The 48,423-nt window shown below is 44.9% G+C and carries 41 protein-coding genes (1 of these 41 cut by a window edge); 29 read left to right on the forward strand and 12 right to left on the reverse strand.

The annotated features are described in order from the left end of the window. From QUB66_RS11470 to QUB66_RS11490, 5 genes are all read left to right on the forward strand, one after another. Nucleotides 1–669: the 3' portion of a DUF1611 domain-containing protein gene (locus tag QUB66_RS11470; RefSeq protein ID WP_332967752.1), read on the forward strand. 381 nt of this gene lie to the left of the window's left edge; only the last 669 of its 1,050 coding nucleotides appear in the window; its start codon lies beyond the left edge, outside the window; the stop codon is at nt 667–669. A 43-nt stretch (nt 670–712) separates the two neighbouring features. Further along, nucleotides 713–1,348 carry a type I restriction endonuclease gene (locus QUB66_RS11475; protein WP_332967750.1) on the forward strand — a complete coding sequence of 212 codons (636 nt, stop codon included), beginning with the start codon at nt 713–715 and terminating at the stop codon, nt 1,346–1,348. Then, nucleotides 1,345–1,815, forward strand: coding sequence for a GNAT family N-acetyltransferase (locus QUB66_RS11480; protein ID WP_332967749.1), 471 nt, complete (start codon nt 1,345–1,347; stop codon nt 1,813–1,815). Before QUB66_RS11475 ends, QUB66_RS11480 begins: the two co-directional genes overlap by 4 nt. A 907-nt stretch (nt 1,816–2,722) precedes the next feature. Then, nucleotides 2,723–3,010, forward strand: coding sequence for an NfeD family protein (locus QUB66_RS11485; RefSeq protein ID WP_332967747.1), 288 nt, complete (start codon nt 2,723–2,725; stop codon nt 3,008–3,010). Nucleotides 3,011–3,104: 94 nt separating this feature from the next. Further along, nucleotides 3,105–3,392, forward strand: coding sequence for an NfeD family protein (locus tag QUB66_RS11490; protein ID WP_265234400.1), 288 nt, complete (start codon nt 3,105–3,107; stop codon nt 3,390–3,392). 132 nt (nt 3,393–3,524) lie between these two features. On the opposite strand, the gene QUB66_RS11495 is transcribed toward QUB66_RS11490, so the two are convergent. Continuing rightward, complete coding sequence (locus tag QUB66_RS11495) at nt 3,525–4,667, reverse strand: Rpn family recombination-promoting nuclease/putative transposase (protein WP_332967745.1); 1,143 nt, start codon at nt 4,665–4,667, stop codon at nt 3,525–3,527. Between the two features lie 226 nt (nt 4,668–4,893). Between QUB66_RS11495 and QUB66_RS11500 the strand changes: the two genes are divergently transcribed. After that, entirely contained in the window at nt 4,894–6,216 is a 1,323-nt protein-coding gene (locus QUB66_RS11500) for a DUF4041 domain-containing protein (RefSeq protein ID WP_332967743.1), read from the forward strand. A 39-nt stretch (nt 6,217–6,255) separates the two neighbouring features. On the opposite strand, the gene QUB66_RS11505 is transcribed toward QUB66_RS11500, so the two are convergent. Next, complete coding sequence (locus tag QUB66_RS11505) at nt 6,256–8,379, reverse strand: SUMF1/EgtB/PvdO family nonheme iron enzyme (RefSeq protein WP_332967741.1); 2,124 nt, start codon at nt 8,377–8,379, stop codon at nt 6,256–6,258. Between the two features lie 39 nt (nt 8,380–8,418). Then, the gene (locus QUB66_RS11510) at nt 8,419–9,339 is read right to left on the reverse strand and encodes a hypothetical protein (RefSeq protein WP_332967739.1); all 921 of its coding nucleotides are present in this window, start codon (nt 9,337–9,339) and stop codon (nt 8,419–8,421) included. 181 nt (nt 9,340–9,520) lie between these two features. Between QUB66_RS11510 and glyQ the strand changes: the two genes are divergently transcribed. Together glyQ and QUB66_RS11520 are read left to right on the forward strand one after the other, a co-directional pair. Continuing rightward, entirely contained in the window at nt 9,521–10,399 is an 879-nt protein-coding gene (gene glyQ, locus QUB66_RS11515; protein WP_265234394.1) for a glycine--tRNA ligase subunit alpha, read from the forward strand. Between the two features lie 212 nt (nt 10,400–10,611). Beyond that, nucleotides 10,612–11,379: an ABC transporter ATP-binding protein gene (locus QUB66_RS11520; protein ID WP_332967737.1), complete on the forward strand. Its 768-nt coding sequence runs from the start codon at nt 10,612–10,614 to the stop codon at nt 11,377–11,379. A gap of 117 nt (nt 11,380–11,496) precedes the next feature. Here the strand turns inward: QUB66_RS11520 and QUB66_RS11525 are convergent, their stop codons facing one another. The 3 genes from QUB66_RS11525 to QUB66_RS11535 form a co-directional block, all read right to left on the reverse strand. Beyond that, nucleotides 11,497–13,080: an MDR family MFS transporter gene (locus QUB66_RS11525; RefSeq protein ID WP_332967736.1), complete on the reverse strand. Its 1,584-nt coding sequence runs from the start codon at nt 13,078–13,080 to the stop codon at nt 11,497–11,499. Nucleotides 13,081–13,185: 105 nt separating this feature from the next. Continuing rightward, nucleotides 13,186–14,454 carry an MFS transporter gene (locus QUB66_RS11530; RefSeq protein ID WP_332967734.1) on the reverse strand — a complete coding sequence of 423 codons (1,269 nt, stop codon included), beginning with the start codon at nt 14,452–14,454 and terminating at the stop codon, nt 13,186–13,188. Nucleotides 14,455–14,905: 451 nt separating this feature from the next. Further along, on the reverse strand, nt 14,906–15,418 hold the full coding sequence (locus QUB66_RS11535) for a DUF2808 domain-containing protein (protein WP_265234389.1): 513 nt from the start codon (nt 15,416–15,418) through the stop codon (nt 14,906–14,908). 527 nt (nt 15,419–15,945) lie between these two features. Here QUB66_RS11535 and QUB66_RS11540 point away from each other — a divergent pair. From QUB66_RS11540 to QUB66_RS11550, 3 genes are all read left to right on the forward strand, one after another. Beyond that, entirely contained in the window at nt 15,946–17,094 is a 1,149-nt protein-coding gene (locus QUB66_RS11540) for a Re/Si-specific NAD(P)(+) transhydrogenase subunit alpha (protein WP_332967732.1), read from the forward strand. 290 nt (nt 17,095–17,384) lie between these two features. Continuing rightward, nucleotides 17,385–17,678 (forward strand): NAD(P) transhydrogenase subunit alpha, encoded by a 294-nt coding sequence (locus tag QUB66_RS11545; RefSeq protein ID WP_106150865.1) that lies wholly within the window; start codon nt 17,385–17,387, stop codon nt 17,676–17,678. After that, the gene (locus QUB66_RS11550; RefSeq protein WP_332967731.1) at nt 17,675–19,084 is read left to right on the forward strand and encodes an NAD(P)(+) transhydrogenase (Re/Si-specific) subunit beta; all 1,410 of its coding nucleotides are present in this window, start codon (nt 17,675–17,677) and stop codon (nt 19,082–19,084) included. The genes QUB66_RS11545 and QUB66_RS11550 overlap by 4 nt, the downstream gene beginning before the upstream one ends. Before the next feature lie 161 nt (nt 19,085–19,245). Here QUB66_RS11550 and QUB66_RS11555 read toward each other — a convergent pair whose 3' ends face one another. Beyond that, entirely contained in the window at nt 19,246–19,473 is a 228-nt protein-coding gene (locus QUB66_RS11555) for a type II toxin-antitoxin system HicA family toxin (protein ID WP_332967730.1), read from the reverse strand. Continuing rightward, the gene (locus QUB66_RS11560; protein ID WP_332967728.1) at nt 19,466–19,693 is read right to left on the reverse strand and encodes a type II toxin-antitoxin system HicB family antitoxin; all 228 of its coding nucleotides are present in this window, start codon (nt 19,691–19,693) and stop codon (nt 19,466–19,468) included. Before QUB66_RS11560 ends, QUB66_RS11555 begins: the two co-directional genes overlap by 8 nt. Before the next feature lie 314 nt (nt 19,694–20,007). Here QUB66_RS11560 and QUB66_RS11565 point away from each other — a divergent pair, with 314 nt between their 5' ends. The 3 genes from QUB66_RS11565 (at nt 20,008) to QUB66_RS11575 (ending at nt 21,941) form a co-directional block, all read left to right on the forward strand. Then, nucleotides 20,008–20,487 carry an excisionase family DNA-binding protein gene (locus tag QUB66_RS11565; protein WP_332967726.1) on the forward strand — a complete coding sequence of 160 codons (480 nt, stop codon included), beginning with the start codon at nt 20,008–20,010 and terminating at the stop codon, nt 20,485–20,487. Next, the gene (locus tag QUB66_RS11570; RefSeq protein WP_332967724.1) at nt 20,465–21,055 is read left to right on the forward strand and encodes a PIN domain-containing protein; all 591 of its coding nucleotides are present in this window, start codon (nt 20,465–20,467) and stop codon (nt 21,053–21,055) included. The genes QUB66_RS11565 and QUB66_RS11570 overlap by 23 nt, the downstream gene beginning before the upstream one ends. Before the next feature lie 190 nt (nt 21,056–21,245). Then, nucleotides 21,246–21,941, forward strand: a complete 696-nt coding sequence (locus tag QUB66_RS11575) for a hypothetical protein (protein WP_332967722.1) — start codon at nt 21,246–21,248, stop codon at nt 21,939–21,941. A 20-nt stretch (nt 21,942–21,961) separates the two neighbouring features. Here QUB66_RS11575 and QUB66_RS11580 read toward each other — a convergent pair whose 3' ends face one another. Further along, nucleotides 21,962–22,309, reverse strand: a complete 348-nt coding sequence (locus QUB66_RS11580) for a hypothetical protein (RefSeq protein WP_265234382.1) — start codon at nt 22,307–22,309, stop codon at nt 21,962–21,964. A 371-nt stretch (nt 22,310–22,680) separates the two neighbouring features. On the opposite strand from QUB66_RS11580, the gene QUB66_RS11585 reads away from it, so the two are divergent. The 6 genes from QUB66_RS11585 (at nt 22,681) to QUB66_RS11610 (ending at nt 32,694) form a co-directional block, all read left to right on the forward strand. Beyond that, complete coding sequence (locus tag QUB66_RS11585; protein WP_265234381.1) at nt 22,681–23,010, forward strand: DUF433 domain-containing protein; 330 nt, start codon at nt 22,681–22,683, stop codon at nt 23,008–23,010. A gap of 209 nt (nt 23,011–23,219) precedes the next feature. Further along, the gene (locus QUB66_RS11590; RefSeq protein WP_332971234.1) at nt 23,220–25,733 is read left to right on the forward strand and encodes a protein-arginine deiminase family protein; all 2,514 of its coding nucleotides are present in this window, start codon (nt 23,220–23,222) and stop codon (nt 25,731–25,733) included. A 286-nt stretch (nt 25,734–26,019) separates the two neighbouring features. Next, complete coding sequence (locus QUB66_RS11595; protein ID WP_332967720.1) at nt 26,020–27,039, forward strand: hypothetical protein; 1,020 nt, start codon at nt 26,020–26,022, stop codon at nt 27,037–27,039. Nucleotides 27,040–27,138: 99 nt separating this feature from the next. Beyond that, on the forward strand, nt 27,139–30,114 hold the full coding sequence (pruA, locus tag QUB66_RS11600; protein WP_332967718.1) for an L-glutamate gamma-semialdehyde dehydrogenase: 2,976 nt from the start codon (nt 27,139–27,141) through the stop codon (nt 30,112–30,114). A 257-nt stretch (nt 30,115–30,371) separates the two neighbouring features. Continuing rightward, a complete protein-coding gene (locus QUB66_RS11605) occupies nt 30,372–32,042 on the forward strand; it encodes a glycosyltransferase family 39 protein (protein ID WP_332967717.1) in 1,671 nt (556 codons plus the stop codon). Between the two features lie 172 nt (nt 32,043–32,214). Further along, complete coding sequence (locus QUB66_RS11610; RefSeq protein ID WP_265234372.1) at nt 32,215–32,694, forward strand: hypothetical protein; 480 nt, start codon at nt 32,215–32,217, stop codon at nt 32,692–32,694. 135 nt (nt 32,695–32,829) lie between these two features. On the opposite strand, the gene QUB66_RS11615 is transcribed toward QUB66_RS11610, so the two are convergent. After that, nucleotides 32,830–34,866, reverse strand: coding sequence for a S8 family serine peptidase (locus QUB66_RS11615; RefSeq protein ID WP_332967716.1), 2,037 nt, complete (start codon nt 34,864–34,866; stop codon nt 32,830–32,832). Nucleotides 34,867–34,969: 103 nt separating this feature from the next. On the opposite strand from QUB66_RS11615, the gene QUB66_RS11620 reads away from it, so the two are divergent. From QUB66_RS11620 to QUB66_RS11645, 6 genes are all read left to right on the forward strand, one after another. Further along, on the forward strand, nt 34,970–36,016 hold the full coding sequence (locus tag QUB66_RS11620; protein WP_332967714.1) for a lysylphosphatidylglycerol synthase transmembrane domain-containing protein: 1,047 nt from the start codon (nt 34,970–34,972) through the stop codon (nt 36,014–36,016). 215 nt (nt 36,017–36,231) lie between these two features. Further along, a complete protein-coding gene (locus tag QUB66_RS11625; protein ID WP_332967713.1) occupies nt 36,232–36,966 on the forward strand; it encodes a DUF6884 domain-containing protein in 735 nt (244 codons plus the stop codon). A 32-nt stretch (nt 36,967–36,998) separates the two neighbouring features. Beyond that, nucleotides 36,999–37,220: a hypothetical protein gene (locus QUB66_RS11630; RefSeq protein ID WP_332967712.1), complete on the forward strand. Its 222-nt coding sequence runs from the start codon at nt 36,999–37,001 to the stop codon at nt 37,218–37,220. Between the two features lie 3 nt (nt 37,221–37,223). Further along, nucleotides 37,224–38,534, forward strand: coding sequence for an ATP-binding protein (locus QUB66_RS11635; RefSeq protein ID WP_332967711.1), 1,311 nt, complete (start codon nt 37,224–37,226; stop codon nt 38,532–38,534). Between the two features lie 2 nt (nt 38,535–38,536). Continuing rightward, nucleotides 38,537–40,156 (forward strand): hypothetical protein, encoded by a 1,620-nt coding sequence (locus tag QUB66_RS11640; protein ID WP_332967710.1) that lies wholly within the window; start codon nt 38,537–38,539, stop codon nt 40,154–40,156. 12 nt (nt 40,157–40,168) lie between these two features. Then, nucleotides 40,169–41,227: a hypothetical protein gene (locus QUB66_RS11645; RefSeq protein ID WP_332967709.1), complete on the forward strand. Its 1,059-nt coding sequence runs from the start codon at nt 40,169–40,171 to the stop codon at nt 41,225–41,227. Nucleotides 41,228–41,242: 15 nt separating this feature from the next. Here QUB66_RS11645 and QUB66_RS11650 read toward each other — a convergent pair whose 3' ends face one another. Together QUB66_RS11650 and purM are read right to left on the reverse strand one after the other, a co-directional pair. After that, on the reverse strand, nt 41,243–41,887 hold the full coding sequence (locus QUB66_RS11650) for a Uma2 family endonuclease (RefSeq protein ID WP_332967708.1): 645 nt from the start codon (nt 41,885–41,887) through the stop codon (nt 41,243–41,245). A gap of 377 nt (nt 41,888–42,264) precedes the next feature. Beyond that, nucleotides 42,265–43,293, reverse strand: a complete 1,029-nt coding sequence (gene purM, locus QUB66_RS11655; RefSeq protein WP_332967707.1) for a phosphoribosylformylglycinamidine cyclo-ligase — start codon at nt 43,291–43,293, stop codon at nt 42,265–42,267. A gap of 606 nt (nt 43,294–43,899) precedes the next feature. Between purM and QUB66_RS11660 the strand changes: the two genes are divergently transcribed. The 3 genes from QUB66_RS11660 (at nt 43,900) to QUB66_RS11670 (ending at nt 48,260) form a co-directional block, all read left to right on the forward strand. After that, the gene (locus QUB66_RS11660) at nt 43,900–44,961 is read left to right on the forward strand and encodes a septal ring lytic transglycosylase RlpA family protein (protein WP_332967705.1); all 1,062 of its coding nucleotides are present in this window, start codon (nt 43,900–43,902) and stop codon (nt 44,959–44,961) included. Nucleotides 44,962–45,396: 435 nt separating this feature from the next. After that, nucleotides 45,397–47,007 (forward strand): bifunctional pantoate--beta-alanine ligase/(d)CMP kinase, encoded by a 1,611-nt coding sequence (locus tag QUB66_RS11665; RefSeq protein WP_332967704.1) that lies wholly within the window; start codon nt 45,397–45,399, stop codon nt 47,005–47,007. Nucleotides 47,008–47,336: 329 nt separating this feature from the next. Beyond that, nucleotides 47,337–48,260, forward strand: a complete 924-nt coding sequence (locus QUB66_RS11670; RefSeq protein WP_265234458.1) for a polysaccharide deacetylase family protein — start codon at nt 47,337–47,339, stop codon at nt 48,258–48,260. The last annotated feature ends 163 nt before the right edge of the window (nt 48,261–48,423 follow it).

A 48,423-nucleotide genomic window follows, 5' to 3' on the forward strand; every position in this document is an offset into this window, starting at 1 on the left:
CAATGGATTTGGGACGTGCGTCAGGAACCGGAAAATATCGGGGCGATCGCCTCTGCGGCCGCTGCTAAATTAAGCTGTCGCCGCGTGTTAACTGTCGGTACAGATATGAGCGTTGGCAAAATGTCAACCAGTTTGGAACTCAATCGCACTTGTTTGCAGCGGGGTTTGCGTTCCAAATTTTTAGCAACTGGACAAACGGGTTTAATGATTGGAAATGAAGGCATTGCTTTGGATGCAGTGCGAGTTGATTTTGCCGCCGGTGCAGTGGAACAAGCGGTGATAAAATTGGGTTCTGAATGCGATATTCTGCACGTAGAAGGGCAAGGTTCGCTACTGCATCCGGGTTCGACGGCGACTCTGCCGCTGTTGCGTGGTACGCAGCCAACTCACTTAATTTTAGCGCACCGAGCCGGACAAATTCACCTTCGCCATCACCCGCACGTATCGATTCCGAGTTTGTCGAAAGTGGTTGAATTGTACGAAATGGTGGCTGCGGCTGCGGGTGCTTTTGTTGGGGCCAAAGTGAGCGCGATCGCCCTTAACACTCATCACTTAAATGAGGCAGATGCGCTGTTAGCAATAGCTGAAATTCAAGCACAAACGCGATTGCCTTGTACCGATCCGGTGCGGTTTGGCGCGGAGGTGTTGCTGGGGGCGATCGCCAATTGATATGCTACAATAAGTTACAACTAGCTAAGAGCTACAAAAAACTATGACACAAAGCATTCAAGCAAAAACACTCACATTGGGTGATGTTCAAACTAAATTTAATCTACAGTTGTCTGAAGACGAGCAATTCTTCCGAGAATGGATTGATGATTTGCCAGAAATCGGGGACGCAGAAAAGCGATCACTCGACAAAGTAAAAGCAGGCTATATCAACAGTACCTCATTCCCTTTCCTAGAAGATACTGTAAAAATGGTGGTACTAGCTCCTTTGCTATTTGTAGCAGATTTTTTCCTGACTCCCTTTCACATAGAATGTGAAAAATCTGTTGAACTGATTGTCGAAGATGAAGATATAATTGTTAGGGGCAGCATAGATGTCCTATTATTGCTGCAATCTTTTTGGATCGTGGCGATCGAAGCCAAGCGATCGCAATATTCCGTTGAAGCTGGACTTCCTCAATTACTATCTTATATGCTGAATGACCCAAATTCAGAACAACCAACGTTTGGGCTTCTGACCAATGGCAGCAGTTTCCGATTCATCAAAGTGACTAAACAAGATACACCGCAGTATGCTTTATCTAAGTTGTTTGATATTCGGAACCCCGGAAACGAACTTTACGAAGTTTTTCGCATTTTCAAACGAATCGCTGCTGTAGTTTCCAGCTATAACTCATGATTGCAAGTTCTGTTTCTTTACCGTCAGAATGCGTTCTACGCCAAGCGTCGGAGCAAGATATCAAATCAATTAGAAAGTTAGTCTGGAGTGCCAAACTCGATCCTACTCAGTTGCGCTGGGAGCAATTCTGGCTTATTGAATGTGAGGGAAAATTGGCTGCTTGCGGACAGTTGCGAAACTTTTCCGGCGCGCAAGAGTTGGGTAGTTTGGTGGTGGCGAAGGATTGGCGCGATCGCGGTTTGGGCATTTATCTCACAAAACATTTAATTCAACAGGCTACAAAACCACTATACTTAGAATGTTTGGGGACGCGACTTGCAGCATTTTATACTCGCTTTGGTTTTGTAGAAGTTTCCGTGCAAGATTTGCCGCAGTCGCTTAAATTTAAGTTCGGTTTGTCTCAGTTAGCTAAAATTTTATTCAGAATTCCTGTAACAATTATGCAGTATCGAGAAAGTTTTTTATAAGTATGACTTTTATGAATTTAAGATTCTGAATTTATGAATTGATTTTAATTTCGACTTGTTCCATAATTGCGATTACAGGGCTAAAGCTAAAAAGTGGTTTTGTACGCTACTTATAGGATTCGCGGTGCGCAGTGCACACCCTACATATAGAGATTATGCGTCTCAGACTCGATTGCAGGGTGCGATCGACCTGCATTCATCAAAAACTTCTACCTCATCAGACTCGATCGCACTTGCATTCGTCACTACAAACCCATAACGGGTACTTTACTGGAGATGGTGTCAGTGATGGACTAGATATATATGGATCTTCCTGATGGGGCTACAGAGATTGCGTAAGTTCAGAGTTCACAGCCTGCGGTAGTCCACTTTGCTAAATTGGCACAACCACCAGCCAAAATATTAGCCTCAAACTATTGATTAATCGTTGTTTTGCCGTTGCTTACTGTCCTGTGCCAGTACCAGAGACGGAAAGTGGAATGGCGATCGCACCACATACCTTCGACTTTTTATAAATTAGTAAGTGTAAAGCAAGCGAGTCACAACCGATTCAAAAAATCATCAAACCCAAAAATAAAACATTTTCACAGCAGCAGTAATGCGGAATCAGCCAAGCGCTAATGTAGCTAACAACATCTACCAGTGAGACAAATCCCAGCAACTAATCGACAGCTAAATCCTTAATTCAATACCTCGGAATTACTCAATTTAGACTCCCCGCAACCGCCGCTCAAATCCCCCAAAAAAATCAAAAAGTTTTGGTTTTTGATCCGGATGGAAGCACCCCAGACAAGAACAATGAAATATCTGGGAAATTAATCAATCTCAACCAGGAAATGCAGCCTCTCAAATAGCATAAACAGACAATTACACATCCATATATTTTAACACAACAGGAGTAAATATCATGTTCAACGTAATAAAAGCTTTCGGCTCGATCTTCTCTACTCAAGGATACAACCCCGCCAACAATATGTTAATCAAAAATTACGTCAACACCAATTTTCACTACTTCAACGAAGAAGCAGTCGTCGATGAATCGATTTACCCGAATCAAACAGGTCGCGTCCGCTTTCAAGGTAGCTGGTGGCCCGCACGGTGCGATCGCCAAATCACCCTCACACCGGGAGACACTGTTTATGTCATCGGCGTTGACAGCATCACTCTGTTAGTTTCCCTCGCTCCCGCCGACTAATTCAGAGCATCTAAAAACAGGAAATGCAGCCTTTTAAATAGCAGAAATAGCATCTAAAAATTCCCTATATTTTAACACAAAAGGAGTCAATAAAATGTTCAATTTAGCAAAAGCTTTCGGTTCTATTTTTTCTATTCACACCTACAGCACAGCCAATAATATGTTAATCGACAACTACATCAATACCAATTTTCACTACTTCAACGAAGAAGCAGTCGTCGATGAATCGATTTACCCGAATCAAACAGGTCGCGTCCGCTTCCAAGGTAGCTGGTGGCCCGCACGGTGCGATCGCCAAATCACCCTCACACCCGGAGACACTGTTTATGTCATCGGCGTTGACAGCATCACTCTGTTAGTTTCCCTCACTCCCGCCGACTAAACTAGAAAGTAATCTCAACTTTTTCACTGTCTGAGCCCCGACTTCTTGAAGAAGTCGGGGCTCAGACTATTCTGTTTATTAGAAATTAGGAGACGGCAGTGCCGTTTCCCTACAATATTATCGAATATCGCGCTACAATGAAATGGCATTTTTGAGAGCTTGTTTGTTGAGGCGATCGCCAATTTGAGATTCGCTACTTTCTCCGCTGACTGCTGCTTTTTCTGATGCCTTAGCCGGCGGTAGTGGTTCGAGCAGTTTGGCTTGAGCTTCCTGAATTGAAGGGTAATTTTCAGCCCAGGATGAAATAGCTTCTGAAAGGAGATCAATCTCATCGGATAAGGGTTCGATTAGCTGCGCTAGTTCGGTTAATTGTTCGGCCCCGAAGAGCGATCGCTGCTGAGTTAATAGTTCGATAAATGAGTCGATATTTTGTTCGGGGAGTGACATCGATTCGCGTTGGATTTTGTGAATTGTTTGCCCAACAAATTCGAGAGACAAATCTAATAATTGCGCGATCGTCTCTAAATTTATCCCCAACCCTATCGTGCGACGAATGGCTTCTAACTTCGCCTGCTGCTCACCTTGTTCGAGTCCTTGTTCGAGTCCTTCTTCTAAACCTTCTTGCTTGACTTCTTGATAAAATCTGGTTTGTCTGAGTTCGCTTAAATTCAACATGGCGGCAATTTCCTCGCGGCTTTTCTGGGGGAGTTTGTAGACAATAATTGTTTCGATGAGGCTGATTAAATCGCGTAGAATGGTTGGATCGGACAACTGCTGTCGAGCCATTGCGATCGACTGCCGTGCTTGTTCTGCTGCTGTCTCTGCTGGCTCGATTACCAGTTTAACAACTTTCACTCCCAGCGATCGATCTGCGGCTTCTGGCAATTCATCGAGGTAAATCCGTTGTACCCGCTGACTGGTTAGGAGTTCCTGAAATTGCAGCATCTGTTCGTGTTCGATGCGGCGGCTGGGATAGATGACAACCACGCGCCAAGGATTGAGGGGTTTGTATTGTCGCAGATAGAGAAAGAGTTCGCCAAAGATGCGGTAGTACAAGTCGGGATCTGGTTGAAACTGAACTTCCGCCAAGTAAAATGGTTTTTCCGGTGCTTCGGTTGTGGGCAGAAATAACCCATCGATGCGGAATGCGAGTTGTTTGATTTCGCGGGAGGTGAATTCATAGGCGGCGGCTTCGTCTGGAGGGCGATCGATTAGTTCAAAGAAGAAGCTGGGAAATTCTTGAAACAGGCTGTAGAAAATGGTGTCTGTTTTCATGAGTTGTCGATGGGAATCGAAGATAGATATTATACCATGCCAAGATTGGTAAATGCGATCGCCTATCTGTAACGCTTGCCCCAGAACTGAATATCCTGTAAACTAGGTTAATAACGCATAAGTAAAAATATTGAGTCAAATGTTGTCAACACCTCTTCTGTTAACCACGATAGTAGCCTTGGTTGGTATATCATTAATAATCTACCTGACTATAGCGTTTATCCAAATGCGACACGATCGGGATTCGCTTAGACAGGCTCTGAGTAAGTATCAGAGTTTAACTTCCAGGGAAGAAACAGAAAAGCAACTAGATTCAAACATTCAGTTAAAACAAAACGAGCTACAAGAACTGGATGTACAACAGGAAGCCATAAGAACATCTATCAAAAACTTACAATCTAAACTGCGTGAACTTGAGGCTAAAGAGTATTTGATATCTATAGAGGCTTACGAACCAAAATATGATTTTATAAAGTCTGGAGATTATCTACAACAATTAGGAGACGTTGAAAAAAGACAGCTAAAAATGCAACGCAATAACGAAGCTTTTATTTCTAATACTCCCTGGAGTATAGGAGAAGGTAAACAAGGAGAAAATGAAGGTAAAAAAATGATAAAAAACCTCTTAAAAATGATAGAATTTGTATTTGAAGAACAGTGCAAGTATGTTTGCAAAGAAGTTACATATAAAAACCTTGACAATTTAAAGCAGAAGATAAATAACTATTGTGACAAGATTAATAGGTATTTGCAAAAAATAGACTGTAAGATTTCCGAAGAGTATTTAAGTCTTAAATTGATACAGCTAGATATCGAGTATGAATTAGAATATATAAAAGAGAAAGAAAAAGCAAGAGAAAGAGCAATCAAAGAACAGATGGCACAAGAAAAAAAAGAGCGCATAAAAATGGAAAAGGCGCAACAAGAAGCTGAAGAAGCTGAGCAAAGAGAAAGGCAATATCAAGAAGAGCTTGTAGGTCTAGAAAAGAAAAAAGTTGCTGGTTTACAGCCAGAAGAATATGAGAGTCAAAGTAAATATCTTAAAGAGGGGCTTTCTCAAGCTCAAACAGATAAAGAAAAAGCTAAAGAAAAAGTTATTTCATATTCCAGAATGCTCAAGTCTGGTTACATTTATGTCATTTCAAATATTGGTTCTCTCGGACGAGATGTATATAGGATATTTATGACGAAGAATAGTGACCCAGATGTATATATCAGAACCATGAATCCTTACGTTCCATTCCCCTTTGATATTCATTATAAGATTGTTTCAGACGATGCTTCAGCCACAATACAGCATTTTCATGAGCAGTTTTATGATAGAAGAGTGAATATAGAAAATGAAAGAAGAGAGTTTTTTAGGGTTTCATTCAATGAAATTGAGCAAATTGTACAAGAACTTGAGCGAGAGACTGGGACTTTGACGATTGAAAAATGTGAAAGAGTACCTCAAGCCTACGAATACCACAGAACTAAAGTAGCAGAACGAAGAAAATCAGATGATACAACCTTAATCGACGCATATATAGATGAAGATGAGATAGCTTAGGAATAGTAACGACATAAAAACATATTGGAATATAGTCAGCTATAAAGAGCGAACAATCCTGAAACCAATATTTTGAGATGGTTTGTTGGTATTATTGTACCAGCGGCTGGCAGAACGACATCGTAAGGGTTCATTACGCCACGAACCACCACGGATTACATGAGTTTGATTTTCGCTACCATCTAGCCATTCATCTCCATTGGTAGGTGCACCATCATAACTTTTATGCCAGCTATCTAAACACCATTCCAATACGTTGCCATGCAGATCAAATAGTCCAAAGTTATTGGAAATCTTGAAATAACCTACAGGAGTTGTTTTCTGTAAATAGATACCTTTAGGTTCAGAGGCATAGACATAGCTACCATCGTAATTAGCTAAGTTGCTAGTAATCGTTTCGCCAAAGTGAAAAGGAGTTGTAGTTCCAGCACGACAGGCGTATTCCCACTCTGCTTCGCTAGGAAGACGATACTCGTGACCTATTTTTTGAGATAACCGATCGCAAAACTCAATGGCATCATACCAAGAAACATTAGTAACTGGATGTTTTTTTCCTCCTAAGTTTGAGGGACGAAGTTTGAGCTTTTGATGGACTTCTTCTTTTACACAAGCAATTTCTCTCCATTGTGCTTGTGTAATTGGTGTCTTACTCATCAGAAATGGTTTAACTGTAACTGAATGTTGAGGTCTTTCATTAGTGTATCGCTTGCCTTCAGATTCCGATGAACCCATTAAAAATTCTCCTCCCGGAATAACAACCATTTCTAACATTACCCCATTCCCTAAATCTTCGATAAGGCATTGAGTCTGCTTTGGATAACTACTAATCTTTTCACCTTGAGCATCTATTGTCACCGTTATAAATTCAAAGGCTTGAGTTCCCGGAATTGATGGGATAATCAACTTGGTATTTTGTTGTTCCTCCAAACCCTCTATCCCTTGCCTGGGAGTAGAAATTATAGGTAATTTCTGCTGCTGTCTAGTGACTTGTAACTGGGTTGGAAACTCTTCTAGATTGTTACTGTTGTTCGATTTATCGTCACGTTTGAATAGATAGCCATCTTGCACGCGCATAAAGATGACAGGGGTAGCAAAATCCCGTTTATGACATTGTGTTGGGCCCAAAGCGATCGCCCGTCGTCCATATTGAGCTGCAATATCCACCGGATCTCCTTGCGCTAACTTTTGATAAAACTGGCGAGAAAATCGACTGGCAGTAATATTAGTCACTTGATACTGCATTGCTACAACCACGGGAATATTTTGCTGAACCACCCTGGAGGCCACACCTACAAAAGCCTGGGATGCAGACAGCATTCCTCCTTCACAAGCTTGCAGCATCACTACACCAGGTCGGTGTTGATTAAACAGTTCGCTGAAGTAATCGGCATCAACCCACATCGCTTCCTCAAACGCTGGGTCAACAAACGCAATTTGCCCTATTTCCCGATTATTTTCGTTTACCAAACGCCCGTGACCGATAAAGTGGAAAATATGCGGCTTTTTTGCCAAAACTGCATCCACCGTTTCAGGATTAGCTGACTTGAGGATTGGCAATAATTCTACTCTATCTGCTAGTTCTAGCGCGAGTTTTTCCAAAGCCTCTTGCACTGGTTCGTAAGCGACTGAAGATAAATCTGGATCTTGAGGTGCAGAAATCGCCAGTGCAATCCTCAGCTTTTCATCTTTTTGTAACTGAATTGGAGCGGCTGGAATCCACTGCGATCGACGGCGAGAGAATGCCAAATCTGGAACCGTTCCGAGCCAAATTGTGCCTAAATTTGCTCGTGCAGGCACGCACATGAACTCCCAAGGAAGTGCAGCAATCTCAGGCATTCCCTGTTCATCAATGTCCAATTCTACTCGCAACAGTTGCTTTTCCTGCTGCACAACCAGGTGATAAAAATTCACAAAGTCTTGAAGCAGCCTATCATCAAATAGGATCTCAAACAAAACTTCTCCGATCGCTCGTGTTTGACTGGGACTCTGCAACTCATCATTGCGTGCAGTTGCTAGCATTGGTGTAATCTCTGCTAGCTTATCTTGATATCGGAATATTCCAGATGGTTCACCGAATGGTTCATGTTTATCATTCCATTTTTGTACCTGCACGCGCTCGTAGTTGGCAACACGAATTCGATAAGTCCAGTAAGCTTTTGTCATTGATATTTATGATATAATAGTGAATTAGTACCTGATTTTCTAGCCTTTAGTAGTTGCCTTTGGTAGAATTAGCGACCATTCTTTATTTGCAATTCGAGCAAACTGAATCGCAGCTTCATCTTTACGCCGCAGTAGATTCTTGAAGCGATCTGATAATTCGCTAAACACATCACGCACATCGGCAGTCAGCCACTTCATATTGGGTTCGGCCCAGGCAATCCCTCGCAAATTAATCGATTCTGTTCCTTTAGGCACTTTGAAAACTACTGCAAATTTTGCTGTTCCGACTTTTTGAATTTCCTCGTTTTGGATGCGCCAATAACAAGTGGAACTCCCGTCACCTACGGCAGTAACCTCAGCATGACTCAGTTCGTATTTATATTCAGGAAGCGCTAGAAATGCTTTGAGTTCATTCTTATTTGCTGCATTGGTTTTTAGCTCACCCGGAAGCAGATTTGTAAGTTCACCTAGCCAAGCGCTGTCTACTCCAGCACTCCATTCGAGGTTTCCATTTAGCCCGATGTCCATACCAACCCCAAAATTCATCACAGTTCGCCACTGCTGATTGGGAAAAATGCTCTGAATAATTGGCTCGTTACTACCTTTGGGATGGAAATCGAGCTGACAGATTAACCGCCTGAATTGAGCGCCGGGTTGGGGACGCAAATCCACTGTTAGTGTCATGTAATAAAAATCATACTGAGTCTGCATCTGCTGTTTATAAATGCCAATTAATTCAGTCCCACTTTCTTTAAATGTTTCCTCTGTAAGTAAGGTCAACCTATCTTGCGGATTGCCAAAGCTGACCTGAGTTTTCAATAGACTCTCAACGGCTGCTGCACCTGTACCAAGTTTTGTCCCTCCAGCTAGCGTTCCTTCCCACTTTTGCACCTCTTGAAGGAGGTCTGACAGCAGGGTATCGGTTTCTTGGATGTTAGGCAGGGATAGGTTATCGGTCATCTTAGGTATCTCTGGTGGTGATTAGCATATTTTACCTACAAGCAAGGTGATTTCTGGAAATTGTAAAAGTATCTTTATCATTGTGAGTTGCTGGAAACTGTACGTAGGAGCGATCGCCATAAATCCGCCACTCCTAGTATGCTTAAATAAGTTTAGACACCTACTAACTAGATTTAAACCAGTGAACTTTCAATCAATCATTGCCACCTTAAACAAATTCTGGAGCGATCGAGGCTGCCTGATCGCCCAATCCTACGACACAGAAAAAGGTGCAGGAACCATGAATCCCCACACCTTTCTCAGAGCAATTGGCCCCGAACCTTGGTCTGTAGCCTACGTCGAACCCTGTCGCCGCCCCACTGACGGACGTTATGGCGAAAATCCTAACCGCTTCCAACATTACTATCAATATCAAGTCCTGATTAAACCTTCTCCTCCTAACATTCAAGAAGTTTATTTAGACTCGCTGAGAGCATTAGGAATTCGCCCGGAAGACCATGACATTCGGTTTGTAGAAGACAACTGGGAATCGCCAACCCTCGGAGCTTGGGGTGTGGGCTGGGAAGTCTGGCTTGACGGGATGGAAATTACCCAATTTACCTATTTTCAACAGTGCGGTAGCATAGATTGTCGCCCGGTATCTATTGAGATTACCTACGGGCTAGAACGCCTCGCCATGTATCTCCAAGAAGTTGATGCGATGACCAAAATTCAGTGGAAAGATGGTATAACTTACGGTGATGTTTTCCTGCAAGGGGAAATAGAACAGTGTACTTATAACTTTGAAGCTTCTAATCCTGAATTGTTGTTTACTTTGTTTGGATTGTACGAGCAAGAAGCTGAACAATTAACACAAAAAGGCTTAGTTTTGCCTAGTTTAGATTATGTGCTAAAATGTTCTCACACTTTTAATTTGCTTGATGCTAGGGGTGTGATTTCGGTGACGGAAAGAACTCGCTACATTACCAAGATTAGGAATTTGGCGCGCCGGGTTGCTCAGCTTTATTTGGAACAGCGCGAACATCTGGGTTTTCCTTTGGATAAAGCTGTGAAGGTTTGAAAAGGAAAAGGATAACGACACGGATACACCGATGAATTTAGTTGCGATCGTCCTCGACTCATACCAATTTTATAGGTCGTTGCATAGAATTCCGATCCCCCCTAACCCCCCTTAATAAGGGGGGGACAAGATTCCGCTCAAAGTCCCCCTTCTTAAGGGGGATTTAGGGGGATCGAAATATGTGCAACTTTTTGGGATTTTAAATTAATTCAATGCCTAATTATTCACAAAATAATACAGAAACAATTCCTCAATTGCGTGTTGATGGTGTAAGTTTGAAAACACCGATCGCCTCTAGCTACTTATTGGACAATATCTCGTTTGATGTGCACAAGGGCGATCGCATCGCAATTGTCGGCCCTTCAGGCGCTGGGAAAACTACGCTGTTGCGGTTGTTAAACCGACTCAGCAGCCCCACCAGCGGCTCGATTTATCTGGAAAATACGGAATATCGGCAAATTCCGGCGATCGAACTCCGCAGACAAATCACCCTGATTCTACAGGAATCCAAGCTTTTGGGGATGTCGGTGCGGGAAGCGTTGGCTTATCCTTTGAAGTTGCGGGGCGTGACTCCATCAAACATTGCTGAGAGAATTAGCGGGGCGATCGCACAATTACACATACCTCAAGAATGGCTCACACGCACCGAATTGCAGCTTTCCACAGGCCAAAAACAGTTAGTGGCGATCGCCCGTGGCATCATTTTGGAACCCAAAATCTTGCTTTTAGACGAACCAACATCCGCCCTAGACGCCGGAAAAGCCGCCCACATTTTGCAAGTATTAACACAGCTAACTAACAATCAAACCACAATTTTAATGGTCAATCACCAATTAGAATTAGCAGAGCAATTTAGCACGCGAGTCCTGCATTTACAGCGCGGAAAACTCCTCGAAGACTCCCCATCTCATCAAATAAATTGGGTGCAACTGCGGCAAAATTTAATCCAAGCAGAAGCAGAAGCAGAACAAGAATGGTGAACATTTGTAGGGTGTGCACTGCGCACCGATGCAAAAAATCGTTTGTTTCATCATGTATTTAGTAGGGTGCGCATTGCGCACCCTACAGAATCAGATCCAGTGAAAAGTAAAACAAACTCAATGACCGCCCCCACCACCAGCACCCGGTTTCACCTTTTTAAAACCCAAAATAGCAATCCCACTTAACAACAAAGCAATTCCCACAAAGTAAAAACAATCATTAAAAGCCATGACATAAGCTTCCCGACGAACCAGACCATCAATTGCCTGAATTGCTTGGTTATGCGCCACACTTGCATCAGCACCGCGACTCACAAAATACTGAGTCATTTGATTCATTCTCTCCTGCGTTGCCTGATTGTACAAAGAAACAGATTCCCCTAATCGATTCGAGTGAAATTGCTCGCGCATCGTCACCAAAGTTCCTAGGGCCGCAATCCCCATCGAACCTCCCAGATTTCGCATCATATTAAACAAACCCGAAGCAGAACCAGCCTCGTGTTTTGCCATACCAGCCGTGGCAATACTTGACAGCGGCACCATAATTAAAGGCTGTCCCATTGCTCGCACTAATTGCGACCAACGCAACTGATCGATGCCCGTCTCGTGAGTCATGCTGGCATTCATAAAACAACTCACCGCAAACAAACTCACACCGATGCCAATCATCAGCCGCGTATCTATTCGCTGCATCAATTTCGGCACCATCGGCACGAGGAATAACTGCGGCACGCCGCCCCACATAATCACCTCGCCAATTTGCATGGCATTGTACTGCTGAATCTGACCTAAATACAGGGGCAAAATGAACACCGAACCGTACAATCCCACCCCCAAAGAAACATTCACAACAGTTGCTAAAGCGAAATTGCGGCGAGTCAATAATCGTAGGTTAATAAACGGTTTTTTTCTAGTTAGTTCAATCCAGAAAAAAGCGCCGAGAAATATGGCAGAAATTATGCTTAAACGCAAAACCAAATCAGAACTAAACCAGTCTTTGCGGCTGCCTTCTTCTAACACAACTTGCAGGGAACCCAGGCCGATCGCCATTGAGGCAATTCCCCACCAGTCGCCCCCTTTTAGCAGTTCGAGCCGCATCGGCGTCGGGACGACGGCATACCACACACCTGCTAGCAGCAGCAGCCCCGGAACCAAATTTAAATAAAAGACATATTGCCAGCCGTAATTCTCCGTCAGCCAACCTCCCAATGTCGGCCCGATGGATGGTGCAAAAGTAGCTGTAAGTGCAAACATCGCCATGCCGACTGGTTGCTTTTTGGGCGGCAAATTTGTTAGCAAAAACGTAAAAGCCATCGGAATTAAAATGCCGCCCGTAAACCCCTGCAAAGCTCGAAAAACAATCATTGAATTCAAATCCCACGCCCAAGCGCAGCACATGGAAAAGAATACAAAGAAAGCGGCATTTACCAAGATGTAGCGGCGGACTGAAAACACCTGCGATAGCCAACCCGTCAGCGGAATTACGACTATTTCTGCGACTAGATAAGAGGTGGAAATCCAAGAACCTTCTTCTAAAGTTGCGCCTAAAGCTGCTTGGATATCTTTCAGAGAAGCGTTGGTGATTTGGATGTCCAAAACTGCCATGAAAGCGCCGATCATTGTTGCCATGACGCCGATCCAGGTTTTTAAGGGAACGTGATCGTCGCTTTGCTGTTGGGGAATTGCACTGGTATTTGCCATTGGTTTTGCATCTTGTGTAATTAATTTGGATGTTTTAACCGCAGAGGGCGCAGAGGGCGCAGAGAAGGAGAGGGGATTCAGGAAGGAGGGAGGTTTATCAATTGTTTAGGAAATTAAACCCATTTTTTGATAAATTGGTATGACTAAGTGTTTTAAAGCGGGCAACTGTTTGCTAAAAACTACCGCTGCTAAAATACAAATTATACCGCCAAGTATGACTGTGTTGGGAGAGCCGATATAATTGGCTAATCCGCCGGCTACTAAATTGCCAAATGGTGTGACTCCAAAAAATGCCATTGTGTAGATGCTCATCACTCTGCCGCGTTTGTCGTCTTCTACAATTGTTTGCAAGAATGTGTTTCCGGCTGCAAATTGGATGATGAAACCCCACCCCACGAATAACATCATGATTAATGACAGCCACAAGACTCGGGATAAACCAAAACCGATCAGTCCGAATCCCATGACGGCGGGGGAAATAGCAATTAATTTGCCGATACCGATGATACTTTTTCGTCCAATTAAATAAATCGCGCCTGAAAATGCTCCGACTCCAGAAGCTGCCATCAAAAAGCCGAGGGTTTGTGCGTCGCCGTGGAGTATTTTTGTGGCAAAAATTGGGACTAATACTGTGTGTGACATTCCGGCGAAGCTGACTAATGATAATAAGAGGAGAATTGCTCTGATCGGCGGAAAGCCGAAGGCGTAAACGAATCCTTCTTTTAATCTTTGTAAGGGTTTTGTATTAGTTGCGGGAATTTGGCGTGGCTTGATTTTCATCGCTAATAAGCCTGCAATTACGGCGATGTAGCTGAGTCCGTCAATCAGGAAACAATAACTAGAGCCGATTGTAGCTATCAGCAAACCTGCAATTGCTGGCCCGATCAATCTGGCTCCGTTGAACATGGAAGCGTTGAGGGCGATCGCATTTGCTAAGTCTTCTTTTTTTTCTACGATCTCGGGCACGAAAGCTTGTCGTGCGGGTGCGTCAAAGGCGTTAATTGCCCCTTGAAAGAAACTCAATACTAGGATTTGCCAAATGTTCACGACTCCTGTTAGCGCTAAAAATGCTAGGGCTAAGGATTGAACCATTGCTAATATTTGAGTGGCAATTATGACTCTGTGCCGGTTCCAGCGATCGATTAAAACTCCTGCAAAAGGCAGTAAAATTAATGTGGGAATTTGACTGGTAAATCCCACTACGCCCAGCATCCAAGGTGAATCACTCAAATTGTAGACAAGCCAAATAGTAGCGACTTGCGTCATCCAATTGCCAATGAGTGAGATGCCTTGTCCTGCAAAAAATAGGCGATAATTTCGAGATTTGAGGGCCGGAGGAAGTTTTATGGATTTGATTTTTGCTTGTAGATTCATGTATCAGTACGGATCGATCAATCCTATTTGATTGGTAAACATTTTGTAGGTAGCGCCTCTGGGCTATTGATTTTCACAAGCGCCTAAAAACCTTTGTATTTATTGTTTATAGCGGAGTCTCCCTCGCCCTCGCATCCCCCAATCGAATGGGGAATTTAACTGTGTTGTGGGCTCCTTCTTAAGGTATAGAGGATGCTCGTTGATTTTGGAGTCCGATCGCCCAAAAATAATACTTTTGACGTATTTGTGGAGATTTGAGTATTCAGGATTTATGCACTCCCATCACAGAAACCGGGTTTTTTGGGGAATTTGCGGGCTGTTACCGCCTATTTTTCGACAAAAAACCCGGTTTCTGGCCGATCGCGGGTTGCTCAGAAACCGGGTTTTTTGGGGAATTTGCGGGCTGTTACCGCGTATTTTTGGACAAAAAACTCGGTTTGTGCCCTTTTCCTCACTCAATGCTTAACAGCCAAGTCCCCAGGTAACGCATCAATGGAACGTCCCCTGGGGTGCGGATGCGGAGGTTGAAATTGTACATTCCGCCCGGACTTGGGTTTCGGACGTTGGAGAGCACAACTTCAACGTTGCTACCTGCTGGAATTGGTTCTGCGGGATAAATTTCTATGAATCGATTTTCTTTGTCCCAGATTACTTCTTGCAATTCTATTGTTTTGTCTTTGACGCGCACTTTAATGTCTTTTTGGTCGAATTCGCCTTTGTAATAGTCTGGATAAGTGATGTTGAGTTGGGCGATCGCCAAACTTACTTTTTTGGAAGGAATTCGCAGCCGGTATCTGTCGCCATTCATCCCGGCTTTGCCGTAATCCAAGCGATAGTTTAATTGGTTGGCGCGTTCGGGACCGCCGAAAATCGTGAATCCGGGCATCGACTGGGCTAAACTGATGGCGGGTAAGCCTGTCAGCAAAAAACCTGTAACTGCTAGTGCTGAAAATAATCGTCTCATAATCGCTCCTCTGACCAAAATTACAATGGAACCTTAAATATTTACTGCGGGCAATTTGCAATGAATGCCTTTAATATAGCGACTGTTTTGGCAATTTCATGAGTGCGATCGCCCGAGTTCAATCAATTTTTTTTGTGTAATACTGACAACTGACATTCAAACTACAGAATTAGGCAGCGTTTTATTTTATCATGCTCGGCTGCAAATTTAACAATTTAGCGAATTTGAATCTATAAGACAAGTTAAAGAAGCGAGTGTATTTTTGGCGATCGGCTTTACTATCAACGTGAGAAGCCAGAAGCGATTTCAACCGCGGACTGGGAAAAACAGCCAGCGATTGAAATCGCGCCTACACAAACGATGTCCGCCTCCGCGGACTGGGAAATTTGAATTTCAACCTGCGTCGGCAGGTTTTGTCTGACTTTCTGGCGGTTTCAACCGCCCTGTCTCGTCCAGGCGCGGTTTCAACCGCCATGTATGCGTGCGGTTTCAACCGCCCTGTCTATGTCTAGAGTAAAGGAGAGTTAATGAAATTAGCGATCGCCAAAGAAGTCCAAGCAGAGGAACGCCGGGTAGCCTTAGTACCCGACGCTGTAGCCCGATTAGTCAAACAGGGCGTGGAAGTTTGGGTTGAGGCCGGTGCCGGGGAAAAATCCTTTTTCTCGGATCTTGCTTACGAAGAAGCCGGAGCTCGTGTTGTCGGTGATACCGCTACGCTGTGGGGCGAAGCCGATGTCGTCGTCAAAATCGGGGAGCTCCAAGAATCTGAAGTTCATCAACTTCGCGAAGGAGGCGTTTTCATCGGATTTTTGAATCCCTTGGGAAATCCGGCTTTAGTGCAGCGGTTGGCCGATCGCCAAGTAACGGCATTCAGCATGGAAATGATCCCCCGCACCAGCCGCGCCCAAAGCATGGATGCACTGTCATCCCAAGCCAACGTCGCGGGTTACAAAGCCGTACTGATCGCAGCCTGTGCATTGCCAAAATATTTCCCGATGCTGACAACGGCGGCGGGTACAATTCGCCCCGCGAAAATATTGGTAATGGGTGTGGGCGTTGCGGGCTTGCAGGCGATCGCCACAGCGCGCCGTTTGGGTGCAGTTGTCGAAGCCTTTGACATCCGCCCGGAAACCAAAGAACAAGTACAAAGCTTGGGTGCTAAATTCGTTGATGTCGAACTCAAGGAAGAAACAGTCGCCGCCGGTGGTTACGCAAAAGAGTTATCAGAAGCCGCCAAAGAATACACCCGCCAAGTCCTGACTCAACACGTCAGCGCTTCCGATGTAGTGATTACAACTGCTCAAGTTCCTGGCAGAAAAGCACCTATTTTAGTTACTAGAGAAATGGTTTCTCAAATGAAGCCCGGATCGGTAATTGTTGACCTCGCGGCCGAACAAGGCGGCAATTGCGAATGTTCTGAAGCGGGGAAAGATGTTGAATGGAACGGCGTTAATGTCATCGGGCCGATTAATGTGCCCTCGTCGATGCCGGTACACGCTAGCGAAACTTACTCGAAGAATATCTCGGCTTTAGTTCAGTTGATGCTGAAAGATCAGGAACTCAATTTGAATTTTGAAGATGATATCATTGCTGGTTCTTGTGTCGCCCGCGATGGCGAAATTAGCAACCAGCGCGTGCGAGATGCTTTGGCTGCTCAAGCATCCGTAGTCAGTTAACAGGTTTGTAGTAAGGACTGAAGTCCTCTCTCGTTACAATGCTCTACAACGAGTCATTACTGATTACCCATTGGTGTCAACAAACACGTCAAATGTGGTCAGAGACTGTTGTTTGGCGACCAGGCCCAGATCCCCCCTAGCCCCCCTTAAGAAGGGGGGGACAAGAAGCATTCAAAGTCCCCCTTTTTAAGGGGGATTTAGGGGGATCGAGACTAGGCAAGAAACGAGAGATAAAAAGGACTTTAGCGTTAAATTGACACCAATTACCAAATTACCAATTACCAATTGTTATGGCAGAAGGATTGATTGCAGGTTTAGTAGTGTTTACTCTAGCGTCGTTTGTGGGATTTGAAGTAATTAACAAAGTCCCTCCGACGCTGCACACACCTTTGATGTCGGGATCGAATGCGATTTCGGGAATTGCAGTTTTAGGCGCAATTCTGATTTCGGGCCAGGGAAATGTGACTGTTACTTCGATTTTGGGGACGATCGCGATCGCCCTTGCCACAATTAACGTTGTCGCCGGTTTCCTAGTAACCGATCGAATGCTGCAAATGTTCAAGAAAAAAGAGGTTAAAGCGTGAGCGATTTTCTGCCCAGTGGCATTCAGCTAGGCTATCTAGTGGCTGCATCTTTATTTATCGTCGGTTTGAAACAATTGGGTTCTCCGGCTACTGCGCGTCAAGGAAACGTGTTAGCTGCGATCGGGATGTTTATTGCGATCGTCGGTACTTTACTCGAAAGGCAAGTTATCAGCTACGAATTGATTGCTGTCGGCATCATCATCGGTTCCATTGTGGGAACAATTATGGCGAAAACCGTTGCAATGACGGATATGCCGCAGATGGTGGGTTTGCTTAACGGTTTCGGGGGCGCGGCTTCTGCACTTGTTGCTGTGGGCGAATTCTGGCGCTATCTCAGCATCTCGCAATCGCCTGCGCCCGATACGACGATTACGATCCTTTTGGGCGTGTTAATCGGCGGAATTACGTTTACTGGTAGCCTTGTGGCGTTTGCAAAACTGCAAGAATTGCTACCGGGTGCTCCGATTTCGTTTCCGTTTCAACAGCCGTTTAATGCGATGCTGGCGATCGCACTTTTAGCCGGCAGCGGTTATATGGTGTTTCACCCGGAGGATGTGCCGGTATTCTTAGGTTTGGTGGCGATTTCCAATATCCTGGGTATCATGTTTGTGCTGCCGATTGGCGGTGGTGATATGCCGGTTGTGGTGTCGCTGCTTAACTCCTATTCGGGGATTGCGGCGAGTGTGGCTGGGTTCATTTTGATGAACAATATGCTGATTATTGCTGGGGCACTTGTGGGCGCGTCGGGAATCATTTTGACGCAGATCATGTGTAAGGCGATGAATCGATCGATCTCTAGCGTATTGTTTGGCGCGTTTGGTAGCGGTGGCGGTAGTGCGGCTGCTGGGGCTGTTGCTGGTGGGGCGATCGACAAAACTGTTCGCAGCATCAATCTCGAAGAAAGTGCGATGATGTTAGGCTATGCGCGATCGGTGGTAATTATTCCTGGTTACGGGATGGCTGTAGCGCAAGCCCAGCACGCGGTACGCGAGTTAGCCGACGGTTTGGAAAAAATGGGTGTTGACGTGAAATACGCGATTCACCCGGTGGCTGGGCGGATGCCGGGGCACATGAATGTGTTGTTGGCGGAAGCAAACGTGCCTTATCCACAGTTGTATGATATGGACGATATCAACCCGCAATTTGACGAAACCGATGTTGCTTTGGTAATCGGGGCGAATGATGTGGTGAATCCGGCGGCGCGCCACGATACGGCGAGCCCGATTTACGGGATGCCGATTTTGGAGGTTGATAGGGCTAAGCATACGATCGTGATTAAGCGCGGGATGAGTGCTGGTTTTTCGGGTGTTGACAATGAGTTGTTTTATAAGGATAAGACGATGATGTTGTTTGGTAGCGCTAAGGATGTAGTTGCGAAGTTGGTTGCTGAAGTGAAGCAGTTGTAGGATTTTGCGATCGCAGATGAACGCGGATTAACGCGGATGATTAAACCCGGTTTCTAGAAGAAACCGGGTTTTTGTTTGGATTTTGTTTTGATATCAATACTCTTCAGTCGGCGGAGGCCGACTTTGTTTCTGTAGTCGCGATTTCAATCGCCGAGTCTTATCTACTCGTTCACTTCAAAAAGATATCGAGGTAATCCTGACTGCCGAATAATAGACTGCAAAGTACCAATTTTGATTTCTGAATAATTTGGTACAGGAACCGTTACAGTTGTATCAGGTAGTCGCTGCTGCATGATAATATGACTGCCGCGCTGGCGCACTTGAACAAACTCATATTGTTCTAAAATCTGACAAACTTGAGCCGCTGATAGAACCCGCAGTTTACTCAAGGCTCACCTCTACACGAGTCACGAAAAATTCTGTATGCAGCCGATTCTTTACTTCAGAAGGATCTGCTGTCTCAAAAAATAGTTCTAGCGCCTCGATGAGATTCCGTCGGGCTTCTTCTATATTGTCACCTTGGCTGGCAATATCAAGTTCTGGGCAAAGGGATACATATCCGTCGCCTTCTCGTTCAATGATTGCTGTAAACTGTTGTGTTGACTTCATAATTTGAAGTGGCGGACTGCCAAGCTCAAACAATTATTGTTTTACTTGATATTATAGCGGTTCTCAGATAGATGAGGTATGCCAAAACCCTATATTACCAAGCTTTTCAGATCGAAATTCGTACCTCACCTTTGTAAGAAAGGCTATATATCGCATCTCTACAGGAATTACGCACTCCGACGAAGAAACCGGGTTTTTACCTAATCTGTCGGTAGCAACGAAGTATTTTCCTAAAAAACCCGGTTTCTGGGCCCCCATCTCCAGGACTATTCTATATACTATAATAGCATTAAACCAATTCAGGAAACATTTCCATGAACAGGCAAAAAATACTCCTAGATCCGGTTTTACCGACAGAAGAAGAAACCATAGCTATCAAATTGTTAGATCAAGTGCTAGAGAACGAGATAGAAAATGGTGATTCTGAGACATTAAAAGTAAAACTTGTGCAAGTTGGCTCTGAGGCGATCGCACTTCCTGAATCGCTCTATCAATTGCTGCGTCAAGCTGCACATTTAATGGTGGCTGGTAGAGCCGTGTCTTTAGTGCCGATCGAGCAAGATATGACAGTTGAAGAAGCTGCTATTTTGCTGAATGTATCGCAACCATTTTTGATGAAATTATTAACAGAAGGCTCGATTAAGTATGTGAAGGTAGGATCTGAACGGCGGATTTGTTTAGCAGATTTAATGGCATATAAAAAGCAGCGCACTGTGAAACGTCGAGAGATTTTGAGAGAATTAGCTGAGTTGAGCCAAGAAGAGGAACTCAATGAGAGTAGAGTATACAGCTAGCAGGCTGACTCCCTATCCTGTTGTCTTGGATTCCTGCGTAATTTTTCCTATGTACTTGCGCGACACGCTATTTCGCGCTGCCGAAGATGGGCTGTATGATCTATATTGGTCGCAAGAAATTTTAGCTGGTGCAACTCGCAATCTTGTTAATACTGGAAGGATGACGAGTCAGAAGGCGGCGCGTTTTGAGGCTGCACTTAAGGAAGCTTTTCCAAATGCAATGGTAGAAGTCCCGGAGGATTTGATTCTGCAGATGACTAACGATCCGGGCGATCGCCATGTCGCGGCGGCTGCGGTAATTGCGAAAGCTCAAGTTATTGTTACGTCTAACCTCAGAGATTTTCCTCCAGAGTCTCTCAATTCTTGGGGTATTGTGGCGCTGCACCCTGATGTTTTTCTGAATCGACTTTATGAGGTTGCGCCGGATTTGATGGCTAATTTGGTCTCGCAGCAAGCTGAGGATTTGAAAAATCCACCGCTGACGGTTGATGAATTACTTGTCAGGTTGAGGGAGGAAGTTCCGGTTTTTGCTGATAGGATTCAACGTTATTATGAGAATATTTTGTAGAGGGATGATGAAAGGGCGATCGCCCTATGCCATGCTAGCTTGGTTTAAATAGTCACGGGCGATCGGTGCTAGTCAAATATACCTGCGAACAGAGATTTTTAAATATAATAAAATCCTAAAGAATTAATAGATCGGCAAAAATTGTACTAACCTTAGAGCTAAGGTCAATTAAATTAAAAAATTTTCAACTATGTCAGATCAACCTTTTAACATCCGCCAACTAGACGGCCTAGATTATGACGAAGCAGAACCGCTCCTGGAAGATTATCAGGAAACGCTAATCGAGCTATTTGTCAATTCTCCCGAAGGAGAAGAATACTGTAAAGCTTATCCAGACGTTGGATTTTGGATCTCGCAGTTCATTTATTACGGTTTCGGCTATGAAGGTTTTACGCTGCCTCGCATGAAAGTGGAAGATGTGGAAACTGTAGTCGAAGAGTTGTTTCCCAGGAAAGTGAGTTTGCTTTCGCCGGAAGAAGGTGAAAATGCTATCCCAGAATTATTGGCGTTATGGCAATTTTTGAAGCGAGAATTTAAACTGCGAAATGCCACTTCAATTATCAAATACCTGCGGGATATCGAGTCGGAATTTAAGGAGATTATGGAAGATTCCTCTAAATTTGGATTTGCCAAATCCTTTGTAACGCTCGGTCATCAAGCAGGGTTTGATATGAGTACGGGGGAAGGTCTCACACAATTTCAGGAGATATATAATGCTAGCATTGCTCCTATAATGGCAGCTAAAAACTCCGATACATCGGGATTTTCCAGCCAACCGATAAGTGTTAGTGCTGTCAATGACTCTAAGGCAAGTAAAGAAAAGCAAAAAAAAGCAAAAAATACGGCGGCTGAATCGAGAAAACGCAACCGCACTAAGAAAAAATGAGGTTTAGCAAGTATCTATTCTCATTTTACTCTTCTGATTCTTCTCAGCATCCTGTTAGCTTCTTCCCTCCCGCGAAACTTCCAAACTAATAAATAACACATCAAACAAAACCCGAAAATTCCTAACACGATCGCACTTTCTTCCGGTGAGTTGGTAGTTCGATCGAACTTCCCACTCTTCGGACTTGCTTGGATGTTGTTAGTTCGATCGACCGTTCGATCGTCCGCTTGCAAGTTAAAATTGTGTTGTTCGATCGCATTACTCTTTTTAAATGTGCGATCGACTTCTTGAAATAACTTCGGTTGTCCGCAGCTTGTTAAGGACAATCCAATAATGGTAAAAATTAGGAAATAATAGCGCGTTTTCACGATATTTACCTCCCTGTTAAGGAGAAAGGGAATAATTGAATGAGAAGCCAGAAACCGGGTTTTTTGCGAAATACTTCGTACACAGCCACAGATTCCCTGAAAAACCCGGTTTCTTTGGTTTGAGTGCGTAATTCCTGCGAATAATTTCTACAATAGCGGTGTATGATTTTCCCGATCGCACATTAATACAATAATACCATTTTTTTCAAGTCGCAGCTACGGGTAAGGAATCAGTATTGCCGAGATGTGGCAGCGAAACCGGCGATCGTACTGATTCAAGCGCTATAATCGAGCTAATAAATAGCTAGACATGAAGAAAGTTGCGAGCTAAAATATTAAACAGACCTTCCTATAAAAACGAGGTGTTAACTGTGACAATAACCGAATTAAAAGTCAATTTAGCATCTTTAAATTCAGCAGACAAAGCAGCAGCTATAGAATTTTTACTTCAAACAGTAAGCAATAGTTCGCTAGGCATTAAAAAAACTCCTGGCGTGTGCGGCGGCGGTGATGCTTGTGTTGGCAATACTCGCATACCCGTTTGGTCGTTAGTAAATTATCGCCATCTGGGTGCAAATGATGGGCGAATTTTGCAAGACTTTCCCCATTTGAGTGCAGCAGATTTAGTCAATGCTTGGGCTTATGCTGATGCTTACCCAGAAGAAATTGAAACAGCAATAGCTAGAAATGAAGCAGCATAAAACATGGCGCAAATTTCCCATAACAGAACTTACCGACTCCGACAAAGAAACCGGGTTTTTTATCTAATCTGTCGGTAGTAACAAAGTATTTTTGCGAAAAACCCGGTTTCTCGGCCCCATGCTAAGTCCTATTCGCCCAAATCACCGTAAAATCTGACTAAATGCACCAAGATTAGGTAGAATTATCTGGGAGTCAGAGGATTAACTATATGCGCTGGGTTAACTATATTACGATCGCCATTGTGAATACTTTCGGTGTCGTCATCGGTATTATTTGGGTTGCTGTGCCCGCAACAGTCGCTCAACCTTCCCTAAATTACCAACTCACACTCTCAGGGCGACAGACAGACGGCGACACTCCGCAATCGCTCCCGGAACTCTACAAATTGCGCGATCGCCTCAAGGTAGAATTAGATAACAGCGCGAAAAATCCCGACAGCAACCTGTTTTCCCCAGAACATTGGTACCGCCAGGAATCCAAAAATCTGGCTGAGAAACTCCAAAACGCTCAAAGTCAGATTGAAACAGAAGAAAGAGCTAAAAATAATTGGGACGATGCTGCTAAAATAGCGGCCAGAGCTGTTGTAATTGGACGCACTTCTAAAGCCGACCCTGCTACTTGGGAAGAGTCACAACGCCTGTGGCAAATCGCACTCGACCACCTGCGACTCATTCCCCACGGTTCTTTTTTGGCTGAGCGGGCGATCGACAAAACCATCGAATATCAAGGAAACCTCACTGTCGCTACCTACGAATGGCAAGTAGCACGTTCTGTACAGAAAATTAGAGCCGAGGAAGAACGGGTAAGAGAAATCGCCCGCAAAGAGCAAGAACAAAAAGAATTTGCTCGCCGAGAAATAGAGAGACAAGAACAAGAGAAAAAAGAACTCGCCCGCAGAGAACTAGAAAGACAAGAATTTGCCAAGCAAGAATTAGTCCGCCAAGAACAAGAAAAACAAGAACTCGCCCGCCAAGCAAAAGAAAGGCAAGAATTAGCCCTAAAAGAACTAACCAGACAAGAATTAGAAAAGCAAGAATTAGCCCTAAAAGAACAACAAAGACAAGAATTAGAACTCAATCAACCAGCAAGTCCTCAACCAACTCCAGAATCAACCGCAACAGCAACTCCCGCCCCAGTAACGCCCGCCGCCTCGCCGTCGAACTTCTTCTTTGCAGGAGATACTAACAGAGACGGTAACATTAATCAGCTAGACGAAGCCGGAAAAGAACAATGGTCATTGTCCAGCGGCGCGCTAATTCTATTTAGCGATCGCCATAACGATGATCGCCGCAGCAAAATACCGACTTGGCAACAAACCAAGGTTAGCGTCCCCCGTCGCGCAGCCATGCTTTCTCAAGTTAACTTAATCCTGTCTGAAAACTTCAAAAACTCTCAATTATTCATCACTGCTGATAGCATTGCTAGCCCTCACATCAGCGTTTTTCAGAAAACGGGTGACGGCTGGAAACCTGTAGATATATCCGGTGCTAAACCCCTAGTTTTTAGCACGAATATTGTATTAGGTGTGGAAGCAAAACAATTTGCCGATCGCAACTGGAACGGCACTGTGAATCTCAAAGCAACAGCCGAAAACAACGGTCAACAAATCGCCGCCACAACCATCCAAATGGGCGTTAGTCCTTGGATCATGCCTGCTAATACCGCGCCAGTTACAGAGGTTCAAGTCAGCGACAGAGGTTCGGCAAACAGCGAATTTATCTCCCAACTCAAACAAGCTGTAGAACCCACGGGCGCTCAAGTAAAAATCATCCAGGGTGATAATGCTTGGATGCAAGACATTCAGAAAAACGGCTACGTTCAAGTTCCCCAAAAATTGGAAGTAGGTCAAGTTGATGTCGCCATAAAAAGCAATCGTGACCAAGAGGAAAACCTGCCTGCTAAATCAACTAAAGAGCGGGATTTGAGAGTATTTAAAATTGGCAATTCTCGCTCTAAAGACCCTGTAAATCAGTGGTCTGATGGATACGGAAATTTGCAGGTGACGCCACCGATTCCCGGACACCCAATGGGTCGAGTTTATTACGGGAATTCGGGGAATGTTGGTTTTAATCCAGAGGTACTTGATTTTATTCAAGCTCAAAGAATTCAAGGGCCGGCGGTGGATATTGATACTTCTTGGCTGTTGACTCGCCAAGTCGATGAGATTATCAATTTTATTCCCACTCAAATTCCCGGAAAATATATAATGGCGATCGCTAGTCCAGAAGCCGGAGTTAAGCTGTTAGAAGAATTGGCGGGAAAAGGTTACGGTGATGTTACGATCAATCGCGGTTTGAGCACTGAAACTACAGTCAGCGCCGCTTTGAAGAATCCAGCTTTATTGCAACACAATCTCAATTTGCAAAAGCAAAAACTTAATCCGATTTTAGAGAAGTTGAAAAGAGAGTTTTCCCTCGCTGATGACCAAATCGTTCAAGTTCCAGCTATGTTTGGCTACAGCGGTTATGCTTGGTGGCCGAATATGGTAAACTCGGTGCCAATTAACGGCAAATTGTTAGTTTCCAATCCCCGCGGGGCACTGATTGACGGTTTAGATTACACTCAAGAAAGATTGCGCCAATTACTGCTTCCTGCTGGCGTCAGCGTTAGTTTTCTGGATGATAGGTATTATCAAGAATTGAAAGGAAATGTGCAGTCGGCGACGAATACTGTCAGGAAGCCTGAACCACGACCTTTTTGGCAGTCTTTGCCTAATAATTGAGATCGGTAGAAAATTGCGATCGCAAATTGCGCTCAATATTTACCACGTTTGTAGTGAGGAATTTAGTCCTCAGTGCGATCATCCCCCTTGCACCCTCAGTATCATTGAGGCATCATCGGATTTGATATAACTAGGACTTACGCACGGGTGGTCAGAAACCGGGTTTTCCCCGAAAATCCTTGTAATGCAGAGATTAGGTAAAAAACCCGGTTTCTTTGGTCTTAATGCACAAGTCCCGATCGCGTAAAATGTCTAAAAGCGGTATTTGTACAAGAAATTTAGTCCTATGAGTAACGAACTCGAAAACAATCAAATTTTGACCCAGCAACCGGAAACAATTGCCACTGACAGCGATGAGTTGGCGAACACTGCAATTGCCAGTCCCCATCCAACTTCCGAAGCAGCAGAAACTCCCGCTGAAATCCCTCCAATTGAAGATGCTTTGACAGCAACTTCCGAACCCCCAGAAACTCCTACAGAAAATCTCCCCAGTGAAAGTGTTTTAGCAGCAACTTCCTTACCAACAGAAACTCCTGCTGAAATTGCCGCGCGAGAAGATATTTCAACGGCAATGGACGAAGCCGAAACAATTCCAATTGCAGCCGATATTGCGCCGGAAACAATTCAAAATGAAAATCACCAGACTCAACTAAATCAAACGGAGAATCCCGATCCGAAACAACATCGAGTTTGGCAAATATTGACAGTTTTTTTCAGCGGAATGTTAGTCGGTTCCGTCCTGAGTCTCGGTGCTTTTCTAGGGTGGAAAATGTATCAAGAAAGAGTAAACATTCAAATCAAACTGCACTCAGACGTACCCCTCCCCGAAAGCCCTCCCCCTGTCCCAACAGCGCGCGCCTACCGCCAGCCCGGAGTGGGTCCAGCACCCCAGCAGGCACTGCCCCCCACAATTGCTCCGTCACCTAGCCAGCCTCAAATACCCTCCCTGTCAGGCGTTCCGCAACTTGCTTCCCCGTCGCCGCTGCCTTCTCCCGCTGCCGTGGAAACCCCTGTAACTGAGCGAGTTAGCTTTCAAGCCGGTGCTACCGGAACTACTCTCAGCAATAGTTTGCGAGCAAACAAATCCAAACGCTACTTGGTAGAATGCAATAGCGGCCAAAGCATGACAATAAAGGTTCAAGAAGGTCAAGTTAGTGCCGACATTATTGCTCCTAACGGTGAAAAAGTAGGTACTGTTGATAGCACAGGTCAGTGGCAAGGTCAACTAACCAGCAGCGGCGATTATACTATTGAAATTTCGGGCGATCGCCAAGCAAACTACGGTGTTAAAATTGAAGTCAAATAGCAAGTATAATTGTATCAAGGGGTAGTTGCAAAATACATCAACCCACCCTGGTTGCCAGTTACCAATTACCAATTACCAATTACTAATTACTAATTACCAATGGTCGCACAAGTATCTCCAAGCATCTACGAAGCAAAAACCCAAGAAATTGCCAAAGAAATTCTGAAGGCAACTCAAGACAAAAAGCGATCGTTTTTTGGCCAATTGCAAGACCAAATGCGCTGGGACGATAAGCTGATGGATTGGGCAATGGCTAGCCCCGGACTGCGGGTGCAATTGTTTCGATTTATTGACTGTTTGCCCGCCCTCCGCAGCAAGCCGGAAATTGCCCGCCACTTGCAAGAATACCTGACTGTGGAAGAGGTAGAATTGCCGGAAGCATTGAAAAAATTGCTCAGCTTTGCTAACGCTGATTCGGTTCCCGGCCAATTGGCTGCGACGACGGTTGCGCCTGCGGTGGAAACTCTGGCGCACAAGTATATTTCTGGGGAAAATATCAAGCAGGTAATTAAAACCTTAGAGCGACTTCGCAAAGATAAAATGGGTTTTACAGTTGACCTTTTGGGGGAAGCTGTAATTACCGAAACTGAGGCGCAAGTTTATCTGAATCGCTATTTGGAATTGATGACGGAATTGACCAGTGCAGCAAAGAATTGGTCGCAGGTAGATGCAATTGACAAGGCTGATGGCGAAACTCTGCCGCGAGTGCAAGTATCTGTCAAATTAACTGCTTTTTATTCTCAGTTTGATCCGCTGGATGCTAAAGGCAGCGAGGAGAAAGTCAGCGAGAGAATTCGCTTGTTATTGCGGCGCGCGAAGGAATTGGGAGCGGCTGTTCATTTCGACATGGAACAGTACGCATACAAGAGTTTAACTCTCAGTATTCTGAAAGACTTATTGTTAGAGGAAGAGTTCCGCAGTCGCACAGATGTTGGAATTACAATGCAGGCATATTTGCGCGATAGCAAACAAGATTTGCAAGGCATTATTGCTTGGGCAAAAAAACGCGGAAATCCGGTAACGGTGCGTGTGGTAAAAGGTGCTTACTGGGATCAGGAAACTATCAAGGCGATGCAGAAAGATTGGCCGCAGCCTGTCTATAATGATAAAGTTGCTACGGATGCAAATTTCGAGCAGATGACTCAGTTGCTGCTGGAAAATCACGAATATTTGTATGCTGCAATTGCCAGTCACAACGTGCGATCGCAAGCCAGGGCGATCGCGATTGCCGAAACTCTCAACATACCGCGCCGCCGCTTTGAAATGCAAGTGCTGTATGGCATGGGGGACAAATTGGCCAAGCTTTTGGTCGATCGCGGTTATCGCGTCAGAGTATACTGTCCCTACGGCGATTTGCTCCCAGGCATGGCTTATTTGATCCGCAGATTGCTGGAAAATACCGCCAACAGTTCGTTTATCCGGCAAAGTTCCGAAGAAATGCCGATCGACCAATTATTAGCCGCCCCAGTAGCCAATGGCAACGACCAGCTAGTTTACAGCAAAGTATTCCCCAACGTCGCCGATACCGACTACGCCAATACCAAATTGCGGCAACAAGCAGAAGCAGCCATCAAATCAGTGCGCGCCAACCTAGGTAAAACCTACTTACCGCTAATCGATGGCGAATACCAAAACACCGAAACAACCGTTAATTCGCTCAACCCTTCCAATCCCGAAGAAGTAGTCGGTAAAATCGGATTGCTATCCGAAGCACAAGCCAAACAAGCCCTAGAAGCAGCCAAAGCAGCCTCCACAAGTTGGCGGAAAACCCCCGTCCGCCAGCGCGCCGGAGTCCTCCGCAAAGCCGCAGAATTGATGGAACAACGGCGGCACGAACTATCAGCTTGGATGGTGTTTGAAGTCGGCAAACCAGTCAGAGAATGCGATGCCGAAGTCTCGGAAGCCATTGATTTCTGTCGCTACTACGCCGACGAAATGGAACGGTTGGAACAAGGGCAAAATTACGATATAGCTGGAGAAAACAACCGCTATACTTATCAGCCACGCGGCATTTCTCTGATTATTTCTCCTTGGAATTTTCCCCTGGCCATTCCCGTCGGGATGACAGTTGCATCGCTAGTTGCAGGTAACTGTACTTTGCTCAAACCTGCGGAATTTTCCACAGTAATTGCGGCTAAAATAGCGGAAATTTTGCTAGAAGCCGGGATTCCAAAAGGCGTATTTCAATACGTGCCTTGCAAAGGTTCAACCGTCGGCGCTTACATGGTGAAACATCCCGATGTTCACATGATTACTTTCACCGGTTCTCAGGAAGTTGGCTGTCAGATTTATGCCGAAGCCGCGATTTTGCGGCCGGGACAAAAACACCTGAAGCGAGTAATTGCAGAAATGGGCGGCAAGAATGCAATTATTGTTGATGAAAGTGCGGATTTAGACCAAGCAGTTGCAGGCGTAGTTTATTCGGCATTTGGATACAGCGGCCAAAAATGTTCTGCTTGTTCGCGAGTAATTGTGGTCGAGTCGGTGTACGATGCTTTTGTGGAAAGATTGATAGAAGCCACGCGATCGCTCAATGTCGGTGCAGCCGAAAATCCCGGCACTCAAGTCGGGCCTGTAATCGATGCTACCGCCCAGTCGCGCATCCGCGAATACATCGAAAAAGGCCGCGCTGAAGCTAAAATAGCCTTAGAAATGGCCGCACCAGAAACTGGCTATTTTGTCGGCCCAGTCATTGTTACGGAAGTATCCCCGACTGCAACTATCGCCCAAGAAGAAATTTTTGGCCCGGTTTTGTCGGCGGTTCGGGCAAAGAATTTCAGCGAAGCGATTACCATTGCTAACGGCACAAATTTTGCTTTAACCGGCGGATTGTATTCTCGCACACCTTCGCATATCGATCGCGCCCAAGCCGATTTTGAAGTCGGAAACCTGTACATAAATCGCGGAATCACCGGCGCAGTGGTATCGCGGCAACCCTTCGGAGGATTCAAACTTTCGGGTGTTGGTTCCAAAGCTGGCGGCCCGGATTATTTGCTGCAATTCCTCGAACCGCGCACTATCACCGAGAATATTCAGCGGCAAGGTTTTGCGCCGATTGAAGGAGTAGACGATTAATCATTGGTGTTAACTTAACGTCAAACGTACTCATAGACTGCTGTTTACCGCCGAGGCCAGATCCCCCCTAGCCCGCCTTCTTAAGGGGGGAACAAGATTCTGATCAAAGTCCCCCTTGCTTTCGAGGGATTTAGGGGGATCTAGCCTCAGATAAAAGCGAGATTTTTCAATTGTTTCAGTTTTTGTATGGTGCTCTTCGGCGCACCTTACGGCTAGGGTAATAACAAAAAATTTCTGCGAGATTAGCTAGTTATAAAATGGAAGTTGAAAATCGCGATCGACTAAATTCTCACAATTTTTTACTTAACAAGTGGCTGAAATTTTTAATTATAGCAGTATTGGCGATCGGCATTTTATTTCGCTTCGGAAATCTCGATCGCAAATTTTACTGGATTGACGAAACCTATACTTCTTTGAGGGTTTCTGGCTACACCGAAGCCGCAATGCTTAAACAAATTTCGTACCAGAAAATAACCTTGCCCTCCGATTTACAAAAATACCAGCAGATCAATGCCGGAAAAACTTTAACTGACACACTACATTCTTTAGTAACCGAAGACCCCCAACACCCGCCACTGTATTACATACTAGCGCGATTTTGGGCGCAATGGTTCGGCACTTCGGTTGCAGCAATGAGAAGTTTAGCCGCCGTGATTAGCTTGCTAGTATTTCCCGCTATTTATTGGCTGGCTTGGGAGTTGTTTGAATCATCAGCAGTAGGGTGGATGGCGATCGCAATTTTCGCAATTTCTCCCTACCACATCCTATTTGCCCAAGAAGCCAGACAGTACAGTTTGTGGACATTAACTACCATTTTATCCAGTGCAGCGTTGCTGCGAGCAATGCGCCCTGACTTAACTCAAAATTCAATTTTGCTGGTTTCTCGCTGGGCACTTTACGCAGTCACAGCAGCAATGGGACTGTACACCCACTTGTTATTTGTCTGCGTCGCCGCCGCCCATGCAATCTACGTCGCAGTCATTGCCAACTGGCGCGATGTTAAAACATTTATTGCCTATTATGCAGCAGCAATGGTGGCCTTAATCGGCTTCATGCCTTCTCTCGTAAATACTGTAGAAAACTTCAATCAAGTTAGAAGTACAACAGTATGGGCAGAACAGAAAAATCTATTAAGATTAGTTAGCAGGTGGGTTGGTTCAATCAGCATAGGATTTTTTGATATTGGCATTGATGGCACTGCCAACGTCACACAATTAGCCTTGGTAATTCCAGTTGGCATCATGATTGTAGCTTTAGTCGGCTATGCGATTTATTTTCTGTACCGACATACACCAAAACGGGTTTGGTTACTGATCTTGTTATTAATTGCCACAACCGCTTTGTTTTTAGCAGTGCCTGATATACTAAAAGGTGGAAGGCGATCGACAAATCCGCGATATTTAGTTCCATGTTATGTGGGAATTCAGCTAGCAGTTGCTTACCTGCTGTCTGCCAAAATTAGCAACAATTTGGCTAGTTTCCAGCAGCAAAAACTGTGGAGAGTAGTGACAATTGCACTGTTTTCGGTCGGAATTATATCGGCGGGAATTAGTTCTCAAGCCGATAGTTGGTGGAATAAAGGCAGCGGTTGGTTGCGCGCGGAATTGGAAGTAGCTAGCACTGTGAATCAAGCTAGAAATCCCCTGATGATCAGCGATGCGAATATCGCATACATCATGCCTTTGAGTTATCGCTTGCAACCACAAGTCAAATTGCTAATAGAACCGCGCTGTTATACTTCTTGCTACAAAAATCGAGAATTGGCACGGAAAAAACCTGAACCACCGAAAATTCCCGGCGGTTTCGGCGACTTGTTTTTATACAGACCGTCCTCAACTTTGCGATCGGCAATTGAACAGCAAAACTATCAAATAGATCCGGCGGTTGGTAATGTCGAGCTCAATCTATGGAAAATTACTAAAAAATAATCTGCAAGGATTAAGGCGAAAAACTGGTTGATTTCCAAAAATGTCTGGTTCACCGCGACAGACTGCCAAGAAACTGAATTTTGGGAAGTATGTCTAGAGTAGAGTTCAATATGGCTGCGTTTCGCGGTAGACTAGAAATTAAGAATAACAAAAATAACATCAAAAATCTCAAATGACAGTCACTGAAACATCGAATATTCGCAGACTGCTGTGCGATCCAGACTTAGGGCTGATTCCTCACCTAGAAAAATCCCTGAAAGACTTACACTCGTCTGCGATCGCCAATGGAGAGAAATTTAAGGTAGAACCTTACGATATCGAACTCAAAAGCTGCCACACTCAGAAGCATCCCAACGACCAAAAACCCCTTGTCACTCAGTCAGTGTTAATGAAAATTCCCCTGACTGGGAAAGTTCAAGACAAGATGCACCTCTATCTGATCGCAAGTGAGTTGCAGAACCAAATCGACTTCAAAATTATCGACTGGAGTGCCTTAGAACGCCGCCAATACGACATTCACGGCATCCCTTTAAAGCAGCCGATTACCAAAATAGATGGCGAGATGAATTACGAGTTAGTATTCGATCGACCAAATTATTGCTGCATCACTCTGTGCCGCCAATTTGACTTGACTTACGCCGCCAATTATTAAGATCGGACTCGGCTACACAAACGAAGTCGGCGGTTGAAACCACCCCTACACAAACGAAGTCCGCCTTCGCTGACTCAAGGTGCGCATTGCGCACCTTGTGATGGTGTTGCACGTCGCGGGTAGCACAAATGGAATTTAAACCGATCGATTGGCAGTTTCCGCCAGAATCTGCTTAATTTGAGCAGGAGTCAGACTCGGATTGGCTTGCAACATCAAAGCTATCACCCCAGATACGTGTGGCACTCCCATCGAAGTACCAGCAAAATATCGATAGGGAACCCCAGGTTGAGACAGTGGCACAGTTGAATAAACGTCCCCAGCATCGGCCCTGCCACCATCGCCGCCCGGAGCCACAAAATAACTAATTGTGTCTGATCCTGCCCGGTTAGAATAATCTGTAAACAAGCCGTTGCGGTTAACAGCACCGACAGCAATTCCTACCTCATTCGCAAACTTAGCCGGATAATCTACCTCCGGGCGCGCATCATTTCCTGCCGCCGAAATCACTACCACACCTTTAGCTTCCGCCGCTCGAATTACACTCAATTCGCGATCGTTGATCTGTTGACCGCCAAAACTAATATTAATGATTTTCGCACCATTTGCCACCGCGTAATTAATCGCGTTAATTTCATCTGAAATTTTGCCTACTCCTGTGCTATTGAGTATTTTCAAAGGCATAATCTTCGCAGTCGGAGCCGTTCCAGTTATTCCCACTCCATCTCTTTTTGCAGCAAGTAAACCAGAGATATGAGTACCGTGGCTGTTATCATCCATCGGGTCATTATCGTTGTTGGCAAAATCCCATCCCCGGAAATCGTCAACAAAGCCATTGCCATCATCATCTACGCCGTTGCTAGCTTTATTTCTACCAGTCGGATCTACGCCATTTTCCCCACCATTGCTCCAAATATTCCCCGTTAAATCCGGGTGATTGTAGTCAACTCCGCTGTCGATAATTGCTACAACAATGCCGTCTCCAGTCAAGCCATTCGCCCAAACTTCTGGAGCCTTAATTAAGTCTCTGCCCCACTCGTCGCCGCCCAAGTCGGGAACATCAGGAAAAGTTGCAACACCTTGAGCTTTAGCAACTGCCGCCGCCGCATTCACCAAACCGAACCCAGAACGAGAGTCAAAATCCGGTGAGTTGCTGGGATTTTCAGGAACAATATTGGCAGGAGTTGCAGATAAATTTAGGGTAAAATTTGTATTACCTTGGTTTTGATAAACTCGGACAAAGTATGTTCCGGGTGCCAAATTTTTGAGATCGATAGATTCTGGCGATAAACCCGATTCTTTAGCAGAAGCAATAATATCGGTAAAGTCAATAGAATTGTCGCCATTAATATCTTTAATCACGGCCACGTCAACATCGGCACTAAAACCGCTGACAGTTAATTGAAAGTCGTTATTTGCAGGCAAAGTAAAGCGGTAAAGGTTGTCTGGGCGAGCATTGCTAACCGAGTCGGCGATGGTTTGAGTGCTGCTCAAAACGCCTAAATCGCGGGCTTGGCTGAGTTGGTTGCTTAATACGGTATTTGCAGAGATGAATTTACCGCTGAGGTTTTGTGGAGATGTGTTGGCGACTTCGCCTAAAATAGCACCGGATTGACGAATTTTAATTACTGTATTGGGAGTGTCCGCAACTGCTTCCAAAGTGAGGTCTGCTTCGGTAAGATTGTCGGTTAGTCCGATCGCATCCTCAAAACTGTTAAAGTCAGTAATCAGGTCTGCAACAGCCGGATCGGAGACTAGGGAGTTGCTGCGGAGGACAAAGGTATCTGCGCCCAAACCCCCTGTCAGCGTATCTTTGCCCCCATCGCCCACTAAAACGTCGCTACCGTTGCCGGCGTAGAGGGCATCATCTCCCCTACCTCCCTGCAAGGTATCGCTGCCCTTGCCGCCAAACAGCAAGTCGTTGCCGGTACCGCCGTTAAGCAAGTCATTCCCGACACCACCGAAGAGTGTATCGAAATTGCCACCGCCGAGGAGTCTGTCATTACCATTATCACCGTTGAGGCGATCGGCATCCGAGGAACCGACAATAAAATCGTTACCTCCGAGGGCAAAAAGTCCGTTAGGATAAGGAGTCAAAAAGCCCGGAGTTAATGCGAAACTATTGGGGCTATCATCTAAAAGATAGGAAAGACCGTCAGGGCTCGGGCCGGGCATAGAAATTTACTCCTTAGATAAAATCAATCTAAATTTTAGATTTAAAACATGAAATTGTCTTTAAGTAATCTACCATCCCAAATTCACTAATCAGGAGCGGAAAATGGGAAAAGAACACTTGCATCGAATTCAGAATTTTTTCAACCTCGCCAAAGCGCGTTTAAAGCCTTATTTGCGCTATGTGATTCTGGGCGGAACGTTTTTATTTATTGCCAAAGCTTTTTTAACTCACTGGCGAGAAGTCGCGAATATTCAAATTCGATCCGAAAGTTTTCCGTTATTGGCGATTGCGCTTGGCATCACTTTACTGTCTCTAATTTTTGTCGGCTGGGTGTGGATGTTAATTTTGCGGGAATTCCGTCAACCTGTAAATGCCGCCTGGGCGATTCAGGTTTTTCTCAAAACTAATATTGCCAAGTATTTGCCGGGGAATATTTGGCATTTTTGGGGTCGAATTTTGGAAGCAAAAAATGCAGGCATTGCGCCGAAAGCTGCTACTCTCAGCGTGTTGTTGGAACCGCTGTTAATGGCTTCTGCGGGCGGGCTGATTGGGTTAATTTGTTTTGAGCGGATCGATGGTTTTTTGCGAATAGTCGGCTGTGCTGCTATTTTGACGGCGATTCATCCCCGAATTTTAAATCCGATCGTCCTGTTTGTAGAGCGGTTGAAGTTATCTAAGAAGAACGGGGAAAATTCCGATGTTGGAGAGGCTGCGGGCGATCGACTAATTTTGCGTTTAGGGTCTAGCTCCAGTCTAGCTAAAAAAACATCTAGCGTCAAGTCCCAACGCCAAAATAATTTGCCAATTAGACGCTATCCTTTAGTGCCGTTAATCGGACAAATATGTTTTATCGGATTGCGGGGTAGCGGATTTTTGCTAACTGTAATGGCTTTAAATCCGGTGAATTTTCTCGATATTCCGAACTTGTTCGGTGCTTTCTGTTTTGCGTTTGTTGTGGGTTTAGTCGTACCGGGTGCGCCCGGAGGCATGGGAGTATTTGAAGCAACGGCGATCGCGCTATTGTCCGATCGCTTTTCTGTAGCTATAATTTTGAGTGCGGTGGCGTTGTATCGGATAGTTAGTATTTTGGCGGATGTTGCGGGTGCTGCTGTGGCAAAGATCGATCGCCAGCGCGATCGGTTTATGTAGCGGCGGTGCCAAGAGTGCCCGCCAGGTTTCTGTAATTCATTTTTATCTCGTGCTTTGCCTCAAGCGATCGCTTTTGAGGCATCAAAGACCGATCGCCCTTCAGTTATATTGGTTGGTTGAGGTGCGATCACATCTGCTACCTCTACTTCATTAGGCTAGTGGTCCAGCAAGAAATAGAATAATGTGGTAAATAACATTAAGAATATATACAGTGAGTGCTAAATTTGCGACATCTGCTAATTTTGGCTTGCTCCCAGCGTAAACGTTCGGATACTGATTCGCTGCCTGCTATTGAGCGCTATGATGGCCCAACATTCCGTTTGCTGCGTCGTTTTCTGCGGAAACAACCATCAGCACCGTTAGAGATATATATTTTGTCAGCGAAGTTTGGACTGATACCGAGTGACTATCCGATTCCAGATTATGACCAAAAAATGACAAGAGATCGATCGCGCCAACTGCAACCAGAGGTCATTGCTAAACTCAAACATATCCTCAACGCCAAGCCATATCAACAACTTTGCATTTGTCTGGGTCGAGATTATTTCCTTGCACTGGATAAATACGATATGCTAATCAAATCAGGATTAGCTGTGCGAATTACTACAGGCTCCTTGGGCAAAAAACTGGCAACCTTGCATGATTGGCTGTACGGGAAGCCCCCGGAACTAGCTAGTAGACAGGCGATCGACTTGCAAGGAAAAGCTTGCCTCAAAGGAATTGAGGTGGTCATGACAGCAGTAGAAGTGCTTGATGTGGCGCGTCAGGCGTTAGCAGAAGGTAAGGGCAACCCTGCTAGCTATCAGTCATGGTACGTGCTAGTGGGCGAGCGACGGGTATCGCCGAAGTGGGTGGTAAGTCTCTTGACAGGATTGCCTGTCAGTGACTTTCATTCCAGTGCAGCTAGGCGAATGCTCCAACAATTGGGTGTAGAAATTTATAGAGAATAATCAATTCTCAATCTGAATAAAGGTGTTTAAAAATGATCGTCAAGACTCTCCCTATCGGCACAGTTATTTCCGATCGAGATACCCCAACTTTTGAAACTGTGCGAATCAAATTGAAAGCAGGACAGGATGTAAAGCCTGGTATGCTTGTTCGGATTCCTGTATCAAGAGCAGAAAAGACCATGCTTTATGGTCGAATTCGTAGTGCTTATGAAAGCAACTCTAATGAAAGCGCAGAAAGCATCAACGTTACTTAGAGCATGGGGCTGCCGCGAAATCATCCTAAAGAGGAAGATAGCACAAGGATATTTCGCCTTGCCGAAGCTGACTTGATTGAGGAGATTATAGAGACAGAGATCAGAGCGCCACAGAATTTACCAAATTCGGGGGCAGAAGTATTTATCGCTGATAGTAATGAAACCGTCCGTGTTTTGGGCATGGAGACCGATAGATATAAAGGTTTGTACATTGGCGAAACAGTAAGTGGCACAAAAACAGAAATTATTCTAAAACGTGAGGCTATTCAGAGGCACTTTTTTATAGGTGGAACTACAGGCAGTGGTAAGAGTTATGCAATGGGTGTAATTGCCGAAGAAATCATCAAGATGGATTTACCAATTGTTTTTATAGATACGCAGGATGAATATTCATCGTTAGTTGAAAAATTGGGTGGAAAAGTTGTTGAGCCAGGAAAAGATTTTAGCATTCGTATCTCATCACTTACTGAATCAGAATTGATAGATTTACTTCCTGAAGCGATGAAACAGAGTTCAGTTCAGTGTGACGTAGTGACAAGGGCTTTTGGTGAATTACAAACTCGTCTAGTCAATGGAGATATTGCAAAATTTACGTTGGATGATGTTTTAGCAAGAATACCAGATTCAGCAGCAGCACTATCAGGTAAACCTGGTGATGTGCCACGATTAGTGGATACAGTCACACGCAGGTTAGAAACTCTAAATAATTACAAAATATTTGGCCCGGGGGTAGCTGACTGGCGAAAACTTATGTATCCTTGTCTGGCAATAAATTGTAAAAAATTAACCTCTATACAGCTTCAATCTATAGCAACAGCAGTTTTGAGGGAACTTCAGAACTTACGCATCCGAGGTCATATTCCACCTTATGTGGCGGTTGTGGATGAAGCTCATTTGTTTGTACCACAAGGTGAGGGTAGCCCTTGCAAACAAATAATACGGGAAGGTGTACGCATTGGAAGACATCACGGCATTTGTATGGTATTAATGACACAAAGCCCTATTGACATTGATAGAAGCATTATTCGTCAGTGTAATACAAGACTGGTGTTTGCCTTGGAACCAGATCAGCTTGATGCCATTCGGGGGGTAAAGTCAGATGCCTCTGAAGAAATGTTACGCGCGTTACCCAAAATGCCACGCGGTACTTGTTTGCTTTCAGGTACTTATGAGAGTGTCAAGCACACGATTCCGGTACGCATTAGGGAGCGTAAAACTGAAAATTCTGAAGGTGGTAAAACTCCTGATATTTTCAAAGAGATGAAAGATAAGTGGATATCTGAAATTAATAAATTACAACAAAAGGAGAAATAAAAATGCCCAGAAAACGCAAATCTCAGCCGGACTCATCTGAGCAATATCAGCAATTAGAACTGGACTTTAATAAAATTATCAACGATGAATCACACAAGGTATTCAGTCGTGATGAAGTTGCAGATTATAATCCAGTTGCAAGGACGGCTGATTATATGCGACAAATAGTTGAGTCTCAGAGAGCTTGGGAAACCACAATTAAAACGGCACGGGAACATTTACTCGAAAAAGATCCTAGAGAACTCTACCTTGAATTTTTCACTGACCTCAAGCGTCAAATAGAGCAAGACTCATCTAAATCTGCACGACTAGCACGCCTGTTAGAGCAGGTTGCTATTCGTGGATTTGGCATGACTAAGGAACAAGTGCGAATCGAAAAACCTCCTAAAGGTAGTAGTCGATGGAGAGTAAATCTGGATGTTGCATCAATTCAACAACACCTTCAAAGCCATATTGTAGGAGAACACTTCCTTAACCCGATTACTTCTGATGACGTTTGGGGGAACCGTGACTTTCTCATCGGCTCTTCGGATGTGAGCCAGCATCGCAGTTCTGTACCTGTTCCCGCACGGTTTTTCACACGCAGTGTGCCCTTTTTACTTAACAATGCTGCTGGTGCCGTACTTAGGGTGCAACAGGGTCAAGCGAGTTACGATCTGCCTCGATGTAATCCACAACCTAATGAAGAATTACTCAAATGGATGCTAATTGACCCATCATACCAAGACGAGCTAGAACCTGAAGATTATCAACGCTGTCTCGCCTCAGCAATGGACGTTGGTCAGTACAAGTTTGACCATGAATATTTGTTAAATGCAGACCGAAATCGCCCAGATATTATCCTCAGAGATGGTAGCCTATTTCCGCAGGATGCTTACTTAGACAACTTTTTAATTGAAAACAGGCGTGGTGAATTTACCCGCGAAGCAATACGAGACCTGCTTAAATGTCTCAATTGTGCTAGAGACTACAAGATTATTTACTGTGGAGTAGCTAAAAATGTACGTTTAAAAGTTTATAGTGCCGTTTTGGATTGGTATATAGCTAAGGAGATAGATACGAAGTGGGAAGCGGGAAACTATACTCTTAACGATGGACAAATGATGACATTGTTGTTGTCAGACCCTTCGTTTGTTGGTGATTATCTAAAACAAACAATAGCTACCTGTCTGATACGTCGTTCTTTCACTACAAGAGCTACTTTGAATGAAAAAGCTAATCTTACAGACTTAGAAAGCTCTTACTTTGAACGTTATGAAAAACAACATGATATTAACATCAGTTCTTATAAACAATTGTGTGAAATCTTTCATATGTATATGTTTTTTATCGGACACTCCAAAAATCCTAATCAGCAGTTACCTCGGTATGAATTTTTTCACAATGATTCTCTTGGCTCAGTATCATCAATAGCACAGAAAATTCTAACGGCTTTACGATATTCTAGTATAGATATCGACCAAGATCATTCATTTATGGCTGAGGAGCCAATTACCTATATAATACCAACAGTTACTCAGCAAGCACATATTTACTCAAAGGATGTGGGTAAGTACATAACTAATGACACTGGACAATTGCTCATGTCCCGATATAAAGCTCTACTATCAGAAATGGTTTAGGATATCTGAATCATGCAAATCGTCGCTGGCATCAGTTTAAAAGGAATCAAACCGCGTGTATGGGATAAAACCTCAGAGTATTACCTTCCCCAATTACACGCGGTAATGATTTCCTACGCCGATTTTCACAAAATGCCTAAACGCAGGCGTGAGGCAATGGAAAAGGGACTGCACGAATCTCTGGGTATTCCTACTCAGGTTCAAATTTATCTTGATAACGGTGCTTTTTACTTTATAAAACATGATGGTGAAACGCCAAGAAAAGAGTATGAAGAGTTTGTAGAAAAAGCTAAACCTGACTGGTATCCGATTCCTCAAGACTTCATTCCTACTCCCAAAATGACATTTCAGGAGCAGAAACAATGTTTCAAACGCACAATGGAAATGAATCTGGCTTATAAAGACCATCCATCATACATTCCTGTTATTCACATTAGCGAATTCCTTGAAGAGTATGTAAATGAAATCAAGGCACACAAGGAATTCTTAGCAAAACCATATATTGCTTTGGGTGGCATTGTACCAAATTTACTACGCGCTCCGAAAGCACTGCCTTATCATAAAATTCTATCTAGCATTCAACATATACGCGAAGAATTTAAAAATACAAAACTTCATGTTTTTGGCATTGGTGGCACAGCAACTATACATTTAGCCGCTTTATTGAGGATTAATTCAGTAGACTCAAGCGGTTGGCGCAGTCGGGCGGCGCGGGGGATGATACAATTGCCTGGAACCGGAGAGCGCATTGTGGCTCCTTTAGGTAACTGGAGGGGTCGTCAAGTCAGTCAAGAAGAAGAAAAAAAACTAGAAGACTGTCTCTGTCCAGCTTGTCGTCAGTATAAATTAAATGGACTTAAAATAAGTGGTATGGAAGGCTTTTGTAATCGAGCTACTCATAACTTATGGATACTACTGGAAGAAGCTCGATTGATTGAAGAACATCTATATAATAGTGGAGATTATAACGAGTGGTATAAGGAACACTTAGATAACACTATTTATCGTCCACTGATTGCTCAAATAGTTGAAAATTTGGCAGGAAAAGTAGTTAATGAAAACTCAAGCTAAGGAAGCTGAAATTAATCATTTTCCAGAAATCAGTCGTTGTCGAAATTCCTTAACTGCTGCGAGGGAATTGGGATATCGAACAAATTCCGCCAGCAATTCTATATCTAAATTAGGGAGAATTTCGCTCCGATAGATTTGTTCATAACCGCAGGTTTGGACAAATTGAACTGGGATTTCTTCTCGCAAGTAGTAGAGGCTAAAACGTTCATTTTGCCAAAACCAAACCTCTTTAACATTTAACCTTCTGTAAACTTCCAATTTATTCAGGCCACCACTGGTAACAACAACCTCAATTGCCAAATCGGGAAATTCTTTGTCTGTACCAATGCAGTAAGCTTCATCGGGTTCCGTCCCGCCCCTTTTCTCCTCTTGCCGCAGGGTTGTAGAACCAAAGGGAAAATAGTCGATATCTGCTTCTGAAAAATAAATGACTAAAAGATCCCCAATGCGCGTTTTTCTGTTTTCATGGCGACGGGAAGGTGACATAATTTCTAAAGCTCCATCTAAATAAGTGACTCGATATGCCGAAGTATCCCCATTTCTGGCGAGCAATGTTTCATATTGCTCCCAGTTAACGCGATCGGTAATATAGCGACATTCAGGATCTTGGCGTTGGAGTCCTTGTTGGTCAAGTAGAGCATTGAGATCGCTTGTCAACATACTATTACCTTCTTTAGGTTGTCTTGATTATAATTTAGTCAGGACTTACGAATGGGCGACCAAAAACCCGGTTTATACCTGAATATTTGTCGCAGAGATGCAGAATTTGTCTCATAAACCGGGTTTTTTAGACTTAGTTCTATTAGTGGATATGATCGCGCTTTCTGAAAATCTTGTTAAAAAAATTCGCCTTAAAAAAGTAGAATTACCTATTGACAGGGCTAGGATTCTCGTGGTTTATTTTAAATAATAGGAGTGGTGACATTAATTTTAAAATTGCCACCACTCCCATTATCTAATAATACATTATTGAACGGTCAAAGTCAAGCGTTTGACCCGAAAAAAAAAGGCGATTTTTTTAATTCATTCAATTAAAATTAATCAATGCCCATGATCAATTCCCCGTTACCGTCAATAACTTCGCCGATCGCCCAAGCACCAATTCCCTGAGACTCAAACCACTTAACAGCCTGTTCAACTTCCCGGCGATCGAGCAACAGCACAAAGCCAATACCCATATTAAAAGTATTAAACATATCCGCAGTCGCAACTGAGCCAGCTTCAGAAATCCAGTCAAAAATTGGCAAACTCGGCCAGCTATTACAATCAATTTTCACAGATTGATTCGCTCCCAAACAGCGGGGCAAATTTTCCGGCAAACCGCCGCCCGTAATGTGAGCCATACCGTGAATTTCCAAGCCGCTCTTCAGGGCTTCGAGGACTGGTTTCACATAAATTGTAGTCGGAGTCAGCAGCACTTCTCCTAAACTTTGGCCACCTAACTTTTCCGGTTGGGAATGCCAATCAAAACCCAAATCGCCTGCAATTTTTCTCACCAAACTAAAACCGTTGCTGTGAACTCCCGAACTAGCCAGCCCCACAGCCACATCTCCCACCCGCACCTGGGAAGCGTCCAACAACTTGCTCTTTTCGACAATTCCCACGCAAAACCCAGCCAAATCGTACTCACCTGCTTGGTAAAAACCGGGCATTTCTGCGGTTTCCCCTCCGAGCAAAGCACAGCCCGCTTGCTTGCAACCGTCAGCAATCCCTGTCACCACCGCAGCTAATTGTTCGGAATTTAACTTTCCCGTAGCTAAATAATCGAGAAAAAACAGCGGTTCCGCGCCGGATGTCAGCACGTCGTTGACGCACATCGCCACCAAGTCGATACCTATCGTGTCGTGGCGATCGAGATCGTGGGCCAATTTCAACTTAGTCCCCACACCATCAGTGCCCGAAACCATCACCGGCTCTTTTAAACCCTCCGGGACGCTGAAAAACCCGCTAAATCCGCCGAATCCGCCCAAAACTCCCGATCGGTGGGTGCTTTTGACTGTATTCTTGATGCGATCGACAAAAGCTCTGCCCGCCTCAACATCCACACCTGCTGCTCGATAATCCATAAGTCCGCAAGTCCGCCAAATCTATTTGTAAGTTTTAGTTTATGCCGATAACGGGCAACAGATGAATCTAGGAGCTGGAACCTTAGTCTAAAATTTGAGGCCGATGGCGACGAGTATCGGAAACTTGTCTCCGTTTTTTAGCGGAGTCAATCGTTAACACTTGACAAACAGATTTTTTTAGACTAGCCATTTGGCAGCTCATAAAATAGGCTAATTTATTGTAAATTTTTGTAAATTTTTCAGGAATTCAGAAAACGGCTGCAAGCACCGCAATTAAAGGATTTTATCATACAGAGCTCTGAGAAGATTTGATGAAGATTGCGTGAAATGTGTCGGCACAGCGATCCCCAAGCGCAAAAGTTTGTGGTAGTCTGTTGCAGTTCGTGAACAACACACAAATTGCGGATCGAGTATGAGTTGTCAAGTATCAGGGAAGTTTCCGCCAAAATTTTTTGGGGCTGAAGCATTAAAGCAAAAACGCACCCCGATACTTTGCTTTGACTCACGGGGGAATGGCGAAGGGCAAGAGAGAAATCCTTGACGCCTGCCGCCAAAAGGCTAATCCTCCAATCTCGGTTAGCAATGGCTATTCACAAAATTGGACGTATGAAGGAAAAATTTGTTGGTGGTTTACTCGCTGTCCTGTTAGTTCCTGTTGTAGGAACGGCATCGTCTTGTCACGCACAAGCCACAAGCGCCGTCAACCAAAACTCTCAGGGCTCCAAGCAGCAAGTAATTGCCACCCAACCGTCCCCGCAGTTAAACGCGACTCGGGCCGAAGTACAAAAAGTCGGACAGTATCAGTACCAAGCAAGAGCTGAAATTGTCCAAGACTCGATCGCCAAAATTCAGCCCCACGACTTGGGCGGGCGACAAGCAGCGACAGTCTACGTGCGAAACATTCCAGTCATCACCTTTCTCAACACCAGTCTGGAAACAAATACCAAAATTGGAGCGACTGGCGACAGCAAAGCCGATGCTCGCAGTGAGTCAAAAGTAGCCGGCGCAAAAGAAAATCCCAAAGCCGGAAACATTGCCAGCAATTCTAGCAACCAAGAACCAGATCCAGTGTGGCGGGCATCCAGCCTAGCAGCAAGACTCAACCAGCTAGCCCGCAACAACATCGATCCCAACAGCATTACCGTTAAGTGGGAAAAAGGCGATCGCTACCTGATCCAGGTAAACGGCGAGGACTTGGTAAACATCAACGCCGAAACCATCCTCCCCGACACCACCAGCGACTTTAGCCGAGACGCCCTGCAAGTAACCAATCGCCTCCGCCGACTGCTGGGCAACGCCCCACCCCTAGAAGCAGTCGCTGGCCAACCCCAACCAGAAGCCCCCGTGCTATCTTTGGGCCCACTTCAAGTGCGGCTCAGCGGCTGGGCTTCCTGGTACGGCCCGGGATTTGACGGCAACCTCAGCGCCAGCGGCGAACGTTTTAACCAAAATGCCTTGACTGCTGCCCACCGCCACTTACCCTTCGGCACTCTAGTCATGGTGCGAAATCTCGACAACGGCAGATCTGTAGTCGTCCGCATTAATGACCGCGGCCCCTATGTGGGCGATCGGCTGATTGACTTGTCTGCCGGCGCGGCTAACGTGCTGGGAATGATGAGCAGCGGCGTTGCGAGAGTGGAAATCGAAGTAATCGAACCGAAACAGTAAACAACTCGGTAGACGTTGACAGTTGACAGTTGACAGTTGACAGTTGGCAGTTGACAGTTGGCAGTTGACAGTTGACAGTTGACAGTTGACAGTTGACAGTTGACAGTTGACAGTTGACAGTTGACAGTTGACAGTTGACAGATGAGTGCGACCTCTCCCGGTCAGGAAGAGGATTCAAGTAATGAATAGTCTTCTTTTAATTTCTCGCCTTTAAGGGTTCCGGCTTTAAACCAATTCTTTCTGGTAAGGCAGAATACAAAAGTTATCCGAAGTGTAGAAGGCAGAAAGTAGAATCAAAGTGACATCTTCCACTCGTCGAGTCCCGATGCGGGCGCGCGAGTTTGTTGCTAACATCGCTGCAAGATGTCCGATCGAACAAATTCAGACAAATAATAAATTCTGCATTCTGCCGAATGCCTTCAGGAGAGTCTACCGGTGCGCCTGTTTACGACAATTGCAGCACTTCGCTGCTACTTAAATTCACAAAAGTCTGCTGTACCTGATTTGACAGTCGGTTTAGTGCCGACAATGGGAGCTTTGCACAGCGGACATCTCAGTTTGATCCAGCGAGCAAGACAAGACAATGCGATCGTCCTAGTCAGCATTTTTGTCAACCCGCTGCAATTTGGGCCGACAGAAGATTTTCAAGATTATCCCCGGAATTTCGAGCAAGACCGGCTGCTGTGCGAACAAGCTGGCGTTGATTTCATTTTTGCTCCCTCAGCAACAGAAATGTTTGGCAACCCAGCGAGCGATTCCCTACGGGATAGCTTCGCCGCGCGTGCCGAAACACAGAAAACCGCCGAAACACAGATTCAACTTTCATCCTTAACTCAAGTAGTGCCACCGCCGGCGATGACATCGGTGTTGTGCGGCAAGTCTCGGCCCGGTCATTTTCAGGGCGTCGCGACAATTGTTACCAAACTTTTGAGTTTGATTGAGCCGACAAAAGCTTATTTCGGTCAGAAAGACGCCCAGCAGCTAGCAATTATCCGCAAGCTGGCCTTGGATTTGAACTTGCCTGTAGAGATTGTTGCTTGCCCGATCGTCCGCGAAGAGTCAGGACTAGCAATGAGTTCTCGAAATCAGTATTTAACAACAGAGCAAAAACAGCAAGCCTGCGCCCTCTACCGCGCGCTGCAACAGGCCTCAAAAACTTTTGCTTCAGGCGACCGCACCTCTGCTGCTGCACTTGCTATTGCGCGCGCAGAAGTCGCTGGAGAACCCGAAGTTAAGCTCGAATACGCCGAACTCGTCGATCCCGACACTTTGATGCCGTTGCAGGTTGTGGAAACAGCGGGACTTTTAGCCGTAGCAGCCAGAGTAGGCTCTACTCGCTTGATTGATAATATAATTCTCAGGAACCGGAGGCCAATTGTGGCGATCGACGGCCCGGCGGGCGCTGGCAAATCTACGGTAACTCGGCAAGCAGCAAAAGCTTTGGGCTTGTTTTATTTGGATACCGGCGCGATGTATCGGGCGCTGACTTGGCTGGCTTTGAAAACAGACACGCCGATTTCTGACGAATGTGCGATCGCCGAATTAGTCAGTTACAGCTATTTGGAATACAATCTCGATCCCGCATCTTTCATACTGAAGATTAACGGCGAAGACGTAACCGAGGCAATTCGCAGTTTGGAAGTCACATCTCGCGTCTCGGAAATGGCGGCAATTCCTGCTGTGCGCCAGTTTCTAGTAGATGAACAGCGGCGCTGTGGTACAAAAGGTGGGATTGTGGCAGAAGGCCGCGATATCGGGACTAATGTTTTTCCCGATGCGGAATTGAAGATTTTTTTGACGGCTTCGGTACAAGAGCGATCGCGTCGGCGGATGTTACAGCTTAAAGACACCGATCGGGCTAATATTAGCTTGGAACAGTTAGAAAAAGACATTGCTCTGCGGGACGAAAAGGACAGCACCCGCCTGGTTGCGCCTTTGCGGAAAGCTGCCGATGCTGTGGAAATTCAAACAGATAATTTGAGTGTTGACGAAGTAATCGATCGGATTGTCGGCTTGTACAAACAGAGAATCCGCCCTAAAAGTTAATTTTAGGACGCTGCGATTCCCCGCAGCATCAGCTAGGGATGCGGGCCCCTAGCCTGAGCCCCTAACAATATAAACCTGCGACTAACGGGATTTGAGCCCCATAGGGAAATTTTCTACTAACTATTTCCCGTTGAGATGGGTTATAGGATTTCTCGCGCACAAGTCTTAATTTTTTTGATCCGGGCGGACTTTCCTGCGATCGGTTACTTGGAGTAACATTTCTAGGGACAATCTGATTTAAGATTATGCCCTAAAGTGAATTAACTGATATCAAAATAAAATCTAGAATTAATTGTGCAAGGTGTGAAGGAGAGAATGACGTGACAAAAATGAAACGGCTTTTGAGGCGGCGACAAAAATTAATCGTTGCTTTTCTGGCCGCAGCGGGCAGTTTTTTGCTGGGTGTGACGTTACCGATGAACTTGCGGGCAACTCAACCAGCGCCACCGATGCAGCCACAAGTCTTGGCCGTATCGTCCCAAGAACCAAAACTGATATCTAATGTTAGTGGGATTAAAGGAGCGATCGCCCATCGAGTTGAAGTTGCCCAAAAAGCCCTAACTCAACAGCAGGAAACCCGTTTTCAATCACCCCTACCATCCCAGTTTAAAGGTATCATGCTGCGTCAGGCAAAACTGGATGAGCAGCACAAGGCGATCGCCCTGACATTTGACGACGGGCCCTGGCCGACAACTACTACACAAATCCTAGATATCCTCAAGAAAAACAATATTAAGGCGACATTCTTCTGGGTAGGAAGATACCTGCAAACATATCCCGAACTTGGCAAACAAGTCGCGGCGGCCGGTCACGCGATCGGCAACCACACTTGGAACCACCAATACATTAAATATAACGAAGACGGTGCGGCTCGCGAGATCGATCGCACATCATCATTAATTGAGAAAGTGACCGGGGTAAAAACATTAATGTTTCGGCCGCCAGGAGGCATTTTAAACAATGGATTGGCAGCTTACGCACAGAAGAAAAATTATGCAGTGATCATGTGGTCTGCGGATTCTTTAGATTGGCGGACTGCGACGCAATCGTTGATGGACAACGTGATGCGACAGGCCAATTCGGGCGGCATTGTGTTGATGCACGATGGTGGTGGCAATCGAGCGAGAACAGTACAAGCATTGCCCGATATTATTGCTAGACTGAGAAAAGAAGGGTACAAATTTGTAACAGTTCCAGAGTTATTGCAGATGCAAGAACAAGCTTTAAAGAAGCAGCAGACAGCACGAAAATAAAAAAATGGGAGAGTGGAATTAAGCGCCATTTTCCCACTTTTTACAACAACTCGTGATCGAAAAAATAACTCCCTCGCACTCAATAACTGTAGTTTAGACTAAATAAAGATGAGAACGGTGGCAAAAGAAGAACTAGAGCCACCGCGCCGGGAGAGAATGAGGG

Source organism: Microcoleus sp. A2-C3, assembly GCF_036706065.1.
In the GTDB taxonomy this organism is placed as follows: Bacteria; Cyanobacteriota; Cyanobacteriia; order Cyanobacteriales; family Microcoleaceae; genus Microcoleus.

Bases quoted from the DNA above. Each gene is read 5' to 3' on its own strand.
- QUB66_RS11645 (WP_332967709.1), top strand. From the start codon at position 40,169: ATGCAAATCGTCGCTGGCATCAGTTTAAAAGGAATCAAACCGCGTGTA.
- QUB66_RS11545 (WP_106150865.1), top strand. From the start codon at position 17,385: ATGGCAGAAGGATTGATTGCAGGTTTAGTAGTGTTTACTCTAGCGTCG.
- QUB66_RS11650 (WP_332967708.1), bottom strand. From the start codon at position 41,887: ATGTTGACAAGCGATCTCAATGCTCTACTTGACCAACAAGGACTCCAA.
- QUB66_RS11540 (WP_332967732.1), top strand. From the start codon at position 15,946: ATGAAATTAGCGATCGCCAAAGAAGTCCAAGCAGAGGAACGCCGGGTA.
- QUB66_RS11620 (WP_332967714.1), top strand. From the start codon at position 34,970: ATGGGAAAAGAACACTTGCATCGAATTCAGAATTTTTTCAACCTCGCC.
- QUB66_RS11595 (WP_332967720.1), top strand. From the start codon at position 26,020: ATGAGTAACGAACTCGAAAACAATCAAATTTTGACCCAGCAACCGGAA.
- pruA (WP_332967718.1), top strand. From the start codon at position 27,139: ATGGTCGCACAAGTATCTCCAAGCATCTACGAAGCAAAAACCCAAGAA.
- QUB66_RS11605 (WP_332967717.1), top strand. From the start codon at position 30,372: ATGGAAGTTGAAAATCGCGATCGACTAAATTCTCACAATTTTTTACTT.
- QUB66_RS11530 (WP_332967734.1), bottom strand. From the start codon at position 14,454: ATGAATCTACAAGCAAAAATCAAATCCATAAAACTTCCTCCGGCCCTC.
- QUB66_RS11630 (WP_332967712.1), top strand. From the start codon at position 36,999: ATGATCGTCAAGACTCTCCCTATCGGCACAGTTATTTCCGATCGAGAT.
- QUB66_RS11505 (WP_332967741.1), bottom strand. From the start codon at position 8,379: ATGACAAAAGCTTACTGGACTTATCGAATTCGTGTTGCCAACTACGAG.
- QUB66_RS11640 (WP_332967710.1), top strand. From the start codon at position 38,537: ATGCCCAGAAAACGCAAATCTCAGCCGGACTCATCTGAGCAATATCAG.
- QUB66_RS11510 (WP_332967739.1), bottom strand. From the start codon at position 9,339: ATGACCGATAACCTATCCCTGCCTAACATCCAAGAAACCGATACCCTG.
- purM (WP_332967707.1), bottom strand. From the start codon at position 43,293: ATGGATTATCGAGCAGCAGGTGTGGATGTTGAGGCGGGCAGAGCTTTT.
- QUB66_RS11480 (WP_332967749.1), top strand. From the start codon at position 1,345: ATGATTGCAAGTTCTGTTTCTTTACCGTCAGAATGCGTTCTACGCCAA.
- QUB66_RS11495 (WP_332967745.1), bottom strand. From the start codon at position 4,667: ATGAAAACAGACACCATTTTCTACAGCCTGTTTCAAGAATTTCCCAGC.
- QUB66_RS11560 (WP_332967728.1), bottom strand. From the start codon at position 19,693: ATGAAGTCAACACAACAGTTTACAGCAATCATTGAACGAGAAGGCGAC.
- QUB66_RS11670 (WP_265234458.1), top strand. From the start codon at position 47,337: ATGAAACGGCTTTTGAGGCGGCGACAAAAATTAATCGTTGCTTTTCTG.
- QUB66_RS11475 (WP_332967750.1), top strand. From the start codon at position 713: ATGACACAAAGCATTCAAGCAAAAACACTCACATTGGGTGATGTTCAA.
- QUB66_RS11565 (WP_332967726.1), top strand. From the start codon at position 20,008: ATGAACAGGCAAAAAATACTCCTAGATCCGGTTTTACCGACAGAAGAA.
- QUB66_RS11570 (WP_332967724.1), top strand. From the start codon at position 20,465: ATGAGAGTAGAGTATACAGCTAGCAGGCTGACTCCCTATCCTGTTGTC.
- QUB66_RS11520 (WP_332967737.1), top strand. From the start codon at position 10,612: ATGCCTAATTATTCACAAAATAATACAGAAACAATTCCTCAATTGCGT.
- QUB66_RS11590 (WP_332971234.1), top strand. From the start codon at position 23,220: ATGCGCTGGGTTAACTATATTACGATCGCCATTGTGAATACTTTCGGT.
- QUB66_RS11490 (WP_265234400.1), top strand. From the start codon at position 3,105: ATGTTCAATTTAGCAAAAGCTTTCGGTTCTATTTTTTCTATTCACACC.
- QUB66_RS11635 (WP_332967711.1), top strand. From the start codon at position 37,224: ATGGGGCTGCCGCGAAATCATCCTAAAGAGGAAGATAGCACAAGGATA.
- QUB66_RS11660 (WP_332967705.1), top strand. From the start codon at position 43,900: ATGAAGGAAAAATTTGTTGGTGGTTTACTCGCTGTCCTGTTAGTTCCT.
- QUB66_RS11615 (WP_332967716.1), bottom strand. From the start codon at position 34,866: ATGCCCGGCCCGAGCCCTGACGGTCTTTCCTATCTTTTAGATGATAGC.
- QUB66_RS11575 (WP_332967722.1), top strand. From the start codon at position 21,246: ATGTCAGATCAACCTTTTAACATCCGCCAACTAGACGGCCTAGATTAT.
- QUB66_RS11535 (WP_265234389.1), bottom strand. From the start codon at position 15,418: ATGAGACGATTATTTTCAGCACTAGCAGTTACAGGTTTTTTGCTGACA.
- QUB66_RS11610 (WP_265234372.1), top strand. From the start codon at position 32,215: ATGACAGTCACTGAAACATCGAATATTCGCAGACTGCTGTGCGATCCA.
- QUB66_RS11485 (WP_332967747.1), top strand. From the start codon at position 2,723: ATGTTCAACGTAATAAAAGCTTTCGGCTCGATCTTCTCTACTCAAGGA.
- QUB66_RS11525 (WP_332967736.1), bottom strand. From the start codon at position 13,080: ATGGCAAATACCAGTGCAATTCCCCAACAGCAAAGCGACGATCACGTT.
- QUB66_RS11500 (WP_332967743.1), top strand. From the start codon at position 4,894: ATGCGACACGATCGGGATTCGCTTAGACAGGCTCTGAGTAAGTATCAG.